The organism is Sorangium sp. So ce363, assembly GCF_051520435.1.
GTDB classification, from domain to species: Bacteria; Myxococcota_A; Polyangia; order Polyangiales; family Polyangiaceae; genus Sorangium; species Sorangium cellulosum_B.
The window spans coordinates 9,179,880-9,235,700 of record NZ_CP150333.1 but is presented as its reverse complement, the minus strand read 5'-3'; the positions used below and the strand labels follow the sequence as shown (position 1 = coordinate 9,235,700).

The window sequence follows — 55,821 nt, the reverse complement described above, 5'->3', positions numbered from 1 at the left end:
GGCGGAGCCCGCTCCGCACCGTCCTCGTCGCCGCGGTCGTGCTCGCGGCGGTCGCCGGCGCCGCCGCGTTCGCCCTGCCCAGGGCGCAGAGCGCGCTCTTCAAGACCGAGGTCACCACCACGGAGGTCGCGCTGGTCTCGCCGGCGCAGGCGTCGATCTCCGTGACGTCGACCGGGTATGTGGTCCCGCAGGTCGTGTCCAAGGTCGGGGCCAAGTTCCCCGGCCGCATCGCGCGGGTGCACGTCAAGGAAGGCGACGTGGTGAAGCAGGGCGACCTGCTCGTGGAGCTCGACGACGCCGACCAGAAGAGCCTCGTGGCCGCCGCCCAGGCCAAGGTCGCGGCGGCGCGGGCGCGCGCCACGGCCTCCCGGGCGAGCATCGGCGAGGTGGAGCAGCAGCTCGCGCGGGAGCGGCTGCTGGTCGAGCGCCAGGTGACCGGCCGCGCCTCGATGGATGACCTCACCGCGCGCATGCACTCGCTCACCCAGTCGGCGGCGGCGGCCGACGCCGAGGTCAAGGCAGCTGCGGCCGACGTCGAGAGCCTCCGGGTCACGCTGGCCGACCGGAAGATCGTCGCGCCGATCGGCGGCACGATCATGTCGAAGCCGCCGGAGGTGGGCGAGGTCGTCGGCCTCGAGCTGCCGCACCTCGTCGAGATCGCCGACTTCACGTCGCTCGTCGTCGAGACCGATGTCCCGGAGACGCGCCTCTACCTCGTCGAGCCCGGCAAGCCGTGCGAGGTGGTCCTCGACGCGTATCCCTCGAAGCGGCACCGCTGCACGACGCTCGAGATCGGCAAGCGGGTGAACCGCGCCAAGGCGACCGTCCCGGTGAAGGTGAAGTTCGTCGGCGAGCCGAAGGAGGCGCTGCCGGAGATGAGCGCGCGGGTCAGCTTCCTCGCCGAGGCGCTGTCCGAGGAGGCGATGAAGGAGCCGCCGAAGCGGGTCGTCCCGGAGGCCGCGGTGGTCGAGCGGGGCGGCGCCAAGGTGGTGTTCGTGGTCAATGAGGGCCAGGTGAAGATGGTGCCCATCAAGGTGGGCGGCCCCGCGCCCGGCGGGCTGGAGCTGCTCGACGGCCCGGCCCCGGGGGCGCGCCTCGTGGCGAGGCCGTCCGCCGAGCTCGCGGACGGTCAGAAGATCAAAGAGAAGGAAAAGGGGAGCGAATGACCGAGGGGTATCGCGACGGGAAGCCGAAGCCCATTGTCGAGCTGCAGGGGGTCGGCAAGAGCTATTTCCGCGACAAGGAGCCGATCGTGGTGCTCGACAACATCACGCTCGACATCCCGGAGGGGTCGTACGAGGCGCTGATGGGGCCCTCGGGCTCGGGCAAGTCGACGCTGCTGAACCTGATCGCCGGGCTCGATCGCCCGACGCGCGGCTCGGCGCGCGTGGCGGGGCAAGACCTCACGCGGATGAGCGACGGCGAGCTGGCGCGCTTCCGCTCCAGGACGATGGGCTTCATCTTCCAGGCCTACAACCTGATGCCGGTGCTCACCGCGGTCGAGAACGTCGAGCTGCCGCTCCTGCTCACGAGCCTTTCGGCATCCGAGCGGCGGAAGCGCGCGCAGACAGCCCTTCGCGTCGTCGGGCTCGAGGAGCGGATGGGCCATTATCCCCGGCAGCTCTCCGGCGGCCAGGAGCAGCGGGTCGCGATCGCGCGGGCGATCGTGAACGATCCGACGATCATCGTGGCGGACGAGCCGACCGGCGATCTCGATCGCAAGAGCGCCGACGAGATCCTGGCCCTCCTGGAGAGGCTCAACAAGGAGTTCAAGAAGACCATCCTGATGGTCACGCACGATCCGCAGGCCGCCGAGCGCGCGACGGTGACGCGCCGGCTCGACAAGGGGAACCTGTCATGAACCTCGTCTCCGTCGCCGCCAGGAACGTCCTTCGCAACAAGTTCAGGACGCTGCTGACCGTGATCGGCGCGGTGGTGGCGGTGCTCGCGTTCGTGCTCCTCCGGACGGTGCTCTCGGCGTGGAACGTCGCCGCCGACCACGCCGCGAAGGACCGGATCGCGACGCGGCACAAGATCTCGTTCATCCTCCCCTTGCCGAAGCGCTACATGGACACGGTCCGCGAGGTCCCCGGCGTGACGGAGGGGTCCTTCATGAGCTGGTTCGGCGCCAAGGACCCGCGCGACGCCAACAATTTCTTCGCCTCGATGGCCGTCGAGTCGAAGACCTTCTTCAAGGTCTACGATGAGATGGTCGTCTCGCCCGAGGACATGGAGCGGTGGCAGGGCGACAGGAAGGGCGCCATCCTGGGCGACGTCCTCGCGACCCGGCTCAAGGTGAAGCCTGGCGACACGGTGACGCTGGAGGGGACGATCTACCCCGGAAACTGGCAGTTCAACGTCTCGGGGATCTACACGGCGACGCGCAAGTCGATCGACAGGTCGCAGTTCATCTTTCACTACGACTACCTGAACGAGTCGCTCCCCGAGCGGCAGCGCGACCAGATCGGCTGGATGGCCGCCCGGATCGACGACCCGTCGCGGAGCGCGGACATCAGCGCGGCGATCGACAAGATCTTCGACGAGAAGGACGTCCAGACGGCGACGATGAGCGAGCGGGCGATGAACCTGTCGTTCATGGCGATGATGTCGGCCGTGCTGACGGCGCTCAACGTCGTGTCCGTCATCATCCTTCTCATCATGATGATGATCCTCGGCAACACGATCGCCATGGGCGTCCGGGAGCGGACGCGGGAGTACGGCGTGCTGCGCGCGCTCGGGTTCGAGCCGAAGCACGTGAGGATCTTCATCATCGGGGAGGCGGCGACCATCGGGCTGCTGGCCGGGTTCCTCGGGCTCGTGGTCTCGTATCCGATCGTCGAGCTCGGGCTGGGCCGGTGGCTGGAGGAGGAGATGGGCGCCTGGTTCCCTTATTTCCGGATCGAGCCTTCGACGATGGTCCTGGCGGTGCTGCTCTCGATGGGGCTGTCGCTCGTCGCGTCGCTCATCCCGGCGTACAACGCCTCGAAACTCTCGGTCACCGACGCGCTCCGGCGCGTGGCGTGAGCGACCACGCAGCCTGTCTTCGACACCCTGAAAGCGGGAGAGAGCGCTCATGATCCCCGTCGCCTACAACGTTCGAAATCTGGTGGTGCGCAAGACGACGACCCTCGCTACGGCGTCCGGTCTCGGCCTCGTGGTGTTCGTGTTCGCGTCGGTGCTGATGCTCGCGAACAGCGTGGAGCGCACCCTCGGGCGCACCGCGCGGGACGACGTCGCGATCGTGATGCGGAAGGGCTCCGACGCCGAGATGGTGAGCAGCATCGAGGAGCAGCAGATCGGCGTGATCCTCGCGAGCGCGGAGGTCGCGAAGCGGCAGGACGGCAAGCCGGACGGGGTGGGGGAGGTGGTGGCGGTCATCCTCCTCGAGAAGCTCGGCACGGACGGCATCTCCAACGTGCAGGTGCGCGGGGTGCCCGACGACGTGCTCGCGTTCCGCTCGCAGGTGAAGATCATCGAGGGCCGGCCGGCGCAGCCGGGCACGGACGAGGTGATCGTGGGCAAGGCGATCAGGGGCCGCTTCAAGGGCCTGTCGATCGGCGAGTCGTTCGAGCTGCGAAAGAACCGGCCGGTGAAGGTCGTCGGGGTGTTCGAGGACGGCGGCTCCTCGTCGGAGTCCGAGATCTGGGCCGACCTGCACACGACGCGCTCGGCGTTCGGCCGCGAGGGGGGCGTCTCTGCGGTGCGGGCGCGGCTCGCCTCGGCCAGCAAGTTCGACGCGTTCGAGGCGTCGATCGAGCAGAACCGGAACCTCGGGCTCGAGGTGATGCGCGAGAGCGTCTATTACGAGAAGCAGTCCGAGGGGACGAGCATGTTCATCAAGGTGATGGGCGTGCTCATCGCGGTGTTCTTCTCGATCGGCGCCATGATCGGCGCGATGATCACGATGCACTCGTCGATCGCCAACCGGCAGCGCGAGATAGGCACGCTGCGGGCGCTCGGCTTCTCGCGGTTCAGCATCCTCGTGTCGTTCCTCATCGAGTCGGTCCTCCTCGCGCTGGCGGGCGGGGCGCTCGGCGTGCTCGCCGCGCTCGGGATGAGGTTCGTGCGCTTCTCGACCGTCAATTTCGCGAGCTGGTCGGAGGTCGTGTTCACGTTCGAGCCGACGCCCGGGATCCTGCTGACGTCGGTGGCGATCGCGGCGGTGATGGGCCTGCTCGGCGGGTTTTTCCCGGCGCTCCGCGCTGCGCGGATCAGCCCGATCCAGGCGATGCGGGGGTGATCCGGGGCGCGGGAGCTCGCGGGAGTTCCAGCGTGGAGGCGCAGATCCGGGAAGCCGCGTAGGACTCGCGCGGCGTGCCCGGCGCTCCCGCGCGCGCCCGGCGCTCCCTTGGCCGGGGACGTGCTCTCCCCTCGCCGGGGGGGAACAGCATGCCCACGATCACCAAGGCGATTTACGTGAACTTCGCGGCGGGGAGGAACGTGGAGCGGCTGAATCGGCTCTCCTCCCTGGTCCAGCGGACAGAGCTGAACTCCCTGGTGATCGATATCCGGTCGGAGGGTGGCGCGCTCCTCTTCGAGCGTGACGAGGTGACCAGGGCCCAGCTGGGCGCCCTGCGCGAGGCCGGCATCTACCTCATCGCCCGGCTCGTCGCGTTCAAGGGCGGCCCGCGGGGCTGGTACGACCCGGGCTCGCAGCCGCGATGGCACGAGATCGCGGAGATCTCGCTCCGGGCGTACGACGCCGGCTTCGACGAGGTGAACTACGATTATGTGCGTTATGGCGCCGCGCGCGAGCCGCGGTCGCGGACGCCGATCGAGGAGAGAGTGCCGACGATCCGCGCTTTCTTCGAGTTCCTCCGCGCGGAGGTCGGCAATGCGGCGTCTCGCCCGATCTCCGCGGATGTCTTCGGGTTCACGCTGCTCGGGCCGCAGGAGGGGATAGGCCAGCGGCTGGAGGACGCCGTGGAGCTCTTCGACTACGTGATGCCGATGCCGTACCCATCGCACTGGGGCCCTGGCAGCTTCGGGTTCGCGAACCCTGCGCATCACCCCTACGAGACCCTGTATGCCTCGCTCTCGGCCGGCTGGCGCAGGGTGGCAGCGCTTCCCGGGCGCATCGGGCTGCTGCGCAGCTGGATCCAGGCGTTCGATCTGGACAGCTCGCGCCCCATGCAGCGGTACGAGTACACGCCGTGGCACATCCAGGAGCAGATCCGCGCGAACGACGACGCCGGCTGCGCGGGCTACGCGGCGTGGAACCCCCGGAGCCACTACGACGAGAGCGCGTTCGTCGGCGCGCCGCGGGACACGGCGTGAGAGCGCGGCCGCTACCGCTCTCGCCACGCCCGCAGCGGGGCCATCCGGCGGCTTTGCCGCGGCGAGAGCGCTTGCCATACCGCGCTGCTGCCCGCACGCCGCCGCCTGACCGGACGGGCTAGCTCCGCGGGTCAGAAATCCCGCCAGAACAACCGGTCGATCCAGGTGGCCGCCTGAACGAAGCAGCCTGCGGCGCAGGCCCGCGTGCTCGGCCCGCTGGACGAGCTTTGGAGGCGCCGACGCGGCGCCTGCGCGCTCTCGTTCGTGTGGCCGCGGCTCGAGCCGGTGATCATCGCCGGGTAGCGGTCGAGGTCGCCACGCGCCGAGGCGGGAGCCATGAACGCGGCGGGCAGAGGAATTCAAACCTGCCGCACCTGGCGCCGCGCCCAACGGGGCCGGCCTCTGGTAGCCTCCGCCGCGCCGCCGACCGACCGGCGGAAACGAACGGAGAAAGAGACACCACCATGGCCATCGTTCTTTACCACCACCCGTTTTCGCGCGCCGCCAACACGGTGTGGATGCTCGAGGAAGTCGGCGTCGAGTACAAGCTCAAGTTCGTCGACATCATGGCCGGCGAGCAGAAGAAGGAGGACGTCACGAAGCTCAATCCGATGGGCAAGCTGCCCTTGCTCGTCGACGGCGACACCGTCGTCACCGAATCCGCGGCGATCGGCCTCTATCTCGCGGATCGTTATGCCCCGGGCCGCCTCGCGCCGAAGCTCGACGACGCGGCGCGCGGCACGTATTTTCGCTGGTCGCTCTTCGCCCCCTCGGTCATCGAGCCCGGCTCGATGGCCAAGGCCGGCAACTGGGAGTTCCGCACCGGCTCCGCCGGTTGGGGCAACTACGACGACATGATCGCGACGATGGAATCGGCCATCTCTGGCCGTGACTTCGTCCTCGGCAAGGAGTTCTCGATGGCCGACGTCATCTTCGGCGGCACCATCGCGTACATGCTCGACTTCAAGATGCTCGAGCCGCGCCCGAGCTTCACCGGATATGCCGAGCGGGTCAGAGCCCGCCCGGCGTACGCGAAGAGCGAGGCGCGCAACAAAGCCGTGATGGACGAGCGCGGCCTCAAGATGCCTGGGGCTTAGATCGCCCTGAAGGATGGAAGCGGAGCGCCTCGGCGAGCGCCGTAGGAGCGCCGCGTCCTCTTCCTGCGCTGTGCGCTACGGCGACGTGGTAAGAGAGCCTATGCGCTGCGGCATTACCACTTCGTCATCGATCGCGGTATCGGCATCGTAGAGCTGGCGCGCGCCGTAGAGGCGCGCGGCTTCGACTCGCTCTACCTCCCCGAGCACACCCACATCCCGGTGAGCCCAACCACGGCGTCGACTTCCGCCGCCGCCGGGCGCTGGTGCGCGAGCAAATCCTCGCCATGCAGCGCCTGTGGAGCGACGAGGTCGCCTCCTTGAGCGCGGCGCTACGCGCGGGCGAGGGTCCCGTCCGCGGCGAGGACGTCGGTCAGAACTGCTTGAAGAATTTCCACGACTCGATGGGAATCCAGTTCGGATTGCCGTCGATGTTCGTGTGCCCGCCGCCGAAGGTGCACACCCGCGTCGGATGTTCCGGATCGCAATCCTTGAAATCGTAGCAGCTGTACGCGCCGTTTGAAGTCGGGATGTTGTCCGGAATCGTGCAGCCGTTGTCTTCGGCTTTTTCGAGGGCGATGAACTTGGCCCCTCTCTTTTGACCTTCGTTGTTCACCCAGGGGCAAGTCGGGTCGTTCATGCCCGTCGTGTGCATCCAAGCAATGGGCTTCCGCGTCTTTTCAGGCAACCAGATGTTGTAGTTGGCCGGGGCGATGCCCACCGCCGCACGGATTTCCGCCTGATGGTTCGTCGACAGCGAATAGGTGATCATCCCTCCGAAGCTGAAGCCGGTCGCGAACACGCGGGTCGTGTCGTAGCAGACATTTTCATTCATGAACGCCATGATGTCGTCGAACAGCGCGTGGTCCTTCTCTTGCCACGTTGCACCGTCCGAGGAGGGGGCCACGAAAATGGCTTGCTCTCCGTCGGCCTCCATCTGCGGTTTGAGAAAGTAGAAGTCTTGCCCCTCGACGTCTTGCCAGCGGCTGCCGATCCAATGTGAAGTATAGAACAGCCGGTAGGGCTTGTTCATGTCGTAGTTCTTGGGCATATCGACGTAGTACACGCGATTTTGGCCCGAACTTGAGATCGTATACTCCTTGGTCGTCAACGTGGTTGCCTTGCCGCACCCCGCGCTCCGCACAGGCGCGTTCCCCATGGGAATGGCTCCTTCGGGCCAGCCACCCGTGCCAGCACCGCCGCTGCCGGTCGGCTCAGCCCCGCCGCTCCCGCCGCTGTTGTCACCGCCGGTCCCAGCCGCGGTGGTGCTGCTAGAGGTCGCAACGCCGCTGCCGCTCGTGCTACTAACGGAGCCGGTCGTCGTCGCTCCGCTCGCTACGACGCCTCCGCCCCCTCCGCCGCCTCCGCCCCCTCCGTCGTTGTTCGAGTCGGACTCGGCGGGGGCGCACGAAATCGCGACCCAACTCGCAAGGGTGACACAGAAGGCGAGTCGGCTGAACGTTTGATCTTGCATCACAGGTCTCCTACGTACCGGAATCAGGTGAAAAGGAAACTAAACGATTCGAGCGTGTCAAGGGCGACTCGCCACACTCCCCTCAGGTGACAGAACGTTCCTCACGGGATCCGCCTCCCTGGCAAAGTGCCTCCCACCCGGCCCAGACGAGCTCCCGGACGGGGCCGATGTGATGACACCGGTGCGCCCGAGGAGCGTCTTAGCACGGCCCGCCGCAACATAGGTTCCCTCGTTCCCGAGCTTGCCATCCGGTCGCTTCGCCAGCATCGCCGGATTCTTGACGAAATCGTCTCCGGTGGACAGCACCCAGGGTTTCACGACAGCCGTCGAACAAGCGAGGGCTGTCGCGTCCTCTATTGGATCGCTCTTGGCAAAACGTCGATCACCATCGATCAGCAATCGCTTCCGCGACGACCGAGCGAACAGGATCGGTGTAAAAATCGACTGAATGGGGTCATATTGACGAAGAGCTCGGTGCTCAGGAGGACCCGAGCAAACCGAAACAAAGGGGTGGTCCTCGACTGGAATGTGAACGCTCACATTGCCGGTGTCAATTCCAATCGACCGGCCCGCGGGTATCTTCGGGCCCGAGGGGAGGACATGGCTGGCAGGGCTCCTTCGGAGCGCCGCGTTAAGAGGGGTGGGCGCCGGACCGCGGCCATCGCCGGACTGCCCGACCACAATCCTACTGCCAGCCTGTCATGTTTCCGCGGCCGATGCGGAAACCGTGCCGGTCCGACTCCACGTCTTGTCGGTAGCAGCGCGTGTGGTAGTCGAGCTCGTGGACGAACAGGTGGGCCAAGAGGCTCGGATCGGCAAGGCACCTGTCCATCGGGCGCTCCGGCAGCGAGGCGATCATCACCGGTCCGCCGCTGCCCGCGATGGGCCAGACGATCTCCATGGGGCCGCCACGCCGGTAACGCCGCCGGTGGAGGGAGGGCGCCGCTATGGCTGCGGCGTGGCCGGGTGCGCCGTGCTGGCGGGCGCGCTTCGCCCTGCGCGCCGCGTCCGGAGCCGCGCGACGCGGCCCTGCACGTCGGTCTGCCCGGCGAAGAGCAGCGCGAAGGCGGCGCCCGCGATCGACAGGGGCAGGATCGTCAGCACCGTGACCGGGTGCAGGAACGAGTTGAACTGGGACGCGAGGACCATGTAAGCGACCAGGATCCCGAGCACGAGCGCGAAGAGGAGGCCGCCCATCGACGCGCGGAACGTCACGCTCGGGCCGCCGAGCACCAGGCGGTAGCCGGCCGGCAGGTCCCGTCCGAGCGCCTCGACCCGCGCGACCGCCTCGCCCTGCGAGTGCCCCGGCGCGACGTTGCCGAAGATCGAGATCGCGCGCTCGCGATCGCGGCGCGTGATCGCCTGCAGCGCGGGGAGCTCCTCGTGGCTGACCACCGACGTCAGCGGCACCAGCGCCCCCGACGCGCTCCTCACCTGGATCCGCGCCACGCGTACCGGATCGACTGGGAGGCGCGGGCGGCGTAGCGCCGGGGGAGCGTCAGTCCTTGTCGTCCGGCTGCGCCACATTGTCCGGCACGCCCAGGGCGACCGGGCCCATCCCCTTGCTCTTGAACTGGTTGTGCCAGAGGCTCTTGCCGGTGAGCGAGAAACACTCCACCTCGCCCTGCTTGGCGACGAAGAGCCGGTCTCCCTCCAGGAGGAGCGTGGCGCGGCCCTGCGTGGCGGCCTTCACCTCCCAGAGCAGCTCGCCCGTCGGGTAATGCAGACAGGCGACGCGGCTGAAGCTCGCCGCGTAGATCGCCGCAGGCGTGATCAGGAGCGCTGTGGAAGAGAAACCGACCCCGGCCTGCTTGTACTCCCAGAGCACGCGCCCGGTGGCCGGGTCGACGCCGAAGATCTGATCCCGGAACGCCGCCACCAGCACCGGCGCCGCCGCGATTGTTCGGTATTCGCTCATACGTCCCCTCGCTTCCTGATTGCGCCCAGCGAGCTATCAGCGGGGGGGCGGCGCGGCAAGCTGCGAGCACGTGCGGGGTCGCGAGCCGCGCGCACGGCGAAGATGCGAGCTCGCATGGGCTCCTGGCGGAAAGGTGATGCGGGGAGCGAGCTCATCTCGAGCGGCTCCTCGCTGCGCTCCTCCGGCGCAATGGTAGTCCATCGGAACACCTCGGAGAGCGCGGGGGTGGTCGCTGCCGCGGCGGCGGAGGCGCTCGCCGAGCACCCGGCTCGCGCTCTCCCTCTGGACGCGCGAGGTAGCTCAGGGCGGCGGCGCCCGGCCCTTCAGGGCCCTTGGCCGCTCGATGCGCTGCTCGACGGCGCAGGCCGCCTCTGCTGGGAGCGCTCGCTGTCGAGCATCGCCATGTGGGCTTCCGGGTAGCGCGCGCCGACGATTTCGCTCGCGGGCACCGCGGCCTCGAGCGCGGCGACCTCCGACACGTCGAGCGAGAGATCGAGGCTCGACAGCGCCTCCACGAGCTGTTGGCGCGTGCGAGCCCCCAGGGTCGGGACGATCGTCACGCCCTGAGCCGCGCCCTTCGCGCGGACCCACGCGATGGCGAGCTGCGCCGGGGACACGCCCTTTTCCGTCGCGAGGCGCGCGAGCGCATCGACGAGGGGCTGGTTCCTCTCGGCGTTGCCCGCGGAGAAGCGGGGCATGTGTGCGCGGTAGTCGCCCTCGCCCGAGGGCTTTGCGCCCGTGAGCAGCCCGCGGGACAGGACGCCGTACGCTGTCATCGCGATCCCGAGCTCGCGCAGGGCCGGGATGATGCTGGTTTCCACGCCGCGGCTCACCAGCGCATATTCGATTTGCAGGTCGCAGATCGGATGCACCTCCGCCGCACGCCGGATCGTCTCCACGCCGACCTCGGACAGGCCGATGTAGCGGACGTACCCCGCCTTCACCATGTCGGCGATGGCGCCCACCGTCTCCTCGATCGGAACACGGGGATCGAGGCGCGCCGGTCTGTAGATGTCGATGTGGTCGACCCCGAGGCGCGACAAGCTGTGCGCCAGGGCGTTCTTCGTCGCGGCCGGACACGCGTCGTGCCCGAGCATCTCGCCGCCCGGCCCGCGGAGCGCTCCGAATTTGACGCTGAGGAGCGCCTTGTCGCGGCGGCCTCGCAGCGCCTTGCCGACGAGGAGCTCGTTCTTCCCCATGCCGTAGAAGTCGCCGGTGTCGAGGACGTTCACGCCGCGCTCGAGCGCCTCGTGGATGGTCGCGATGCTCTCGGCCTCGTCCGCTGCCCCGTACCAGCTCCCAGCCCCCATGCCCATGCACCCGAGGGCGATGGGAAACACCGAAGGACCGCCAGTGCCCAACCTTACTTCGCTCGTCGTGATCATGTGATGCCCTCTCTTTTCAGGTTTCGAAATAACGCCCCTGCTCGAGGTCGGCGATGAGCCCAGGCTGCCGCGGACTCCATCCCAGCCGCTCTCGCGTCCGCGTGCTCGAGGCCGGGTTGTCGAGCGCAAAGAAGCGCGCGAGCCAGGCGAAATGCTCGGCCGCTCGTGACAAAGACACGCATGGTGTGCGTCCCCTTGTAGAAGAGCTGTCCGCCGCGCTGCCGCGGCTCCGGTCGCAGGAGAGATTGGAGTTCCGTCGAGCCTGCTGCACGTGTATCCTCGGAAGCCTGAGCATGACCAAGAGTAGGTCTCGTGGTTTCGACACGCGCTCGCTGGACGGCCTCGGCGTCCTCCGCGCGGTCGTGGAGGCCGGGAGCTTCGTGCGCGCGGGGGAGGCGCTCGGCCTCACGCAATCCGCGGTCAGCCGTGCGATCGCGCGCCTAGAGGACCGCGTCGGCGTACGCCTGTTCCGCCGCACCGCCCGCTCCATCTCGCTGACCGACGAGGGCCTCCGCTACTACGAGTCGGTGGCGCCGCATCTGGCCGCCATCGAGGACGCGACGATCGAGGCGGGGGGCTCCTCGGCCAAGGTTCGCGGCCTCCTGCGCGTGAACGTCGACGGGAGCGCCGGGCAGTTCGTGCTGACACCCCACCTGGGACCGTTCCTCGCGCGCCACCCCGACCTCTCCGTGGAGATCGCCGAGCGCGATCGCATGGGCGATCTGGTCCGCGATGGCTTCGACGTCGCCGTCCGGTTCGGTCGCCCGGAGCCGTCGGCATTGAAGTCTCGCCTGCTCCTGCGAACGCGCGTCGTCACCTGCGCATCGCCGGCGTACCTCGCGCGCCACGGGGTGCCACGCCGCCCCAGCGACATCGAGAAGCATCCGTGCGTTCTGATGCGAGATCCGGCCACGGGGAGCCATTTCGCCTGGGAGTTCGTGCGCGGGAAGAAGGTCGTCCCCGTGAACGCCTCTGGACAGCTGATGGTGAACGGGGTCGCGCTCCTCGTGGCGTGCCTCGCCGGACATGGGATCGCGCAGGTGCTCGAGGTCCACGCGCGCGATCTCCTTGCCGACGGACGGCTCGTTCAAGTGCTGCCGGAGTGGGCCGAGGAGACGTATCCCCTCTACGCGTACCATCATGCCGCACAGCTCATGTCGGCCAAGGTCCGCGCCTTCTTGGAGTTCGTCGTCGCGCTGACGCGCGCCTAGGCAGGCGGGCGGGCCGTGCGCGTCGATGCGACGGGCACCTGCGCCGACGTCTGCAAGGGCAGCTGATCGGCCCGTCTCGCCTACTCTGTCGCGGGCCGGGCCGCCTTTGACGGCCCACCGCGCTCCGGCACGATGGTCTCACCGCGCGCCAGCATCGCCACCAGCGCAGCGATCTTCCTCGCGCGACCCGCGGGCGTCTTCATGTTGTTCGTGCGGAACGCCAGCGCGAACAGGTTCTGGCGCCCCAGCGTCTGGAACGTCTCACGCGCTCGTGGGTCCGCCTCGATCGCGGCGCGGAGGTCGTCGGGGATGGTGGCTTCGGTCGCGCTGCGGATCGGCGCGTACGCCGCATCCCAGCGACCATCGGCCCTGGCCGCGTCCACGTGCCGCTGCCCGTGGGGCGTCATGCGCCCCGCGGCGGTCAATCGGGCGATGTGGTCGCGGTTGATCTGGCTCCAGACGCTCCTCGCCTTGCGCGGCGAGAGCCGCTGCAAGAACGAGGATTCATCCAGGGCTTTTCGAGTCCCGTCGATCCATCCCCAGCAGAGGGCCACGTCGAGCGCTTGCGCGTAGGTCACCGTCGGTACGCCGGAGCCCTTCTTGTAGATCCGGAGCCACAGCTCCGTCTCCCGCGCGTGGTTTGCGGCCAGCCACGCTTCGAACGCGGCCTCGTCAGGGAAGCTCTTGATCTTCTTCTTGTCGGGGACGATCGGCGCCATCCGGTCTGCCTCGCAGCGCGGCCATCCTACAGCGAACCGGCCGAGACGTCAGCGCCCGGATCGTCGAAGGCCGACTCACCCGACCCGCCGCCCTGGTCCCACGGCCGCCGCCGCACCGGGGTACGCCCGAGCTCGGCGCGCGGCACCTCGACATGGCGCCCTTCCCCCCATGGGTTTCAGGGATTGAACGTCGCGACGAAGATGTCGGAGCCGCCGGCGTGGGGGATGGGGCCGGTCCCGAAGTCGACCGCCGCGCTCGCAGCCCCTGTGAGGGCGATCACGCCGCTCGGCGAGATCGTGATGCCATGAGCGCTGGCGCCGAAGCTGAGGGTCCAGAGCTCGGCGCCGCTCGGGTCGAGCTTGGCGAGCCCGTCTCCGGCGACGACGATGTTACCAGCGGAATCGAGCGCGAGCGCGTCGCCGAAGGGGATCGAGTCGCGCGCTGTCGATCGCGAGATCGGCGTTGTAGAGCGGGTGGTCGTACTCGTCGGGAGGGGGCGTGATCTTGTGGTTCCAGAGGACATCGCCGCCAGGGCTCAGCTTCAACAGGTAGGCACCGTCCGTCCAGACGTTGACGAAGACCAGGTAGGTGTTGCCGAGCGCATCGACGGCGATCCGCTCGGGATAGCTGGAGATTTCGAGCGGCCTGTCCGGCGGGGCGATGGGGGCTTGACTCCAGATGAAGTTGCCATCGCGGTCGAGCTTGGTCACGAAGGCTCTTGACCGCGCCGCACGCGCCTCGGCGCGCGGCGCGCTCTTCGTAGAACCGCTCCACGCTCTCGACGAAGATGCGGGTCAGCAGCAGCGACGCCGACAGCTTCGCCGCCGTCTTGATGGAGGATGCGGCGGCCCATCGCTCGCGGGATATGCTGGATATCGAATCCGTTCTGTGCGTGCATGACGACATCGACGAAAGGGAGCTTACGACCGTGAGGTGGCCCGATCCGAGGAGCCGGATGCTAGCTTCACGAAGGCGCGTACAGAGCCGGCGGTCTCGTCAGCGCGGCCGATCAGGAGCAGCTCGGCAAAGACGTTCTTCGGCGCGACGAACGGACGATAAACGATGCGGGGAACCTTCACCTGAATCAGCGGTTTTGGAGCCAGCGCCACGCCCAGGCCTGCGCCGGCCAACGACAGCATGCTCAAGGTGGTGTCGGCGCGGTGGACCCGGCGCGGCTCGCGTCCTATCACGAGAATCAATCTCTTCAGCACCTCGTCACCGGCCTCTTCCGATGGGAACATGATGAGCGGCTCTCCGGCGAGCATCTTCGGCGTCACGCGCCTGTGCGCCGCGAGCGCGTGCTCCTCTGCCATCGCGACCACCAGCGGCCAAGCGCCGATCGGTTGGACGCTCAACCGCGGATCTACCTTGAGAGCGAACGCCGAGCAGTAGCCGACGTCAACCTCGCCGGTCAACACGGCTTCCGCCTGCCTCGAAGGTGGCATCTCGCGCAGCTCGATGTCCGCGGCAGGATGGGCTTTGCGGAACGCTCGCAGGTGGTCCGTCATCTTGCCAGTGAGGATCGCGTTGCCCGCGTAACCGATGCGAACTTTGCCGATGTCGCCGCGCAGCGATTGCTGGACGATCGCCTTGGCCCGCTCCGCCTGCGCGACCGCCCGCTGCGCCTCGACGACCAGCAATGCGCCGGCTTCGGTCAGCTCCACGCGCCGACTCGTCCGCACGAACAGCGCGCCGCCGATCTCGTTTTCGAGCGCCCGGATCTGCATGCTCAGCGCCGGCTGAACGATGTGCAGTCGCCGCGCGGCGCGGCCAAAATGGCGCTCTTCGGCGACCGCCAGGAAATAGCGAAGGTGTCGTAGGTCCACGACATTCGACCGTACCATGGATCAATCAGAAGATCAAATCGATCGATTGGATCAATATATTGTTATTGTGGTTAATGGGCGGCTATGATCTCCGTGATTCACCGCGGAGAGCCCATGAATCATCATGTGCGGAAGGAAAAGCTCGGGCTCACGGCCATGTCGGTCGCATCGATCTCAGGGGCGTTGGCTGGCTTTATCAAGATCGGCAACGCCGACGGGGCCGGTCCGCTCGCGATCCTCGACGAGGCAAAGAACCAGGGGCTCCACGTGGCCGGACACCTGCCGGCCTCGATCAGCGCCGTGGACGCCTCCAATGCCGGATGGCGCGCGGTAGGTTTCGTCAAGACGCAAATCTCATCTGCGTCGACGAGACGACACGGGCCCCGCGGGAGAGCCTGGCGCAGCAATTCATCGATACTGTCCCAGTCAGCGCCGCGGCCACGTTCCACCGTTACTATGAATTTCAACGCGAGGTGGCCGCGCTGATGAGGGAAGCGGGCTATTCCAACCAACGAGAGTCAGGAGCCTATCACCATGAACCGAAGTACCCTGGGAAGAGTCGTTCTCACGTTCGTTCTGGCGAGCGGCGCCATCGTCGCTGTCGGCGTGGACTGGAATGAAACCCACCTGTTCAACCCTGCATGGCATGAGCATGCGCGCTTTCATGACGCCCTCATGCTGCTCATCCTGTGTGGCGTGACGATCGTCGGATTGTGGATGGTGTGGCGGCGGTCCATGGAGCCGCAGGTCGGGTTCAACGTGGCGGCCTGGATCGTCGTCATCATCTGGACGCCCTTCTTCTACATTACGTGGCTCATCCCGGGGACCAGCCTGCTCGCGGGACCCGACGTGCCGCTCCCGGTCGTCGCGGGCGTCCCGCTCTACCCGAACGTGCTCATCGCAGGTACCGAGCTCTTGCTCGCGGCGCTCGCCTACAAGCTCTTCCACAGCGATCCTGCATCGACGGCAGCGCGCGTGGCGAACGCCTGACGAGGAGAGGCGCTTCATGAAATCCACGATCCAGAAGACGATGGGATGGGCTTCATGTCCCGGCGCGCGCGCCCTGCTCGTCGCCACGCTCGTCTCGCGGCCCTCCGTGAGCTGGGCGCACCCGGGCGGCGCCGATGCGGGATTTCTGAAGGGCCTCTTCCATCCGGTGTTCGGCGCGGACCACCTGCTCGCGATGGTGAGCGTCGGTGTCGTCAGCTCGCAGCTCGGCGGAAAGCACCTCCTCCGGATCCCCGCCACGTTCGTCGCCGCGATGCTGGTCGGCGGCCTCCCGGGAATGGCGCAATGGCCCATGCCCCTGGGCGAGCTTTGCATCGCGGCGTCGGTCGCGGCGCTCGGTCTCGGCATCGTCACCACGACCCGTGGCTCCTCACCGTTCCTGCTCTCCGGATGCGTGGCGATGTTCGGTGTCTTTCACGGACATGCCCACGGCCTGGAGATGCCTCATGCGGTCAGCCCGGCGCTGTATGCCATGGGCTTTCTGCTGAGCACGACCGTGCTTCACCTCTGCGGTCTCGTCCTCGGCGAGCTCGCCGCCGGTCGAGAGTCCCTGTCGCGGGGGCTGCGCTATGCCGGCGCCGCCGTGATGGGGACGGGGATGGTCCTTCTGGTGCGCGGGGCCGGCATCTGACTGGAAGCGGCTCGCCGCGACGGATGCGGCTTCAGCGGGGATGGCCGCGATTGGAGCCACGTGGCCGACGCCAACAGCTGCCTGTTCGTGCAGGGCGGGGCCTACGACGAGGCGCACGATCGGGTGGTGGTGCTCAGCGGTCTCGCGGCCGACCACGTCGGCGCCGACCGCTCGCGGAGCACGAGCACGCGTCGCCGTGGTCGTCGGGCGCCACGTACACGCTCGCGGGGGCGCGCGCGGGCCGCCGACGTCGTTGCCGCCGCCGCTGCCACGGTTGCCGCCGCCCTCGTTGCCGGCGCCGCCGTTGCCCGCACTGCCGCCGCTGCCCCACCATCCGATGCGAGACGGCACATCGATGCCTCGACAGCGCTGCATGCAACTGCACCATACCCCTGCTTCCTGGCACGGCTCGCTACTGGCCACAGCCGGAGTGCGTCAATGCATGCAGGAAAAAATCTCAGAGACGAGTGGTCGCCGAAAACAGTGGGCCTGGATGCTGACGGCGCGCTGAGGGGTACGGCCACGCTCCGGCGGCAGGCGCACAGGGGCGGCGATCACCGCCCGTCGGACGCGTTGCGCGCCCGGTAAGCGCGCTGCTGGCACGCCCGCGAGCAGTAAGCCCGCGGCCGCCCCGTGGCAGGCTGGGCGATCTCGCGGCCGCACTGCGCGCACGTCGGCCCCTCGTCACGCCGGGGGGCGTCGCCGGGAGTTTCATCACCAACGCGCGCCGGGGGGCGTGACGTTTCGGGACTTTCGTCACACTGACCGGAGCGCGACCGGACGAGCGCCTCGATGCCGTCGAGCAGGCGCTGGAGGCCGAACAGGAACACGTCCTCCGTGAACGGGTGGTCGTCGAACGCGCCCGAGCGCATCAGCTTCGCCATCGTCGGGTGGCGCCCCGGGTCGAAGAGCTTGTCCCAGAAGTACGCGCGCTCGGACCACCACTGCTCGTCGGTGACGCCGGTCTCCTGCTCGGCCTCGACCGCGTCCACCGAGAGCCTCGCCGCGCCTCGGACGTACCCGTCGACGAGGTGGACGGCGGCGAGCACCTCGCGGGCGGTGAGGCCGATCCCGCAGACCGCGCGGAGCTCCGCGTCGTACGCCGCCATCCCGTTCGGCCCCATCACAGGGCGCACCGGCGTCACGTGCAAGAACCACGGGTGGCGGTGGTAGAGCGCCCAGTCGGCGTGCGCCGCCGCCTCGAGCTTGGCCCGCCATCCCCCGGGGACGCTGTCCACGAGGGGCAGCTCCCCCGCCACGGTGTCCAGCATGAGATCCAGGAGCTCGGCCTTGCCCGGCACGTACCGGTACAGCGACATCGTGGTGAACCCGAGCTTCCCGGCGACCCGCTGCATCGACAGCGCCGAGAGCCCCTCGCCGTCGGCGAGCTCGATCGCGGCCCGCACGATCTGATCGAGGCTCAGGCCGGGCCTGGGCCCCCGGCTCGGCCGCTTCCTGACCCCCCAGAGGAGCTTGAGGCTGCGCACGGCGTCGCCGCCCCCGCTGTACTCCGTCGCAGTTTTTCGCCGTCTCTTTGGTTTGACAGCCATCCTTCAACTGCGTATAGCACACACAGTACCGTGTACGACGTAAACAGTTGCTGGAGGTCCGCATGAAGCAGCACGACGAGAGGCCATCGAGGCGAACGACGCGAACGACGCGAACGACGACCCTGCTCCTCCACGCGCGCGGCCTCGCGGCCTCCGTGCCGCTCCTCGCGCTTTCCCTCGGATGCGCGGCGCAGGAGGCGGAGACGGCGCAGGAGCCGACGTTCTGGCAGGACGTCGCGCCGATAACGGCGTCCAAGTGCACCGCGTGTCACCAGGAGGGCGGGCTCGCGCCCTTCCGCCTCGACGACTACATCTCGGCGAAGGCGCGCGCCGGCGCGATCGACGACGCGGTGCGGGGCGGCCATATGCCCCCTTTCCTTGTGAAGCACGACGGCTCGTGCGGCGACTTCAAGGACGACGAGACGCTCACCGCCGAGGAGCTCGACGTCATCCATCGCTGGGCGACCGGGGCGCGCGCCGAGGGCGATCGCGCGGGCGCGCCGCCCACCCCGCCCGTGCCCACGCTCGAGGGCGGGGTCGACTACATGACGCCGCCGATCACCCCCGTGGTCGACCCCGCCGATCCCCTCGCGGCCCACGACGAGTGGAGGTGCTTCCCCGTGGACCCGAGCCTCGACGCGGACCGCTTCATCACCGGATATCAGGTGACGCCCGGGGTCCGGTCCATCGTTCATCACGTCACGGTCTATCGGGTGACCCCCTCGGAGGCGTCGCTGGCGGAGGGCAAGACGAACCAGGACGTGATGACGGAGCTCGACGATGCCTCGCCGGACCGGCCCGGCTGGGAGTGCTTCGGCGGACCGGCCGACGAGTTGCCGTTCCAGCCGCTGTTCGCCTGGGCGCCCGGGCAGGATGTGGTCGAGTTCCCCGGCGGCACCGGGGCGCCGGTCTCCGCGAAGGACGTCTTCGTCGTCCAGGTGCATTACAACATCCATGACCACGCGGGCGCCTCCGCCGAGGACTCGACGCGCCTCCGGCTCCGCTACGAGGACACCGTGGAGCGGCGCGCGGTGTTCGTCGGGGACGACGGCTTCATGACGACCCTCTTCGAGCCGGACGGCCCGGACACGCTGCCGCCCGGCCAGCAGGACGCCGCCTACACATGGCGCAGGACGCGGGCGGAGCTCGCGCTCGACCCGGCGCTGCCGCCGATCGAGGTGCTCGGCGTGATGCCGCACATGCACGAGCGCGGGCGCACCTTCGACCTGCGCGTGGGGTCGGGGACGCAGGAGAGCTGCATCGCGCGCGTGGACCACTGGGACGTCCACTGGCAAGGCGTCTATTGGTATCGCACGCCGCCGCTGCTCGACCCGAGCTCCTCGCTCGAGGTGACATGCACCTTCGACACGCGCGACGCCGAGGCCCCGGTGCTGCCGGGGTGGGGCACGCAGAACGAGATGTGCAACCTGAACCTCCTGGTCGCGCTGCCGATGACGCCGTGACGCCGCGACCGCCCCTGATTCATTCCTTTCTGCCGCTTTGCGTCTTTGCGTTGAAACCTCTCTCCGGATCCCTGGCAGGACTCCTGGTGGGTGGAGCTAGACCCCGTAGACTTGCTCCACGATCGAGGCGATCAGCTCCACGGATAGCGTCACGCCGCGCTGCTGGCGCCACGCGACATGCCCGTCCGGCCGGATCAGGAGCGCGCCGTCCTGCTCGATCTGCGAGAGCGCGTGCACGGTGTCCCGGTGACAGGCAGGGATGTCGGCCGAGCCGAGCCTGAACAGCCGGACGCCGTGGCGCGCCTCGACGTCCTCCAGCGCTTCGATGTCCGCGGGCAGCGCCTCGACGGCCGCGCCGAGCAGCAGGATCGAAGCGCCGTAGTCGATCATGGAGCGGCTGCCGCGCTGTCTCCTGTTCCCGTCCAGCCAGAAATGGGGGAATCGCGCGCCCGGCCGCGTCGACGGGAGGTACGAGGACACCCGGTCGTCGACCTCCGGCGGCCTCGTGCCGTCGCCGAGGAGCGCGCCCTCTTCATACGTGTAGCCGAGGTCGAGCCCGATCCGGTCGAAATGGGACCTCTGCTGCGCGATGGCCGCTAGGACGCGCTCTCGCACCGAAGGATCGCGATGGTACCGCGAGAGGATGCTCTCGCCGTAGTGCTGGACCTGCCGCTCGGTCCAGGCGCGGAGCGGGGCAGGCAGCGCGCGCATCGTGGAGCTCGCCAGCTTCTCGTTGACCCACTGAGCTTCCTCGACCTCGATCCCGAAGGCCTCCGCGACCTCGCTCATCCTCTCGAAGTTGAGCCGGCTCTCGTCGCAGTTCGTCTCGATGACCGGGCGGCGCTCGGCCTCGTAGCTGTCGAGCAGGCCGGGCGCGGCCCGCCGCTCGATCACCATGGCGAGCTTCCAGGCCAGGTTGTGCGCGTCGCCGATGCCGGAGTTCATGCCGAGCCCGCCCGTGGGCGGGAAGCGATGGGCGGCGTCGCCGACCAGGAAGACGCGCCCGCTGCGGAAGCGCTCCGCCACCTGCGCTGTCATGCGCCAGTGGCTCATCGAGGTGATCTCGATATCGACGTCGTCCCGCCCGAGCGCCGCCTTGATCTTCTTCTGCATCACCTCGGGCGTGTACTCCTCGATCTTCTCGTGCGGCGTCGCCACGGGGAGGTGAAAGACCCAGCGCTTCTCGACGTGGTGGGCGATGAACACGCTGCCCGGCGCCTTGGGGGAGAAGATGAAGTAGAGCTTGCCCCGGGTGCGGACCACGCGGCGCAGATCCGCCTGAAAATACGCGTTGACGACGTCGAGCAGCTTGTCCGGGCCCTTCATCTCGATCCCGAGGGCCTTTCGGCTCCGGCTCCCGGCGCCGTCGGAGCAGATGACGTACTGGCTCCGGACCGCGAAGGTCTCCCCCGTCGTCCTGCTGGTGATCCGGCTCGTGACGCCCTCCGCGTCCTGCTCGAAGGACTCCCACTGGTGGTGATGGAGCGCCTGGATCCGCGGCGACGCCGAGACGCGCTCGCGGAGGAGCTTCTCCAGCTCGACCTGCGAGATGTTGAGGTAGGGCAGGGGCGCCTCGAGGTGCTCTCGGTACTTGCGCCCGACGCCGTTGGCTCGCAGATCGATGCAGCCGAACTCCTCGCCGATCGTGCCGCAGAACAGGATCTTGGCGGCGTCCTCCTCCGGCGACGCCTCCGCGGACAGCTCGCCATGACCGAGCCCCAGCTCGTGGAGGATCTCGATCGAGCGCGCCGAGAGCTCGTGGGCCTTGGGGTGATTCTCCAGGCCCGGCCGGCGCTCGATGAGCACGCAGTCGACGCCGCGCCTGGCGAGGCACAGCGCGCTCACCATCCCCGAGGGACCAGCGCCGATGATGAGGACGGGAGCAGAGACGGTGCGATGGCTCATGTGGCGGCCCCTTTCCTGTGACACAGGGAGACGCCGGCGAAGAGCAGGGCTGCGGACGTGCCCAGGTGCAGCATGTTCGGCGGGAGGAAGCCGAGCAGGACCCGGCCACCGGCGTCGAACTCGGCGCCGGCAGCGCTCGTGAAGACGGCCGCCAGGATGAACCCGCCGATATGGAGGGCACCCAGGAAGGCGCCTGTCCGGACACGCTCCACGGTGCGCGGCGTGGCCGTCCAGAAGAGGTAGATGGAAGCGAGCGCGCCGAGGGCGCCGGCGCCGATCTGCCAGAGCAGGTGGAACCTCGCGTGTCCGGGCCAGTCGGGGTTCCGGAGGTGATGCGGATCGAGGATGTCGATCAGCCCGGTCAACAGGCCGTAAGCGACGGCCGAAAGGATGCAGAGGGCCTTACCCACGGCCCACGCCGTGGACGATGGCGCGCGTTCGGAGCTCATGGCAGAGGGATAAAGCACGGGAATCACGTGCACAATGGCCGTGAGTGGCCATGGGGTGGCCGGAAATGGCCACGCCCGTGGGAGGCGGGAGGCTCAGGTCATCGCGAGCGTTGCGCGCGCGTCGCGGCGAGAGCGAGCCGGGGCAGGCCGGCTCGTCTGGCGTCCATGACCCCTCAGAAGCCCACCACGGCGTCGTAAGCCGGCTTGGGGTTGTGGTTGATGTCAAAGAGCAGGGGGAAGTCCTTGCGCCCCGAGCTGAACTCGGACAGCCAGGTGTTGTCGTCCGCGATGCCCCAGAAGGTGACGCCCGTGATCACGGACTTGTACTTCCGGAACAGCTCGAAGAACTCCCGGTAGCGCGCGGCCTGCTTGGCCTTCAGCGCGTCGGTGAAGGTCGCGGTCGTGTAGAACGTGCTCTGGTTGTACGTCACGCCGGGGATGTACAGCGAGATGTCGAGCTCGGTGACCTGCACATCCAGGCCGAGCGACGAATAGAGCTCGATCGCCTTTCCCATGTTGGCCACGTTCTGGTGAACCGCCTGGTTCGTGGTCACCGTGGAGGGCTCGATGTTGAGGTGGGCCTGCAGCCCGACGCCGTGGACCGGCACGCCCTGATCGAGCAGGCCCTTGAGCATGTTGTAGATGCCCTGCTGCTTCGCGGGGATGTAGTTGTAGAAGTCGTTGTAGTACAGCTTGGCGTCTGGATCGGCCTCGTGCGCGGCCTTGAAGGCCTCCGCGATGTAGCTCTCGCCGAGGATCTCGTACCAGCGGCTCCTCTGGCCATCGGCCAGGTTGCCCGTGCGGTACGAGCCGTCCTCCATCATGGCTTCGTTCACGACGTCCCACGCGTAGACCTTGCCCCGGAAGTGACGCACGACGTTGCTGATGTGGTTTTTCATGCGTGTCAGCAAGGTTTGCCTCGACACGGCGCCGCCAGAGCCGTTCGAGAACAGCCATGCCGGGTTCTGGCTGTGCCAGACAAGGGCGTGCCCGCGGACCTTCATCTTGTTCGTGACCGCGAAGCTCACGATGCGATCCGCCGCGTCGTAGGTGAAGCTGTTCTCGTTCCTCTGCAGCGACTCGAACTTCATCTCGTTCTCGGCGGTGATGCTGTTGAAGTGCGCCTTCAGCAGCGTGGCGTGCGTCATGTACGACTGCGAATCCACCGCTGCCCCGATCGGGAAGAGGCTCGCGTACTTCTCCGCGAGGTTCTTGGGGGGGCCTTCATCGGGCATGCCGCCCGTGCCCTCGCCGCCTGTCCCCGCGCCGCCCGTGCCTCCGGAGCTAGCGCTGTCGGTGCCGCCGCTTCCACCCTCGTTCGTCTCACCCCCACCGGCCGACGTGCTGCCGCTGCCTCCAGCGTTGCTGCCGCCCGCGCCACCCCCGGCGCTCGACGATGTTCCGCTCGTTTGAGCCGTGCTCGCGGTGCTGCTGGTGGTGGTGGTGGCGCCCGTGGCCGCATCATCGTCCGGAGCCGACGTGGACGAGGTGCAGGACCAGAGCAGGCAGCTGAGCAAACCAATCGAAATCAAATTCTTGCGCATCGGTGCGATCCCTCGGACACGCACCCTACCCGATACGTGCCGGCGACAGCGAGTCAGGGCGTCCAGCACCGTTTGTTAAGTAATTATACTTACAAAGTGTCTCGGTGTAGGTGTTCTTTTCTCCTTCCGCACGCGGGTGAACCCGGACGGGATCCAGCTTTCTCGTGAATGTCCTGTCGAGCTGGCGCAACAGAGCGAGCTGGGTGGAAGATGCATGTGCGCGAAGGATGAGTCGCGAGGGCGGTGTCGATCGGTCCGCGGGGCGCGACGGCTGACAAGGACAGCTGTCCTGCTGGCCATCACCGCGCCCGCGCTGGCCTGCGACGTCGGTGAGCAGGGCGGCTCCAGCACCGGAGCGGGATCATCTCCGGCTGCCAGCGAGGCGAGCGCAGGGGGAGCGGGCGGCGGTGCCAGGGGCACGGGCGGCGCCGGCGGTGCGGGCGGAACGGACGGTGTCGGGGGAACAGGCGGCGCTGGCGGCACCGGCGGCGCTGGCGGCACCGGCGGCGCTGGCGGCACCGGCGGCGCTGGCGGCACCGGCGGCGCTGGCGGCACCGGCGGCGCTGGCGGCACCGGCGGCGCTGGCGGCACCGGCGGCGCTGGCGGCACCGGCGGCGCTGGCGGCACCGGCGGCGCTGGCGGCACCGGTGCCGTCGGGGGAACAGGCGGCACCGGCGGCACCGGCGGCGCTGGCGGAACAGGCGGTGTCGGGGGAACAGGCGGCGCCGGCGGTCTGCTGTTCTGCACGCCAGGCAGCGAGCGGGCCTGCTACGCCGGACCGAAGGGAACCGAAGGCGTCGGCCTCTGCCGTGCGGGCACGCAGCAGTGCAATGCCGCGGGGGACGCTCATGGTCCCTGCGTCGGCGAGGTCCTTCCGACAGAGGAGCAGTGCGAAACGGCGTCCGATGAGGACTGCGATGGAGTCGCGTCGGCGTGCCCGCCCGCGGGAGGCCATCTCTGGAGCAAGCGCTTCGGCGGCGCCCACGCGCAGGTCGCCGCCGACGTCGCCATCGATCCGGACGGCGGCATGATCGTCACCGGCCACTTTGCGGGAGCCATGGATCGCAACGGCTGGCGCTCGATGTACAGCGCTGGCGGCGATGATGCCTTCGTGGTGAAGTTCGTGCGCGACAGCGACGATCCCGAATGGGAGTACATACCCCTCTGGTCCCGGCGGTTCGGCGGCCCCGGCGGACAGCGGGCGCGCGCCGTCGCCGTGGACGCCGCCCGGAACGTCGTCGTGGTCGGCGTGTTCCAGGGAACCGTGGATCTCGGCGGCGCCCCGCTCACGAGCGCCGGCGGCGACGATATCTTCGTCGTCAAGCTCGACGCCGACGGCCAACACGTCTGGAGCCGGCGCTTCGGCGACGCCGCAGATCAGCGCGGCGAGGCGATCGCGGCGGACAGCGAAGGAAGTATCCTCGTGACCGGCCGGTTCCAGGGGACAGTGGACCTCGGCAGCGGCCCGCTCGTGAGCGCCGGCGGCGACGACGTGTTCGTCGCCAAGCTCGATCCTGACGGCAATGCCGTCTGGAGCCAGCGGTTCGGCGACGCCGCGGACCAGCGCGGCGAGGCGATCGCGGTGGACAGCGCGGACGACGTCATCGTGGCCGGCGATCTGCAGGGGCAGGCGGAGTTCGGGGGCGGCCCGCTCGTGAGCGCGGGCGGTGATGACGTGTTCGTGGCCAGGCTCGATGCCCATGGCGAGCACCTCTGGAGCAAGCGCTTCGGCGATGCCCAGGACCAGCATGTCGGGGACCTCGACGCGCGCGAGACGGGCGAGGTGCTGCTGATAGGCGACCTGGAGGGACAGGCGGATTTCGGCGGGGGGCCGCTGGTGAGCGCGGGAGGCCGCGACGTCTTCGTGGCCTGGCTGAGCGTGACCGGGGACCACCTCCACAGCGCGCGCTTCGGAGACGAGGCCGATCAGCGCGGCAAGGCCATCGCCCCTGCAGAGGGGGACGTGTCCCTGCTCGCGGGCGAGTTCCAGGGCCAGATCGATCTCGGCGGGGGGCCGCTCACGAGCGCCGGCGGTGACGACCTCTTCTACGCCGCGCTCGACGGGAGCGGCGCGCCTCTCTGGAGCCGCCGCGCAGGCGACGCCCAGGACCAGCGCGCAGCCGGGCTCGCCTGGAAGGTCACCGAACAAGGTCCGCGGGGGATGCTCGCGGGCCGCTACGATGGTCAGTTCCAGCCAGGCGATCTCATCGAGTGCCGCGATCACAACTTCCCCGGCTGCTCCCCCGGCTGGGATGACAGCTTCGTGGTGGAGTTCGCGCCATCGACCGGCGGGGATGCGTCGCAGTGCCACCTCGGCGAAGGGAGGCAGGACAACGGCGTACAGCACTCCATCCTGGAGGTGGCAGCGGACGGCGACGGCAACGCGGTGTTCCTGGGCGCGCTCGGCGGCGCCGTGGATCTCGGCGGCGGAGAGCTCGCGCCGGGGGGCCCCGCGATCTTCCTGGGAAAGCTCTCTCCGGCCGGCGAGCATCTATGGAGCAGGGCCTTCGACGTGGGCCCGCCGCTCTCGCCAACCCCGATCCGGCGCATGGTCGTGGACAGCGCTGGCAACATCGTCGTCCTCGTGGGCGCCGAGGCATCGCTCGACCTCGACCTCGGCGGCGGGCCGGTCGGCCGCGGCATCCCGGCGATCGCCATGGCGAAATACGACCCGTCCGGCGCCCACCTCTGGAGCAAGCGCTTGAGCACCGGCGGCGTCAAGTCGCTCGATGCGCTGGCGGTCGACGGCGCGGGGAACATCTTCCTGTCCGGCAGCTCCGACACGGGCATCGATTTCGGCGGCGGCCGCGTCCCTCCGAGGAACACGGTCGGCCACTATGCGTTCCTCGTGAAGCTCTCTCCGGGCGGCGAGCACCTCTGGAGCAGAGGCTTCGTGGGGACGGACTACATGCACCCGTGGAGCGCGACCGCTGATGGAGCCGGCAACGTGATCGTGGTGGGCGCGCTGCGGGGGAGCGCTGATTTCGGCGGTGGGCCGCTGTCGAAGGCCACGCGGCGCTCGGACGACGTCTTGATCGTGAAGTACGACGCGCTCGGCAATCACCTGTGGAGCAAGAACTTCGGCGACGACGCGTGGCAGTCCGGCCGGGCCGTCGCGGTGGACGCGGACGACAACCTCTTCGTGATGGGCAAGTTCGGGTCGACCCTGGATCTCGGCGGCGGGCCGCTGTCGAGCTTGCCAGAGGCCAACGAGTCCTTCCTGGCGAAGCTCGATCCGCTCGGCAACCACCTCTGGAGCAAAGGTCTCGGGCTGCACGTGTGGGTATCGAGCATCGCGAGCGACGGGGCGAACGTGCTGCTCGGCGGCAGCTTCTATGGGTCGGGCGAGCTCGCCGGGAGCCCCTTCTCCACCGGGAGCCAGAGCGACTACGACGCCCTCGCGGCCAGATTGAGCGGCGCGGGCGACCTGCTGTCGGTCGTACAGCTCGCCGGTCCCGACGTCCAGCTGGGCTTGTCGATCGCCGCGGACAGCGCGGGTCACGTGTTCGTCGCTGGCAGCACGGTGGGGGAGGTCGACCTCGGCGGGGGAGCGCTCGCCGCGGACGGCACGGAAGACGCTTTCCTCGTGAAGCTGGCGCCGTAGGTCGAGCGACTCAGCAGGTCGGGTCGCAGCGACCCGAGTCATCGTCTATCGCCCGGGAAGCCACGTCGATGCGACGCTGGGTGCTTCATCCCTTGGCCTTCGCCCGCGCAGCCGGCGCCTTCGCGGCTGCGCCGCTCTTCGCCTTCGCCCGCGCAGCCGGCGCCTTCGCGGCTGCGCCGCTCTTCGCCTTCGCCCGCGCAGCCGGCGCCTTCGCGGCTCCCGCCTTCCCGAAGCGCACCTCGAACGTGCCGGCGTCCTCCTCCATGAATCGGAGGAGCGCCTCCCCTTCCTCGGCGAGCTGCTCGCGCGCCGCCTTGCCAAGCGCCTCGAACGGCTCGAGCACGAGCGCGGCCGTGGCCTTCTTCCGCTCGATCGTCCATGTGCCGGCCACGAAGCCGTCCACGAGGAACGTCGGCAGGATGCGCAGGTTGGCGGACATGACGATCCGCGGGCGATGCTCGTCCGCGATGACCCGCGTGCGGTCGTCGTGCGCGAGCAGGAGGTTGTCGTAATCGGGTAAAAACCGGGCCGGCGCGGCGGTGTCCGCGGGCGGCCGCGGCGCGTCGGGCAGGTCGAAGAGCTCCCGGCCCCGCTCGTCGCGGAACACGCAGAGCTGCTCTCGCAAGGCGTGGAGCACCTCCTTGACGCGGGTCAGGCCGGACCACGTTTGCACATCGGTCGCTGTCGCCGGGCCGAACGACGCGAGGTAACGGAGCACGAGCGCCTGCGGCGCGCCGCCGTCGCGGAGCGGCTTGCCGAGCCAGGACGCCGCCGGGGCGAAGTCCGCCGTTCCCGGGTATCCCCATGGGGTCTCGCCGGGCACCTGGACGACCGGCAGGTGCATGCGAACCGCGAGGGCCATGGCCCGCACGTCGCCGCCGGCGTGGAGCTCGGCCAGGTGGTCGCGCAGCTCGTCCATGGTCCGCGGCTCCGCGTCGAAGTACGCGCGCGCCTCGGCGACCAGCCGAGCGACGTCGAGGGCGTCCGCGCGCTCGCGGAGGACCGATCGCATCCCGGCGTGGAGCACCGGCGCGATGACCGGGTGCAGATCCAGGTAGTCCCTTGCGCTCACGAGGTGCAGCGTGCCGCGCAGGAACGGCGCCCGGACGACCTCGCGGCGCACGACGAGCTGGACGAGCTGCTCGCGCCGGAACGCCGCGAGCCGCGACCAGAGCCCGATGAACGGCGGCCGCGCCAGCTGGGCCTGGAGCGCAATCAGCCGCTCGATCCCGTGGACGGCCGAGGTCTGCTCCCGCGCGAGCAGCATCTGCCGCGCGAGCGTGGCCCGGTTGAGATCTTTTCGTGTCAGCGTCGGGGTGGGCATGCAGCCCGCGAGCTTACGCGAACCGAGGTTCGCACTCCACGGGCCGCATGCAGCTATCCGCCCGCGGGCACGGTGTAACCAGGGCGTGGCGCCGCGCGACACCACGAGCGGCGGAGAGAGCGTCACGCCCCCGAACACCACCTGGAGGACCTGGCCCGTGGCCCAGTCAGCGGCCCAGAGGTCGCCGCCCGACACCGCGAGGCCCGAGGGCACGGTCATCGGCGCGCGTCGTCACGGCCGCATGTCAGGCGTATATCGCCGTTTGCGTCCGGCTCTGCACGTGAGACATCTGCCGCCGCGCGCAGCACCTCCAGCACACGGATTTCCGTGATGCTCGAGCACAGGAGGATTCTGCTGTGATCAGAATGAACCACTGGCCCGGGAGGCATTCCCGTGAGCCAGCAGACGGCATTTTCATCAACCACGCCCACCGTGAGCCACGCAGGATACGGCAGAACGTTCCATTGGATGAGTGCGACGTTTCCCTCCAGCCCGAACGATGGCAAGGCGAGCGCCTCGACCTTCGACATCAGCGCCTCGTCATCGGATGTCAACATGAAGCCGATCCGCACCAGGTGTTCGTCTTCAGCAAAATTCGGAAGCGGGCGCTGCGCAAGGGCACCTATGCCTCCCGGAGCGTGACGTTCCAGGGCGCTCTTGCGCAGGATGACGTTGGCAAATTCGATAGCTACGGCCGTTGCTCACTCCGGCTAACGGTTGGGGCTTGTGCTGCGGGGCGCCGGGCCGCGCGGCGCGGCCCGGGTGCACCACCAGCACCAAGTCATTGTTGGGCGGCCCCAGCCGCGATCATCGCTGGGCCGGCGCGTCCATCCTCAATCATCGTCGCGCCTCGTCCGCTCCAACCTGTTGTTGCGCGGCCGCCCAATCCGAGCGCAGCAAACCGTAGATGTAGAAGTCGTATGGTTGCCCACGACACGCACGATAACTGCTCAGGCAGCCCTCGCGCACAAACCCGCTGCGCTCAAGAACACGCTCCGAGCGCCTGTCGTCGACCCTGACGAAGGCATGTATGCGATTGATCCGATCCTGTCGGTAAGTCCACTGAAGTACTGCGGCCACGGCTTGGCGCATCAGTCCCTTGCCCCAGTGAGCCAGCGTGGTGGAGACAGTATTACACAGCCGAGTGAGCTCGTTGGATCTGTTGTTTTTTTTTGTTGTTGTAGGCGGATCAGTGGATCCGTACCTTTTGTACGTTATGTCAACCGCCGGTCGTTGGCGGGAAATTATCGACAGGTCGGAATGGCTTTACGCGTGCTATCCTCTCGCGCTGCACCACGGTGAGCTTCGGGCTCTCGACTCATGGAGACTCGCGCGAGAGCCGCCGTTGTCGCGAGGGATGTCAAAGATAGAACCGCCAAACCGATGAGCGCGTGGGGCATGGTCATGCGTCCTCCATGGATCCATGGTTACGCCCAGCTTCGATGCCGGCTCTGCCCGTCCCATTCAAGCGCTCGACGTGGGGATGCCATGGGCGGGAGCAATCCAGGCGAGGGGAGCGATGCTCCCCCGCACCTCGCGCGACACCTCGCGCGCTGCCGGAGCGTGCGATGGAACGGTGTCGTCAGGGATTGAACGTGGCGACGAAGATATCGTCACGCCCCGCGTAAGGGATCGGGCCGGTGCCGAAGTCCACTGGCGTGTACGTCGAGCCGACAATCGCGACCGTGCCGTTCGGAGACAGGACGATGTCCTCCACCGTAATCTTGGAGAAAGTGCCCGCAAGCGGCTCGAAGTCGACCGACCAGAGCTCTGTCCCGCTCTCGTCGAGCTTCGCGAGCCCGCCGGCCCCTGCGACGAACATTCCGCCGGAAGGATCGAGCAATATCCTTTCGTAGAAGGGAACCGAGCGGCTGAAGACAACCCCCCCTGCAGCGTCCAGCTTGAGCAGCACGGTTGTCAAACTCTCGCCGTCGCCAAAGTCGACGGTTCCATCCGTGATACCTGTCACGAGGACCTCGTCCGCCGCATTGACCGCCAGTGAGTAGGCCCACTGCAATGGGTCAAGCGACCTGGAAGCGAACTCCCGTCGCCACAGCAGAGCGCCCGCCGGATCGAACTTGGACACGGTAAAATCCCCCCAGCCGAGGTTCATGCCGTTGTAGAATGTTCCGGTCGACACGAGCACATTGCCGGCGCTGTCGACCGCGAGGCCGCCCCCTCCTCCCTCGTGGCCGTAGTATCCTGGCAAGCCTATTGTCCATAGGAGGGCGGCACCTCCGGCGCTCACCTTTGCCAGATGGTAGCGCTCCTCGATGAGGTAGAGCATGTACACATTGCCCGCGCCATCGACGACCGTCCGCTGCACTCTCCAAGGAGTGAATACGGGGACTCCGACAAAAAAACCGTTGCTCCAGACGTGATTGCCTTCGAGATCGAGTTGGGCCGCGAAGAGTGCGGAGCCTTCGGCTGGCGGAATCCGGCCCCCGCCGAAATCCGGGCCTGGCTTAAAGGGCATTAGATCGCCGCCGTAGACGCCGGTGAGAAAAATGTTTCCGCTTCCGTCGACGGTCATGGTCGCGCTCCCATCGTAAAACTCGGTCCCGAAGCGCCTGTTCCAGATCACCGCGCCAGCGGGATCGAGCTTGAGGAGGAAGATGTCGGATCCCCCTGCGCTCGTGAGAGGTCCGGCGCCGAAGTCGACCGTTCCTACGAAGTCACCCGAAACGTAGTAGTTGCCCGAGGCGTCGCTCACGATGGACCTGCCACTATCGTAGTCAGGGCCGCCGTATCCCCGTGCCCACGGCGGGAGCCGAGGGCAATGAGGCACACCGTCGCAGCTCTCGTCCACCGGCGTGGCGCAGCGCTCCGCAGCGGGAGTCACGTCACCTGTACAGGGGCCGTAGCCGAGGCCATCGGAGCGACAGGTCTGCGTCCCGGTAGCACACTGGCCGATGCCAACGGTCCCGGCGGGGCCAGTGTAGCAGACGAGGACCGAGCCCGGCGTGCACGAGCCTGGCATGCCGCCGCCGCCGCCCTCACCGGAGCTGCCACCCGCGCCGCCGCCGCCCGCAGCTTCGCAATCGCCCTCGCCGTCGTCGCAGACATGGTTGAACGTGGCGACGAAGACATCGCGATCCGCCGTATAGGGGATCGGGCCGGTCCCGAAGTCCACCGGTCCGAGCATGCTTCCGGTGATCGCAACCGTGCCATTCGGTGAGATCGCGACATCCTCCACGAGAGGATCGAAGTCGACCGACCAGAGCTCCGTTCCGCTCGCGTCGAGCTTGGCGAGGCCGTGCCCGGCGGCGAACAATCCACCCGCGTGATCCAGGCTGATCTTGTCGCCGAAGCGAACCGAGCGGCTGAGGAAATGCTGGCCTGCAGCATCCAGCTTCACGAGCACGGGCCCTTCGGGAAGCACGCCGCCGCCGAAGTCGATGGTCCCGTCCGTGAAGGCCGTCACGACGACCTCGTCCGCCGCGTCGACCACCACCGAGGCGGCCGCTGCCACCGCGGATCCGTCGGTCGAGCTGGACGCGAACGATCGTCGCCACAACAGGACACCTGTCGGCGCGAACTTGGAGACGGTGAGCTCGAGCGGACCGGGGTGCAGCTCGGTCGTTGGGCTCTCGTTCGCCACGAGCACGTTGCCGGCGCTGTCGATCGCGAGGCTTGCTGCTCCATTGACGACGTCTCCTGACAGAGTCTCTCGCCAGGAAAGTGCGACACCTCCGGTGCTCACCTTCGCTAGATAGGTGGTATCGTGGAGAGTGTACGTGTGATCGGTGAGACTGTAGAGCACGTATGCATTGCCGGCGCCATCGACGGCGACCTGCGCTACCTTCCCGGGGAAGGCGCCGGATATGCCGGCCTGGAACCCGTTGCTCCAGATGTGGTTGCCTTCGGGATCGAATTGAACCATGAAGAGCGCGGCGCCCTCAGCGGCCGTGATGGGATTCCCTCCGAAATCTGGGCCCGGTTCCCAAGGATATACATAGCCGCCGTAGAGGCCAGCGAGGAAGATGTTTCCGCTTGCATCGATGGTCATGGTGGCGCTCTCGTCTTCGAACTCGGTCCCGAAGCGCCTGCTCCAGATCACCGAGCCAGAAGGATCGAGCTTGAGCAGGAAGATGTCCGACTCCCCTGCGCTGGTCAGAGGTCCGGCGCCGAAGTCAATGGTTCCTTCGAAGTCGCCCGAGACGTAATAGTTGCCCGAGGCGTCGCTCACGATGGACAGGCCGTTGTCCTGACCTGGACCGCCGTATCCCCGCGCCCACGGCGGGAACCGAGGGCAATGAGGCACGCCGTCGCAGCTCTCGTCCACCGGCGTGACGCAACGCTCTGCGACGGGCGTCACGTCACCTGTACAGGGGCCGTAGCCGAGGCCATCGGAGCGACAGGTCTGCGTTCCGGTTTCACATGCCCCGATGCCAACGGTCCCGGTGGGGCCGGAGTAGCATGCGAGGACCGAGCCCGGGACGCACGTGCCTGGCACGCTGCCGCCCGCGCCGCCGCTGCCGCCGTCACCGATGCTACCGCCCGCGCCGCCACCGCCTACGCTGCCACCGCCCTCACCGGTGCTACCGCCCGCGCCGCCACCGCCTACGCTGCCACCGCTCTCACCGGTGCTACCGCCCGCGCCGCCACTGCCCACCACGCTGCCGCCGCCGCCCGTACCGTCGCTTCCGCTGCCGCTCACGGAGTCGCAGTCGCCTGCGCTGCCATCGCCGAGCGCGCCATGAGCGCTTTCCGCTCCAGCGCCGCCGTCGTCCACCGCGCCTCCGCGCACAGCCGGCTCGCACGCCGTGGAGGCCAGGACGGCCGCGATGATCGAGGCGGTCGAAGCGCCTCGGTTGGGCTTGAATGACACTGAATCCATTCCCTCAAAGTCTCTGGTCATGCCATCTTCGTTGCTCGGCGGGGGCAGCACGTTCACGTTCATGCTCCGCCGCGGGATCCCAACGAGTGGAGGCGAGGTGCTCGGACATAAGACGTTGTCGGGCGCAGCGGCCGCGATCTCTGCGTCGGTGCCAGGTGCCGGCCATGACGCCGCACGCAGGCTTGACGCGCGGCGGCCGCGGGTCGAAGGACAGCGACGACTGGCTTCACGAGCAGGGAGAAGAGCATGAGCCTTTCCGACAGTTCGTTGCCGGAGATGGCGCGCATACTCGCCCAGGTGCTGGTCTGGCTCGACGAGGCCCAGGCCTACGCCGAGCAGAAGAAGGTCGACCCGGAGGTGCTCCTGACCGCGCGCCTCGCGCCCGACCAGTCCTCGCGGCGCAGGACCAGCTGGACGAGCTGCTCGCGCCGGAACGCCGCGAGCCGCGATCAGAGCCCGATGAAAGGCGGCCGCGCCACGTCAGAATCGATAAAGCACGTTGTCCTTGTCGCCAGAGACATAGATCGTCCCTGACGGGCCCACGGCGACGCCGCTCAACGCGTAGGTCGGCACCGTCCCCGTGACCGCCTCGAGCCCCACCTTGAGGTGCTTTTTCACGACCCAGGTGTCCCCCGTCGACGGGTCCACGCGCAGCAGGCGGCGCTTCCCGACCTCCACGACGAGCAGGGTGCCGTCCAGATCGACCGCCATCCCCTCCGGCTGATCCAGGCCGTCGGCCACCACGAGCGGCGGAGAGAGCGTCACGCCCCCCGCCGCCACATGGAGGATCTGGCCCGTGGCCCAGTCGGCAGCCCAGAGGTCGCCTCCCGACACCGCGAGGCCCGAGGGCACGGTCATCGGCGCGAGCGTCACGGGGCCGCCGCCCGTCTGGCGGGCGATGCGCGCCGCGCCCGGCCCCGCGCCGAGCTCGGCCACCACGAGATCGCCCTGGAACCGGACCGCGTTGAGCGGCGAGACGAAGTTGCTGTACGTCTCGAGGACCGTCGCCGTCGCCGGGTCGTAGGTCTGAACCACGCTGCTGAACCACGCGGTCAAGATCAGGTTCGAGCCGTCCGCCGACACCGTGGCAGGCGCGTGAAACTCCGATTGGCCGAGGAACGACCGCTCGACGCCCAGCGGAGCCCCCGTGTCTCCATCGAACTTCCGCAGCGACGACAGATCGCCCACATAGACCGACTCGGCCCCTCCTTCGGTCGTCACGGCCACGCCGCCGGGCATGATCATGCCGCCCGGCATGATCGTGCGCACCTGGCCGCTCGGCCTGATGCGGACGAGGAAGCCGTCGCTGGCGCTCGACACGTAGAGATTGCCCTGCGGGTCGAAGGCGAGGTTGTCGAGCCCCGGCGTGAGCTCCGCGATGACCTCCTTCTCGCCCGTCTCGATGTCGATCCGCACGACCTCGCCGTTCTGATCGACCACGTGGAGCCGGCCGAGCCCGTCGAACTTGGCCGCCGCGGGGATGAAGAAGCCGTCCGCGACCGTCTGGAGGTCGCACTCCACCTCCGGGTCGACCGCGCCGGTGCAGGAGTCCACATCGATGCTGATCACCCTGCCTTGCGTCCAGATCGGCCCGTACAACCTGCCGTCGGGCCCCCAGTCCATGCCGTTCAGGAATCCGAGGTTGCTCGCGATGTGGCGCGGCGGAGCCGACAGCTCCGGATCGACCTCGTAGAGCCCGTCACCGAAGAAGTCGAGCGCCACGAAGAGCCGCCCCGTATCGGAGAACGTGATGGGGTTGACGCCCGGCGCGACGAACTGCTGGGTGATCTCGCCGGAAGGCGCGTGCCGCACGACATTGCCAGGGATGAGCGAGGTCCAGTAGAGCGAGCCATCCGGCCCGAACGTGAGGTCGTCCGGGCCATCGATCCCGTCCGACGCGTCGAGCCGATCCACGATGGCTCCGCTCTTGCGGTTCACGATGGCGATCTCATTGCCAAGGAAGCTCGCGACGTACAGCCGACCATCCGGCCCCACATTCATCCCATTGGTGCCGTGCATCGGCGACCCCTCGGCGAGGACCGGCCGCTTTGCATGCGCCGGCGACGAGGCTCCCAGAAGCACCGTGCTACCCAGCACGAACGCAAAAAGCCTGTGCATAAGCTCTCCCTTCAGCGCCGCGCCTGGACCGGCACACCCAAGGATCACGATGACGTCAGGCGCGAAACCAGCGCGACGGCGCGAACCTCCGGCGGACTTTGTAGTCACGCGGGGTTGTTCTCACGCTAACATAATCAGGAGCCTTCCCCAAGCATAAAATTCGTGCAATGGCTGCGGACGCGCCGGCATCGTTAGCGTCGTCGGCGCCGCTGACATCGTCGTCGGCATCGCCGGCATCGCCGGCATCGTCAGTTCCTGGGTGGCCATCCCGCGCGGCGCGCGCCGCGTGACACCCGAGCCGGCGTGGTGGTATGCGTCGGAGTCGATGGCTGCCAGCATCTGCCTGCCGGCGTACAACGAAGTCCGCACCATCGAGGCGACCCTCACCGAGCTGTCGCGGCTCGGCCCCGAGGTGGACGAGATCCTCGTCTGTCTCAACGGGTGCACGGACGGCACCGAGCGTGTCGTCGAGGCGTTCCGGGGGCGGGAGCCGCGGCTCTCCGTCATCGAGAGCGAGCTCGGAAAGAACAACGCATGGAACGCCCTGGTGGCCCGGGCGCGCAACCGTCGCCTCGTGTTCACGGACGCGGACGTGCGCCCGGCCGAGGGCTCCATCTCGGCCCTGCTGCGGGCCCTGGAGCGCTCTCCGCGCGCCGCCGTCGCCGCGGCCTTCGAGCAGCCGCGCGGGGCGCCGCCGCCGCCGCTCGGCACCGTCCTCCGCCTGCTGACGACCAGCCTCGGTCAGGACTACATTTCCGGTCGCCTCTACGCCATCGATCGCGATCGGCTGGGCGCGGTGATGGCCGATCGTGGGCTCCTGCCTGCGGGGGCGCTCCCTCGGCTGCCCGTCGACCTCGTGACCGAGGACTCGTGGCTCACGGCGCTCGTCGCCGGCGACGCGCTGGTCGTGGTCCCCGAGGCGCCCATCCACTTCGAGGTGGACAGCATGGCCGACGTGGTCCGCGCGCTGGCGCGCAACGCCGCCGCGAGAGAGCAGCTCCGCTCGAGCTACCCGGAGCTCTACCGGCGCGACGGCGCCCGCCTGCTCTCGGCGCAGTCGGCGCCGAGGATCCTCCTGGACCGGCTGAGATCGGCGCCGGGGCCTTTCGCGGTCACGCGCGGGCTCGGAGGGATGGCCCTCAGGGCTGCGATCCACCGCGTGCTCGGAGAGCGGATCCGGGCGCAGCGCGATCGCATCCTGGCGGACGTCAGCGCCGGCCGCGGCGGGCGCGTCATGGCCACCTCCGGCCGCCTCCCGTCGAAGGGCGGCTGAGCGCCCGTCCCGGCAGGGCGACTATCCCCATCGCCGGCTGACCAATCCCCTCAATTTGCTGGCATCTTAGCGGGGAGTTGAACAGGGAGGCGGAGAGACGGGGAGGTTGATGGGAATTTACTCCCCGTCTCCCCGCCTCCCTGTGAACTTTCCCCGGAAAATTCGAGGGGACGCTCCGGCCTCGCCGGACGTCAGACGCGCGGGCGGAACCAGTCGATCGTGCGATCGAGGCCCGAGTCGAGATCCACCACCGGACGCCAGCCGAGCAGCTCGGTGGCCCGGGAGATGTCGGGCCTGCGCCGCTGGGGATCGTCGATGAGGGCATCGCTCATCGTCAGCTTCGCGCGCCCGCCGGTCTTGCGGATGATGAGCTCGGCGAGGTCCTGCATCCTCGTCTCGGCCGGATTCCCGAGGTTGACCGGCCCGGTCAGGTCCTTGGCGTTCATCACGCGAACCAGCCCCTCGATGAGGTCGCTGACGAAGCAGAACGAGCGCGTGCGGTGGCCTCCGCCGTACAGCTCCAGCGCCTCGCCGCGCAGCGCCTTCACCACGAAGTTGGCGATGACCCGGCCGTCGTTCCGGTCCATGTTCGGGCCATAGGTATTGAAAATGCGCACGATGACGGTATCGACGTTGCGGGTCTGGCGGTACTCCCAGAAGTACGTCTCCGCGACCCGCTTGCTCTCGTCGTAGCAGGCCCGAGGCCCGATGGGGTTGACGTTCCCCCAGTAGTCCTCGTGCTGAGGGTGGACGAGCGCGTCGCCATAGACCTCGGAGGTGGAGGCCTGCAGGACCCGGGCCCCCAGCTCCTGCGCCAGGCGGAGGACGTTGATCGCGCCGAACACGTTCGTGTTGAGCGTGTGCACCGGATCAGCCCGGTACTTCACGGGCGACGCCGCGCAGGCCATGTTGTAGATCTGGTCGACCTCGAAGCGGAGCGGCTCGCTCACGTCGCAGCGGTGCAGCTCGAACCGCGGGTTCTTCAGCAGCGGCCCGAGGTTCTCGTCACGCCCCGTCACCATGCTGTCGACGCAGATCACGTGGTGCCCGTCGGCCAGAAGCCGCGCGCAGAGGTGCGATCCGAGGAAACCAGCCCCACCCGTGACCAGGATTCGCTTGCTCGCACTCATCGGAAAAATACCTCCTTGACGCGCTGTTCGGTAAAGCTCTGGGCCGTGGCGCCGTGATTGGTCGAAAACCCCTTACCATAGGAAATAGTAGTTACAAAGACCGGATGACATCTGGAGGCGAGTTCCTTATCATGCAGCGCGTGCACCGCTCACCTCGTTACCTGGGTTCGCTCGTCCGCGCAAAGCTCGCCCGCGAAGCGCGTCCCATCTGGGTGGATGTGTGCGTCACCAACCGATGCCACCTGAGCTGCGAGTACTGCTACGGCGACTACCACCACCGGCACGACGACATCGGACAGCTCAAGGTCGAGCAGCTGTTCGCGATCGTGGACGAGGCGGCGGCGCTGGGGACGGCGGTCCTGACGCTCACGGGCGGCGAGCCGATGCTGCACAAATCCATCGGCCGCATCGTCGAGCGAGCGGTGAGCCGAGGGATCTCGGTGGGAATGGTCACCAGCGGATTCCGCGTCAAGGAGCGCGTGGACGAGCTCGCCAACCTGAGCTCGATCGTCGTGAGCGTCGACGGCCCGGAGCCGATTAACGATCTGAACCGCGGTCAGGGGACCTTCGCCGTGGCCATGGCCGCGCTCGAGGCGTGCCAGGCGCGCGGCATTCCGCGCATCGTGAAGGCGGTGCTGAACCGCCGGAACAAGGACCAGGTGCCCTGGCTCCTCGATCTGGCGGGCCGCTTCGGCGCGCGGCTCGAGGTCGTCATGACCTACGCCCCGCAGTCCGATCGGCAGCTGCGCATCCACGGCGACAACTCCCTCGACGCGGGCGAGCGGCAGGCCCTGGCGGACGCGCTGCTCGAGCACAAGCGCCGGGGGGCGCCGATGGTCTTCCGCGAGCGCGTCTGGGAGAACATGGCGCGCTGGTGGCAACACCACGGCGGGGATCGCGTCACCCGGGAGGAGCGGCGGGAGCATTTCGAGTACCTCCCGTGCAGCGCGGGCCGGTACTACGCCTTCATCGACGGCGACGGCCGCATGTACCCGTGCAACCAGCGGCTCGCGGACTTCCCCGCCAGGAGCGTGCTCGAGGTCGGCGTCCGGGCCGCGTGGGAGCACCTGCGCGATCACGGCTGCTTCGCCTGCGCGGCGCCGTGGCTCAACCAGCAGCACCTCGTGAGCAGCGAGCGGCTCCTCGCGCGTAGCCTGGGGCGAGATCTGCTGGCGCGGGTCGCGCGTGCCTGAGCGGACGCTCGCCATCGTCGTGCTCGGCGGCTCGCGCGGGATCGGGCGGGCCATCGTCGCGCGCGCGCTCGCGGAGGGGCACCGGGTGTTCGCCGGCGCGCGGGACGAGCGCGCGCTCCTCGCGTTGCAGCAGAGCGCCGCGCCCGAGGTCGCCGGCCGCCGGCTCGGCACGGGCACGGTGGACGTCGGCGACGACGCCTCCCAGCGCGCCTTCTTCGGCGCGGCGCGCGCGTTCCTCGGCGGGATCGACGTCGTCGTCAACAACGCCGCCCGGGAGGGCTACGGGCGCCTCGACGAGATGGCGCTCGAGGACGTCGAGGCGATCGTCCGCACCAACCTCCTCGGCGTCATCCTCGGATGCCGGCACGCGGCGCAGGCGATGGGGGACGGCGGAGGCCACATCATCAACGTCGGCTCCGAGGTCTCGTTCCGCGCCGTGCCCATGAAGAGCGTCTACTGCGCCACGAAGTTCGCCGTCCGCGGGCTGAGCGACGCGCTCGAGCTCGAGCTCGCGCCCCGGGGGATCCGGGTCTCCCAGGTGCACCCCGGGTGGGTGGACACGGGCCTGCACGAGGACGAGCGGCGGCGCCGGGGCTCGGTGTCCCGGCCGCACGACGGCGGCGTCCCGGTGGAGCGGGTCGCCGAGAGCGTGGCCGCGCTCTGGCGCGCGCCGCGGGCGCAGGGCGGCGCTCCGCTGCGGCTCCGCCTCCGCAGCGTGGTGGGAGAGCTCTTTCCGGCGTGGGCGCGGTGGCGGACGCGCCGGGCGTTCGGGGAGCAGCTGAGAGAGGGCTGAGGCGAGACGGCAGGGCGGGGGAGCCGCCGCGACGCCGGACCGGAGACCACCAGGAGGTTTTCTTGACCTGTGCAACGACGTCCTTCCCTCAAGGTGCAACCGCGCCGCCTCCTCCGCTCGATCCGGGCGCCCCCGTCGTCGTCGAGGGCCTCGACGCGGTGGGGGAGGTGCTGCAGCGGGCGCGCGGGCGGGCGCAGGCGGTCGCGATCGCCTCGCGGGACCTCGAGTGGCTCGCGGCGCGCCTCGGCCTGTCGGAGCGGACCGCGGAGGGGCTCCCGGTGGTCCGGTTCGGCTCGGGCGAGCGGGGCGGCCTCGACGCCGCGGCCACCCGGGCCGTCGAGAAGCTCGTGGCCCTGTCGGTGCTGCTCGGGGGCGCGCCGCTGTGGCTGACGATCGCGCTGCTGATCCACCTCGAGTCCTCCGGCGGGCCGTTCCACGTCGCCCCGCGCGCAGGTCTGCGCGGGAAGCCGTTCCTGTTCTTCAAGTACCGGACGATGCGGACGCAGCGACGAGACGGCGAGGACAGGGGCGACGCCGCGCGGCTCTCGGTCATCCGCGGCGAGATCCCCGGCTTCGTGCGCGACGATGGGGTCGTCATCCCCAAGGACCCCAGGGATCCGCGCATCACGCGGCTGGGCGGCGTCCTGCGCTGGCTGTGCCTCGACGAGATCCCCCAGCTCCTCCACGTCCTCACGGGCGACATGGCCCTCGTGGGGCCGAGGCCCTATCCGATGGCGGAGTTCGACGCGCTCAAGCCGTGGCACCGCCTCCGGACCGAAGGCCGGCCCGGGATCACCGGCCTGTGGCAGGTCGTGGCGCGCAACCAGGTGACCTTCGACCAGAGCGTCATCCTCGACATCTACTACCTGACCAACGCCAGCTTCTGGGGCGACCTGAAGATCATGGCGATCACGCCGCTGCGCATGCTCTTCGGCGTGGGGAGCTACTGACGCCGTGCGCCGGGCGATCGACGACGCCGTGAAAGGACCGCTCCTCGGCCGCTCAGGAGGCCCCGAGGTGGTCCCTGACGCGAAAGAGGACGATCACCTCGCCGGCCACCAGGCCGAGCGTGACGACGAGCTTCACCGCGGCCGCGCCGGCGGCGCCGTGCGCGGGCACCGCCCACAGGTCCCCGGCCGCGATGAGGAGCACGGTGACCGTCCAGAGGGCCGCGTACGGGCGCTGCTGGCCCGCGGCGAAGAGCATCGGGCCGATGGCGAGCTCCGGCACCATCCACACGAGCGCCGTGGTCAGGAGCTGCAGCGGCAGCACGGCGCTCGCGTAGTCGGGGCCGAACACGAGCCGGACGAGCGGCCCGCCCATCCACCACACCACGGCGCTCATGAGCGCGCCCGCGGCCATGAGCCCGACGAAGGTGAGCGTGGCGAGGCGCCTGCGGGCGCTCGCGGAGCGGCTGGCGACGAAGGCGGGGAAGACCGCCGCGCGCACGACGCCCGGCAGCATCATGGCGCCGCCGATCATGCGCTGGACCGCGCTCATGTCGCCGACCGCGTGGGGGGTGCTCATCCAGCCCAGCATCAGGAGATCGAGCTGGAAGTAGAGGGGGCTGGCGAGCATCACCACCGCGAGCGGCCCGGCCTCACGGAGGAAACCCTGCGGCAGCGCCGCGCCCTCGCTGGACCACTGCCGGCGATCGAGGAGCTGGGCGGCGAGGGCCAGGGCCAGCGCGAGGGCGACCAGGTGGCCCGCGACGAGGGCCCACGCCAGGCCGAGCGCGCCGAGCCCCGAGAGCAGCGCGCCCGTCCCCAGCCCGAAGGACGTGACCGCCATGGTGACCGCCACCAGCACCTCGCGCTCCATCCGCTGGTGCCCGCGGAACACCTGGTTGAGCATCTCGACGAACGAGGCCATCAGCCAGGCGGCCGTCAGCAGCCACACGAGCGTCCGGCGTGGCGAGGCCGCGCCCGCGAGGAGGCCGACCACGAGGCCGACGGCGCCGGCGGCCAGCGTCACGGCGAGCTTGAGGCGCACGAGCGGGCCGATGGGAGCGCCGGGATCGCGGGCCACCTCCCGCGCGATGAACAGGTGCAGGCCGAGGTCCGCGAGCTCGCCGAGCAGGAAGCCCACGGCGAAGGCGTAGCTGTAGTCGCCGAAGCCCGCGGGCCCCAGGAGCCGCGCGGCGACGACGGCGAGGAGCATGCGGACGCCGCGCGAGACGAGATCGCTCGCGGTCTTCAGCGCCATGCTGCCCGAGACGCTTCGCCTCGCCGGCGGCGGGGCGTCCTCGCTGAGCGCGGGCGACGTCATGGATGGAGGAGATCCTTCACCGGAGGTCGCCGCGCGCGCATGCCGCTCCCCTATCGCCCCGATCGCGGTGCGGTTCAACTTCCCGTCGGCGGTCACGTGGAGCGGCGGGGCGCCGCGCCGCGCGTGAAAGATCCAATCGAGGAGAGGACCACGTGAAGACCAGCACGGATGGCAACGTTTCGTTGGTGCAGCTCAGGCGGAAGGAGTCGCTGGTGTCGGCGGACATCGAGCCGCCGGAGATCCTGCTCGAGCGGGCCCTCGCCCTCGCGGTGCCGGCGACGCGCCCGGCCGCCGCGCCGCGGCCCCACGGCCAGACCCGAGAGCTCACGCGCCGCGGCGTGCTGTGGCTCGGGCAGACGTGCAACCTGCGCTGCCACTTCTGCTACTTCCTCGATCGGATCGAGGACAAGGAGCACCCCGAGCACCCGTTCATGTCGCTGGAGAAGGCGCAGGAGATCTGCCGGACCCTCGTCGAGTTCTACGGGAACGACGCGATCGACATCCAGGGCGGCGAGCCGACCATCTGGCGCGACATCCATGCGCTGATCCGGTACTGCGCCGGGATCGGCCTCGCGCCGACGCTCATCACGAACGCGCTGGTGCTCGACAAGCGCGACAAGGCGCAGCAGTTCAAGGACTCCGGCGTCGCCGACTTCCTGGTCAGCGTCCAGGGGCTCGGGAAGGCGCACGACCTGGCCGTGGGCGTGAGCGGCGCGCACGTGCGCCAGATGCGCGCGCTGAACCACCTCATCGCGCTCGACGTGCCGTTCCGCGTGAACTGCGTGATGTCGAAGCTCGCCGTGCCGCAGCTCCCGGCGATCGCGAGGCTCTCGGTGGAGCTGGGGGCGCGCGCCGTCAACTTCCTCGCCTTCAACCCGTTCGCGGATCAGCGCAAGGAGGGCGCCCGCACCGCGGAGAACGTGCCTCGTTATGGCGACCTGCGGGGCCCGCTCGACGAGGCCCTGGACGTGCTCGCGCAAGCGGGCGTGGAGGCGAACGTCAGGTACCTGCCCCACTGCATCGTCCCCGAGCGCCACTGGCCGTCGGTGTACAATTACCAGCAGCTCTCGTACGACCCGCACGAGTGGGATTTCGCGAGCTGGACCTGGACCAACAAGGGCCCGCAGCGGATGCGGGCCGGCGCGGTGTCGCCGCCCGTCCCGCTCGGCGCGCGGCCCCGCCTCGGCCGGCTCCGGCAGCCGCTCCTCCGCCTGGCGGACGCGATCGACCTCCGGGGCCGGATGCTCCGCGCCGACACGGACCCGCGGCTCGGCCCCATGATGAGGAAGCTGGAAGGGCTATCCTACCGGCTCTTCCGCCGCCGCGGGGATCGCGACGCCGCCTACCGCCACGACGCGCTGAACCGCGTCGAGCACAACGGCTACCAGAAGGGCGCGGGGTGCCAGCGCTGCGCGCTCCGCGACATCTGCGACGGGTTCCACGGCGACTACGTCGCGATGTTCGGCACCGACGAGGCGCGGCCCGTCCTCGATCGCGCCCCGGTCAGCGATCCGCGCGCGTTCATCAGCGCGCAGGACAAGGTGGCGCCGGCCAGGGGCGAGGCATGACCGTCGCTCCGCCCTCGATCGCGCCCCGGGTCGACGTCCTCGGCGTCCCCGTCACGCGGCTCTCCTTCGAGCAACTGCTGCGCCGCCTGGACGAGGCCTTGCGGGCGGAGCGCGAAAGGACCGACTACTACACCTACGTCAACGCGTACTGCGCCACGCTGGCGGCGCGCGAGTCGCCGTACCGCGCCTCCGTTTCCCGGGCCGACGTCGTGTACGCCGACGGCATCGGGGTGGTCTGGGCGGCGCGCCTGCTGGGCGGGCCGTGCCCGGAGCGGATCAACGTGGGCCCGATCGAGCTGGGCCGGATCGTGGATCTCTGCGCCGAGCGCGGGGCCTCGGTCTTCCTGCTCGGCGGCGCGCCCGGGATCGCCGACGAGGTCGCGCGCCGCCTGGTCGCGGAGCGCCCGGGGCTCCGGATCGCCGGCGTTCACCACGGGTACTTCGCCCCCGAGGAGGAGGCGGCGGTGGTCCGGCAGATCAACGGCTCGAGCGCCGCGTTGCTCATCGTCGGCCTCGGCCCGCCCAAGCAGGAGCTCTGGGTGAGCCAGCACCTCGCGGCGCTCCAGGTGCGCGCCACCTGGTGTATGGGGGGGCTGCTGGATCAGGTGGCGGGCGCCGTCGCCTACCCGCCCGAGTGGGTGCGCCGGAGCCACGTCCAGTGGCTCTACCGCCTGGCGGTCGAGCCGCGGCGGCTCTGGCGGCGGTACCTGCTCGGCATCCCGGAGTTCATCGGCCGCGTCGTCCACCAGCGCCTTCGTCCGGAGAGACAAGCATGAGCGACCAGCGACCCTTCATCCCCATGGTCTCGCCGCAGGTGGACGAGCCGGACGCGATCGCGGCGCAGATCGCCGACGTCCTGCGCTCGGGGCGGCTCAGCAACGGCGGCCCGCTCGCCGAGGGCTTCGAGCGGGCGATCGCGGCGTTCCTCGGCGTCGAGGAGGCCGTGGCCGTCTCGAACGGCGCCGTCGCGATCAGCCTGGCCATCGAGGCCGCGGCGGTGCGGCGGGGCAAGGCGATCCTCCCGGCCTTCACCTTCATCGCGACGCTCAACGCCGCGGTGCACGCGGGCTTCGAGCCGGTCTTCTGCGACATCGACCCGGAGACCTGGACGCTGGATCCGGGGCACCTGCGCCGCCTGCTCGCGGAGCACGGCGCGACGCTGGTCCTCCCGGTCAACGTGTTCGGCGTCCCGCCCGATCTCGCCGCCATCGCGCGCGAGGCCCGCGACGCGGGCGCGGCCGTGATCTACGACAACGCGCACGGCATGGGCACCGAGGCGGCGAGCCGGGAGGCCGAGGCGCTCCTCACCGCGACGACCTACTCGCTGCACGCCACCAAGGTCCTCGTGGCCGCGGAGGGCGGCGTGGTCGTCGCCCCGGACCGCGAGGTGAGCGCGGCGATGCGCCGGCTGCGCAACCACGGGCTCGCGCAGCCGCTCTCGGCGTCGGTCCCCGGGATGAACGCCAAGCTGGACGAGCTGCGCGCCGCCCTGGCGCTCTCCTCGCTCCGCCGGCTCCCGGAGGCGCTGGCCCGCAGGCGGACGTACCTCGACCGGCTGCGCGCGGCCCTGTCCCGGCACCCGCAGGTGTACCGCACCCAGCGCATCCCGCCGGGCGTGAACCCCAACGGGCAGAACCTCGGCGTCGGGTTGATCGACGCCCCGATCGACGACGTCATCGCGGCCTTCGCGCGGCGCGGCGTCGAGGCGCGCCGGTACTTCTACCCGCCCCTGCACGCGCTGGACTGCTTCCCCGCGGGCCCCGCCCTCCCGAACACGGACCGGCTCTGCGCGGGCCAGGTCTGCCTGCCCCTGCATGGCCGGATGAGCGAGGAGACTCTCGAGCGCGTCGAGGCCGCCATCCACGGCGTCGCGGAGGAGCTGGAGGCGCGGCGGCCGTCCGCGCGCTCCTCGAGGCCCGCGCTCCTGGGCGCCACGTAGGGGCTCTTCCAGGGATCCGACGCCATGCGCATGGAAGGAGCGTGGGACCGCGTGAGCACCGCGGCCGGCGTGATCGGGCTCGTGGCCTTCGCCGTCGCCGCGTTCACCCCGGCCGCCGCGCCGCTCGATCGCTGGATGGCGTCGGCGCCCGACGCAGGGCAGGCCGACGCGGTGGTCGCCCTCGGCGCGGACGTCGATCCGGACGGGCGGCTCCCGGAGGATTCGCTCCGGCGCGCCGTCGAGGCCGTCGCGCTGTACCGTGAGGGGCGAGCGCCGCTCGTGCTGATGCTCGGCAGCCGCAACGGGCCGGCCAGCGAGGCCGAGTCGCGCGCTCGCCTCGCGCGGGGCCTCGGCGTCCCCGCGTCGGCCCTGCTCACGGAGCCGCGCGGGCTGACGACCGCGGTGGAAGCCCAGCGCAGCGCGGAGCTCCTGCTGCCCAGGGGCGCAAGGAGGATCCTGCTCGTCACCGGCGCGCACCGCATCGCTCGCGCGCGCCGGCTCTTCGAGCGCGCGGGCTTCGAGGTCCTCGCCGCGCCCGTCCCGGAGGGGTCGCCGGCCTCGAACACCCCGGGGGAGCGCCTCTCGGCGATCGGCCGGCTGCTCCAGGAGCTCGCGGCGCGCGCGCTGTCGCGGCTCCGCGGGGAAGGGTAGCGATGCCCGACGCGCTCTACATCCTGGGCGTCGTCGCCGCCACGTCCTGCGTGGTCTACGCGGCGGGGCGCCGCCGGGGGATGGGCGCCGGGCTCCTCCCGCCCGCGCTCCGGCGCGCGATCCGCTGCGTGGGCGTGTGCCTCCTCTTCTGGGGCGGCAACGTCGCCGTCGGGGCGGCGGTGGCCCTGCTCGTGCGCGGCCTGGGGCTTGGGTTCATCTGGCTCTACGTCAACACCGACGTCTCCGTGCTCGTCCTCTCGGCGCTCCAGGCGCTGGCCTTCGAGTCATGGCGCATCGAGCACGAGCGGCAGCGCGGGGCCAGCGCCTCGCGCGCCGACGATCTCCCCGGATCCCCTGCCGCGCCGGGGCCGGCACATGAGTCCCCGCATCGGGTAAAAGGAGCGAAGCGATGAGCACTGCAGCCGTGGAGGAGCGTCCGGTCTCGAGCCGGTGGAGCGACAGGGCGCTGCGCCAGACGGCCGGCTACTACGGGCTCTTCATCTGCCTGGGCCTCATCACGGCGATCACCGGGCCGACCCTGCCGGACCTGGCGCGGCAGACGGGCTCCAGCGTCGGGGACATGGGCTCGCTGTTCCTCGGCGGGGGGGTTGGTTACACGCTCGGTACGCTCTGGGGAGGCAAGCTGTTCGATCGCGTGCACGGGCACAACCTGCTCGGGGGAGCGCACCTGATCGCTGCGGCGTGCCTCGCTGTCATCCCGGCCGTCCCGTGGTTATGGCTGCTCGTGGTCGTGGCGTTCTGCCGGGGTCTCGCGGAGGGGCTTGTCAACACGGGCGCGAACGCGCTGCTCCTCTGGACGCACGGGGAGAAGGTCAGCCCTTACATGAACGGGCTTCACTTCTGCTTCGGGCTGGGCGCGTTCGTGTCGCCGCTCCTTGTCGCGCGCGTCCCGGGCGCCTGGGGCGGTTACCACGCGGCGTACTGGGCGGTGGCCGCCTTCTCGGCGCTCGTCGCCCTGGGCATGCTCTCGATGCGACACTGTCCCGAGCCCAAGGAAAAGGCCGGGAAGGACGCCGCGGCGAAGGGCGCGGATCGCGCGCTGCCCCTCCTTCCGGTGCTCGTCGCGGTGCTGTACCTGTTCGCCTACGTCGGCGGGGAGATCTCGTTCGGGAGCTGGATCTACACCTATGCCCTCACGCTGGGCGTCGTCTCGGCGACCGGGGCCGCGTACCTCACCTCGGGGTTCTGGCTCTCGTTCACGATCGGGAGGCTGCTCTCGATCCCGGTGGCGATCCGCTTCACGCCGCGCCAGGTCATCCCTGTGGGGCTGGGCGGCTGTCTCGTGCTGTCCGCGATGATGCTGCTCCTGCCGCCATCGAGCGCGCTCCTGTGGGGTGTCGCGCTCGGGCTCGGGCTCTTCATGGCGCCGCTCTGGCCCAGCGGCTTCACGCTCGCGGGGCAGATCGTGCCCATGACGGCGTTCGTGACCGGGCTCGTGCTGGTCGGCGACAGCCTCGGCGGCATGGTCCTCCCGGCCCTCACAGGCAAGCTGATCGAGGGGGCGGGTCTGGAGCGGCTGGCCTACTCGCTGCCGATGCTCGTGTTCGGCAGCCTCGTTGTCTGTGCCTTTTCTTATCTCGTGCTGCTCGCCCTCGACAGCAAGCGAGCAGGGGAGGCGCCGGCGGCGAGCGCCGCGCGCGACGGCGCCTTGCCCTGAAGCCTGCGGCGCGGCTCATGGCGCGCGGTAGCCCTGCGCCGGGTCGCGCAGGGCGCCGCGGATGCCTCCGAGCGCCTCTCCGACCTCCGGGGACCAGCCCAGGCCGCGCAGCCTGGTCGCGTCGAGGGCGGCGTCCATGGCCAGGAAGCCGGCGATGGGGCCGTGCGCTGCGAGGGCTTCCGCGAGGCTCCACGAGCCCACGGGGACCCCGGCGGCGTCGCCTATCGCCGCGAAGAGCGCCGCCATGGGCTCGGGCGCCGCCTCGGCGGCATGGAACACGCCCCTTGCGTCCGACTCCAGCAGCATCGCGTAGGCGACCGCCAGATCCCGCACGTGGACGGTGGACCAGCGGTTCTCGCCATCGTCGATATAACGCGCCACCCCCGCGGCGCGCGCGCCCTGCACCAGGCCCGCCACCGGACCTCCGCCGTCGCCATAGACGATGGGCGGTCGCACGACCAGGCCGCGGACGCCCTTCGCGCCGAGCACGCGCGACTCGGCCGCCACGAGCCACTCGAGCGCTCCGCCGGGGTTGACGCTCTCCTCCTCGGGCACGGGCACCCGCGAGGAGCGCGCGCGGGGCGCCCCGGTCGTCGTGATGAAGACGCCGCCGCTCATGGCCGAGAGCATCGCCGTGACCGCCGCCTCGTCGGTGGCCGGGCGATCCTCTCCTGTCGTCGCCGCGGTGTGCACAACCCCGTCGCTGGCCGCCGCCGCGCGCGCGAGCGTGTCGACCTGCGACAGATTCCCCCAGATCGGCTCCGCGCCAGCGGCCCGCACCTTCGCCGCCGACGCGTCGCTGCGCGCGAGCCCGCGCACCCGGTGCCCGCGCGCGACCAGGGCGCGGGCGACCGCAGATCCGATGAAGCCGCTCGCGCCGGTGATGAAAACGTCCATGGTTGTCTCCTCGTGAATCGGTGGCTGAACCATGGCGACGGACCGGGGGACCCTCCATGTGATAACGTCCAGCGCTCTTTTGTGATCGTCCAATGCCCGACGTCCTGACAGCGCTGCTCCGCCACGTGCGCATCGAGACCAGCCTCTTCGGCCGCGTCGAGCTCGGCGCGCCGTGGGGGGCCCGTATCGGCCGCCGAGAGATCGTCCTGCTCCACCACCTCCTCGAAGGCGAGATGTGGCTGGAGCTCGGCGGTCGAGAGATCCGCGTCGGCCAGGGCGATCTGCTGCTCATGCCGCACGGCGTCCCCCACTGCCTGAGGCACCGGCCGGGGGCGGCCGTCGTCGACGAGGAGCGCTGGCTCTCGCCTCCTCGGCCGGGTGTGCAGACGGTGCGGCGACGGCTGGGCGGCGACGGCGCGAGGACGGTGGTGCTCTGCGCTGCCATGCACGTCGCGGGCGCCGGGCGGTCGCTGCTGCTCCGCGCGCTGCCCTCCGTGGTGCTCCTCGACGGCGGGGCCGGTGAGCCGGTGCCCGGTCTCGGCCGGCTCCTGGACGGCATCCGCGACGAGGTGAGCGGCCGGCGGCCGGGCGCGCCGGTCATGGCCGCGCGCTTCGCGGAGCTGCTCCTCCTGCAGGCCATCCGCGCGGAGCTCGAGCGCCCCGCGCCTCCTGGCTCCTTCCGCGCGGCGCTCGCGGACGAGCGCGTCGCCCGCGCCCTCGACGCGCTCTACAAGGCCCCGGCCCGCGCGTGGACCGTGGCCTTGCTCGCGCGGGAGGCCGGCATGAGCCGCTCGGGCTTCGCCCTCGCCTTCCGCGAGCACGTGGGAGAGGGCCCCCTCCGCCATCTGACGCGCTGGCGCATGGCGCTGGCGAAGGAGACGTTGCGAGAGCGCCCCGGGCTCGCGCTCGCCGAGGTGGCGTCGTCCGTGGGGTACCAGGACGAGGCGGCCTTCAACGTCGCGTTTCGACGGGAGGTCGGGGTTCCTCCGGGAGCCTACCGTTCCACGGGCCGCGAGACGCACTCCTGAGCTGATCCCGCTGCGCCATTGTTTTGAATTTCGGTTCAATGGTGTGCGGAAAATGCAGATTCTCTTCGCTGTGCCGCGCGCCTACGCTGGTCCACATGGGCCGAGTGCTCGGCCCGCGCCGCGCCCTGCGGCCAACAGCCTATTTTACTGGAGGAGAACTTATGCGTGAGGAGACGAGACGGGCGGCATTGCGTGCAGCAGCGAGGGTCGCGCTGGGAGCGCTGGCCTGTGGCGCCCTGGCGGGCTGCAGCGGACGTTACGTCTCTGGCGGGCAGTCGTCACCGCTGGATCCCGACGAGGAGATCCCGGCGGAGGAGCCGGACGCCCCGGCTCCGGCCGGCGGCGGGGCGACGGCCGGAGTCGGCGCGACGACCGGAGTCGGTGCGACGACCGGCGGCGGTGGGGAACCTTCGACGGGGAGTGGGGTCGTTCCGACGCCCGATGAGGGCGGCGCGGGCGGCGCGGGCGGCGCGGGCGGCGCGCCGCCCATGCCGACCGGGCTCGCGTGCGCCGAGCAGGTGAGCCTCGACGACACGGAGGCTCGCCCTCGCGCGGAGCTCGAGTGCTGCGTCGACTATGGCGCGCAGCGCCTGCCCGCCCCCGGGACGGGGATCTCCGAGGAGCAGTGGGCGGCCCTCGCTGGAGACGCCTCCTTCGTGAACTGCTGCACGGCGCTGATCGTGGGCGTGGGCGCCGACGCGATCTCCTACAGAGAGGCCGAGCCCGTCCGGCACGCCTGCTGTTTCGGCGACGTCGTCGCTCCCGAGGCGGAGCTCTATAATGAGAAGTACTGCACGCCCTGGGGCCCCCCGGTCCCGCCGGCGCTCGACGCCTATGCCCCGTCGGAGGTCGCATGAACGCCGCGACGCTCGATCTCCGCGGCGAGGCGCGCGCGCGTGCCTTCGACGTGAGCGGGTATCCCGCGGCGCTGTTCTCGTCGGCGATCGGTACCTGGCACGCGCGGATGGTGAACGAGCACGGGTCGTCGGCCGTGTTCGAGGCGCTCGCAAGCCAGCTCGCCGAGGCGAGCTTCCCGCCGGAGCTCGCCGAGGCGTGTCGGGGCTTCGCCGACGAGGAGCGCCGCCACGGGATCCTCTGCGGCGCCGTGGTGGAGGCCCTCGGCGGGACGGCGACCGCGAGCGTCCCGGAACGCCCGGAGTTCCCCCTGCACCGCGACGCGCCTCCCCGCGCCGCCGCGCTCCGCAACGTGATCCACATCTGCTGCATGAGCGAGACGGTGGCCGTGGCCCTCATCGGCGCGGAGCGGCTGGAGATGCCGCCCGGGCCGCTGCTCGATCTGCTGACGCGCATCTACGCCGACGAGGTCGGACACGCCCGCTTCGGCTGGCGCCTCCTCGAGCAGATCGCGCCGGAGCTCTCCTCGGCGGAGCGGCGAGCGGTCGAGCGCTACCTGCCCGTGGCGTTCCGGCACCTCGTGGAGCACGAGCACGCGCACCTGCCGGCCCACGACGCCCCGCCGCAGGGGGAGCAGCTCGGGCTGTGCAGCGGCCTGAAAGCCCGCGTGTTGCTCGATGAGACCATCGAGGAGGTCATCCGCCCCGGGCTTCGCCGCTTCTTCGATTGCTGAGCGCAGCCGCAAGAGCATCCGGGGCCAGACCAATGCCCGGAGGGCGACGTGCGCCTAGGCGGGCCGCCAGTCGTCCGCGTGGAGCTGAGGGAACGATATCTTACATGTCCCGGCATCGATGCCAACGATCACGGCTTGGCCGTTTTGATCGAGCAATCCCTCGCGAACGGAGCGGTCCGGCAGCTCGATACGGTATCTCTTGAACGGGACAGGTCGCGGCGGGTCCCCGTCGTCCATGAGCTGAATCCCGACCCATGTCTTGTCCTCCCTGGGCGCAGGCGCTGGCGCGTCGCGCTCGAGCAGCTCGGGCGGCGCGAAGCGCGCGCCGGAAGCGACGTACGGCATCCGGTAGGCGTGGAGGCGGCCGTCGAGCAGCGCCTCCCGCAGCCGCGCTCCCAGCGCCCTCGGATCGAACGAAGGCCCCGTCGACACCGGAAAGCCGAGCGCCTCGCCGATCTCGGCGAGGAGCACCCTGCCGTGGACGCCGTCGGCGAGCCACGCCTCCAGCCGCCACGTCGCTTCCAGCGCAGGAAGGGCCTTGGCCCCGTCCGGCAACGGCGCATCAACCCGCCGGGCGATCCACACCTTGTCAGGGAAGCAGCCGAAACCCCAGCGGTCGCGCATCGCGTTCTCGATTCGGCCCTGGCCCATGGCATCACGCCGCGCGGGGGAGAGTCAAGCGCGGGCCAGGAGCGGGTCAGGGCATCGATGCGGGGGGCCCGGCCGTCGCGCCCCCCGCATCGATGCCCTGACCCGCTCCTCACGGCCGTGCGCGCCGGCCCGTTCGCGGCGCTTGAGGGCGCCGCTCGGGCGAGTTACGGTGCTCGACGCATCCCTGCTCGCGGATGCTCGCGCCGGGATCATGGGATGATCGATGCCCCACCAGCATGTTGTCCGACAGGGAGAGTGCCTCTCGAGCATCGCCCCGAAGTACGGCTTCTCCGACTGGCGCGTCATCTATAACCATCCTGACAACGCCGAGTTCAAGAAGAAGCGCCCCAACCCGAACCTCATCTATCCGGGCGACGTCCTCATCATCCCGGACGCGGCGCCAAAGGAGGTCGAGGTCCCGACGGGCGGGAAGCACGTCTTCACGGTCAAGGTCCCGAAGACGATGCTCCGCCTCCTCCTCGAGGTCGAGGAGCCGTTCGCGTACGAGCTGACGTACCGCGACGTCGTCGTCGCCGGCACGACGGACGGCAAGAGCCCCATCGAGCACCCCATCCCCGCCGACCTGGAGGACGCCGAACTCGCGGCCTGGCCGGACACGCCGGGCAACGAGACGGCGCGCGCAGGCGGGGTCACCTGGGCGCTGAAGCTCGGGCACCTCGATCCCATCGAGGTCCCGAGCGGCGTCCAGGGGCGCCTCAAGAACCTCGGCTATTTCTCCCGCGAGGTGGACGGCAAGGACGGGCCCGAGCTGGCCAATGCGGTGGCGTGGTACCAGTCGGCGTCGGGGCTGACGCCGACCGGGGTCCTCGACGACGCGACGCGGGCGAAGCTCCTGAAACGCCACGACGGCGCGTGACGAGAAGGAACGAATGGCACAGACGGCCGCGGTCACGATCACCCTCCAGAAGGTCCTCGGCGTCGACGGGCTGCTCGCCGGCGCGAAGAGGCCGTATGCGCTGGGGTTCATCGCCGGGCGGCGCTTCGGGCGCAGCAAGCCGATCCCGGCTGGCGCCAGGGAGGTCGATCTGACGGCGGAGGCGATCCCGTGGAAGCTCGAGGTCGCCGCGAACGGGGCGATCCCGGTCGCCGTCGAGATCTGGGACGATCAGGGCGACGCCGGCTCGAAGCGCCTCGGCGCCGTGACGGGCAGCCTGAGCAGCCCCTACCCGACCCGGGTCCACGAGCTCGGCGGAGGTCCGCTCCTGCGCTGCGACGTGCTCACGCGCGAGGTGCCCGCCGCGCCGGGCGCGGCGCTCGTGCCCCGCGTCGCCGAAGGGGAGAAGACGCGCGCGACGCTGCGCGTGCCGAACACCGTGCTCGTCTCCATCACGGAGATCCTGGGGCTCCACGCGCCCGTCTCGCCGGGGGCGCCGGGGGTGAAGCGCGCCGAGGCGAGGCCCGGGTACACGAGCCAGGACCACCTCGGCCGGGTGTACCTCAACAGCGACCTCGCCGGGAGCTGGGCCAAGGACAAGCAGCTCATCCAGCTCACCGCCAAGGTGACGATCCAGCGGGGGAAGCTGCCCGCGGACGCGAAGATCCGGTGGACGGTCGTCGAGCCGGACGACCCGACCAACGACGATCCCGGCTTTCACGCCGCGTGGGGGGCGTACGTCGACAAGAAGGACTATGACGCCGCCGGGGATCACAAGGGCTCGCGCGCGGCCGATAACGAGGGCAAGCCAGCGAAGAGCCCGCCCTGGGAGGCGGTCGCCGGCTTCGCGCTTGCGTCCGCGGCCGCGACCGAGGCGAAGACGACGATCGTCGGCGACGAGAGCAAGGTCGTCTTCCACTGCCCGGACACGGCCGGGGACAACTTCATCCTCCGGGCGGACATCGACGCTGCAACACACGTGGAGGGGTTCGGCGCCGAGACCGGCATCATGACGATGTGGCACCGGATCCGGGTCGAGTCCGTCCGCATGAAGAGCGCGTTCGCCCTGCCCATGGACGAGGTGCCCGTGCCGTTCGAGCCGTGCTGCGTCCAGCTCGATTGCGAGCCGGAGAAGGAGGTGCCGGACCAGCCGCACATGGCGCCCAAGGACGACGACCTCGAGACCGAGTGCGTGGCCTACGTGAACAAGGTGTTCTCGAACAGGTCGAACCCTGGCTGGTTCTGCGTCATCTCCGCGATGGAGCCGCACCCTCTGCCGATCAAGAAGGGCGACAAGGTCTTCGAGGGGGACGTCGAGCTGAAGAGCGGCGGCGCGGGCGCCAACCTCTTCGAGTTCTTCGAGATCCCAGGGACGTTCCCCGACGTGGATTTCGCCGAGCTGACCTCCGGCTCGGAGACGGTCGGCTTCAACCTGTTCAGCGTTCAGACCGAGACGACGGCGGCCGGCCCGATCACGCGCTGCTGGATCGTGGAGCACGACGCCCAGCCGGACTTCACGGCGGGCGACGGGTCGATCGCCCATGCGTACAAGGTGCGGTTCAACTACTCGCCCAGGTTCCGGAAGAAGGGCGGCGCCGTGACCCCCGGCGGCTACGGGATGGCCGCAAACGTGAAGGCCAAGCTGTTCAACCCGGGCGCCTTCTACACCGCCGGCATCAGCCCCACCGTGACGGCCAAGGGCAAGGAGTACTTCGCCGGCCGGACCATCATGTTCACGCACCACAGCGCCTACCGCGACGCGGGCACCGGCCTGCCAAAGCCGACGTACCGCGGCCGCATCGTCGGGACCATCGTTCATGAGCTCGTCCACGCGTTCGGTATGCCGCACAAGTGCGGGTACTTCGACTTCCGCGCGCCGCGGGACAAGACGTGCTGCATGAACTACAGGCCCAACTGGATGCTGGACGACAAGCGCAACCTCATCCGGGGGACGTCGGCGAAGACCGGCAGCGACGTCTGCGGCAGGCACCTCAAGGAGGTGAGGCGGGTCCACCTCGAGGACAACAAGGGGCTCGCGTGGAAGTGAGCGCTCCGGACATCACACCTCCGGGCCCGGCCCTCGTGGGCATCGATGTCGAGCCGCAGTATGTGCTCGGCTTTCCGATGTTCGTGGGCATCACGATCGGCAGCGTGCCCCCGGGCGCGTCGCTCATGCGGCTGCCGCTGCCGTCGCCCGCGGCGCTGCGGGGCGCGGTAGGCATCAGGCTGTGGCGGCCGGGCGAGGCGGAGCCGTTCTTCGAGGAGGCGCCCACGGCCGTGGTGGACGCCGATCTCTCGGCGCCGAGCTTCCGCCTGCGGGCCGGCGAGGTCCGCCGGCTCCTCGTGGAGATCGCCGAGCTCCTGCCGGACGATCTGGCGGCGGGGGAGGTCGACGGCGTGCTGCTCTACGGAGCCCCGCCGCACGTCGCCGCGAGCGGCCGCGGACGGCTGCGCTTCCGGGAGCCCACGGCCGCGGAGCGCGCGTCGCTCGACGAGCTCCGGCCCGAGGTCGAGGCGGCCGGCTCGTTCGGGCGGTGGCTCCGCCGGCCGCCGTCCGATCCGACCCGGCTCGCGCCGCCCGCCGATCCGGGCGATCCGCTGCGGTATCCGAGGCTCATGAAGTACCTGATCCACGGCCCGGAGGAGCTCGACGCCGTCGACCCGGCGCGGCTCCGCGTGCTCGGCGGCGTGTTCGCGCCCGAGGCGTGCGGGCTCGCCGCGGAGCTTCAGGCCGCGCGAGATCCCGGGGCGTTTGCCGGGTACGCGCAGCAGGTGAAGGCGGCGTATCCGGGGCTCGCGGCGTGGATGGACGCGATCGCGGCCGGGCAGAGCGAGATCGCGTGGGCACGGAGCCATCGATGAACAGGATGAGCCCACGAGCGTGCGTCGTTGCCGTGGCCCTAGGGCTCGCGGCGTTCTCGAGCTCCG

Annotated in this window: 50 protein-coding genes and 2 pseudogenes (2 of these 52 running past the window's edge); 30 read left to right on the top strand and 22 right to left on the bottom strand. The window is 69.7% G+C overall.

Translation table 11 applies throughout. From position 1 onward, the window contains the following. From WMF12_RS34810 to WMF12_RS34785, 6 genes are all read left to right on the top strand, one after another. Positions 1-1,166: the 3' portion of an efflux RND transporter periplasmic adaptor subunit gene (locus WMF12_RS34810; protein WP_437852301.1), read on the top strand. The gene continues 64 nt to the left of window position 1, outside the view; the window shows 1,166 of its 1,230 coding nt (coding positions 65-1,230); the start codon falls outside the window, past its left edge; the stop codon is at positions 1,164-1,166. Next, positions 1,163-1,861, top strand: a complete 699-nt coding sequence (locus WMF12_RS34805) for an ABC transporter ATP-binding protein (protein ID WP_437740990.1) — start codon at positions 1,163-1,165, stop codon at positions 1,859-1,861. Before WMF12_RS34810 ends, WMF12_RS34805 begins: the two co-directional genes overlap by 4 nt. Then, on the top strand, positions 1,858-3,024 hold the full coding sequence (locus tag WMF12_RS34800; RefSeq protein ID WP_437852300.1) for an ABC transporter permease: 1,167 nt from the start codon (positions 1,858-1,860) through the stop codon (positions 3,022-3,024). Before WMF12_RS34805 ends, WMF12_RS34800 begins: the two co-directional genes overlap by 4 nt. Before the next feature lie 49 nt (positions 3,025-3,073). Continuing rightward, positions 3,074-4,240 carry an ABC transporter permease gene (locus tag WMF12_RS34795; protein ID WP_437852299.1) on the top strand — a complete coding sequence of 389 codons (1,167 nt, stop codon included), beginning with the start codon at positions 3,074-3,076 and terminating at the stop codon, positions 4,238-4,240. A 149-nt stretch (positions 4,241-4,389) separates the two neighbouring features. Continuing rightward, entirely contained in the window at positions 4,390-5,277 is an 888-nt protein-coding gene (locus tag WMF12_RS34790) for a putative glycoside hydrolase (RefSeq protein ID WP_437852298.1), read from the top strand. Between the two features lie 464 nt (positions 5,278-5,741). Then, complete coding sequence (locus tag WMF12_RS34785) at positions 5,742-6,374, top strand: glutathione S-transferase family protein (RefSeq protein ID WP_437852297.1); 633 nt, start codon at positions 5,742-5,744, stop codon at positions 6,372-6,374. 370 nt (positions 6,375-6,744) lie between these two features. On the opposite strand, the gene WMF12_RS34780 is transcribed toward WMF12_RS34785, so the two are convergent. The 6 genes and pseudogenes from WMF12_RS34780 to WMF12_RS34755 form a co-directional block, all read right to left on the bottom strand. Continuing rightward, positions 6,745-7,845, bottom strand: a complete 1,101-nt coding sequence (locus WMF12_RS34780) for an alpha/beta hydrolase family esterase (RefSeq protein WP_437852295.1) — start codon at positions 7,843-7,845, stop codon at positions 6,745-6,747. A gap of 685 nt (positions 7,846-8,530) precedes the next feature. Then, positions 8,531-8,746, bottom strand: coding sequence for a hypothetical protein (locus WMF12_RS34775; RefSeq protein ID WP_437852294.1), 216 nt, complete (start codon positions 8,744-8,746; stop codon positions 8,531-8,533). Positions 8,747-8,883: 137 nt separating this feature from the next. Continuing rightward, a pseudogene (locus WMF12_RS34770) lies at positions 8,884-9,303 on the bottom strand (efflux RND transporter permease subunit); the annotation flags it as partial. Between the two features lie 40 nt (positions 9,304-9,343). Beyond that, positions 9,344-9,763: an outer membrane protein assembly factor BamB family protein gene (locus WMF12_RS34765; RefSeq protein WP_437306528.1), complete on the bottom strand. Its 420-nt coding sequence runs from the start codon at positions 9,761-9,763 to the stop codon at positions 9,344-9,346. Positions 9,764-10,086: 323 nt separating this feature from the next. After that, positions 10,087-11,148, bottom strand: coding sequence for an aldo/keto reductase (locus tag WMF12_RS34760; RefSeq protein WP_437852293.1), 1,062 nt, complete (start codon positions 11,146-11,148; stop codon positions 10,087-10,089). Between the two features lie 16 nt (positions 11,149-11,164). Beyond that, positions 11,165-11,326: pseudogene (locus tag WMF12_RS34755) on the bottom strand (3-beta hydroxysteroid dehydrogenase); the annotation flags it as partial. 115 nt (positions 11,327-11,441) lie between these two features. Here WMF12_RS34755 and WMF12_RS34750 point away from each other — a divergent pair. Then, a complete protein-coding gene (locus WMF12_RS34750; RefSeq protein ID WP_437740980.1) occupies positions 11,442-12,359 on the top strand; it encodes a LysR family transcriptional regulator in 918 nt (305 codons plus the stop codon). A gap of 80 nt (positions 12,360-12,439) precedes the next feature. Here WMF12_RS34750 and WMF12_RS34745 read toward each other — a convergent pair whose 3' ends face one another. The 3 genes from WMF12_RS34745 to WMF12_RS34735 form a co-directional block, all read right to left on the bottom strand. Continuing rightward, positions 12,440-13,078: a YdeI/OmpD-associated family protein gene (locus tag WMF12_RS34745; RefSeq protein ID WP_437740979.1), complete on the bottom strand. Its 639-nt coding sequence runs from the start codon at positions 13,076-13,078 to the stop codon at positions 12,440-12,442. Between the two features lie 390 nt (positions 13,079-13,468). Then, entirely contained in the window at positions 13,469-13,789 is a 321-nt protein-coding gene (locus tag WMF12_RS34740; RefSeq protein ID WP_437852292.1) for a hypothetical protein, read from the bottom strand. A gap of 210 nt (positions 13,790-13,999) precedes the next feature. Next, positions 14,000-14,905, bottom strand: coding sequence for a LysR substrate-binding domain-containing protein (locus WMF12_RS34735; protein ID WP_437852291.1), 906 nt, complete (start codon positions 14,903-14,905; stop codon positions 14,000-14,002). Positions 14,906-15,019: 114 nt separating this feature from the next. On the opposite strand from WMF12_RS34735, the gene WMF12_RS34730 reads away from it, so the two are divergent. From WMF12_RS34730 to WMF12_RS34720, 3 genes are read left to right on the top strand one after another with little or no spacing between them, the layout of a single operon-like run. Continuing rightward, the gene (locus WMF12_RS34730; protein WP_437852290.1) at positions 15,020-15,391 is read left to right on the top strand and encodes a hypothetical protein; all 372 of its coding nucleotides are present in this window, start codon (positions 15,020-15,022) and stop codon (positions 15,389-15,391) included. Positions 15,392-15,439: 48 nt separating this feature from the next. Then, a complete protein-coding gene (locus WMF12_RS34725; protein WP_437852289.1) occupies positions 15,440-15,895 on the top strand; it encodes a DUF6640 family protein in 456 nt (151 codons plus the stop codon). Positions 15,896-15,911: 16 nt separating this feature from the next. Next, positions 15,912-16,544 (top strand): HupE/UreJ family protein, encoded by a 633-nt coding sequence (locus WMF12_RS34720; RefSeq protein ID WP_437852288.1) that lies wholly within the window; start codon positions 15,912-15,914, stop codon positions 16,542-16,544. Positions 16,545-17,098: 554 nt separating this feature from the next. Here the strand turns inward: WMF12_RS34720 and WMF12_RS34715 are convergent. Then, positions 17,099-18,094, bottom strand: coding sequence for a TetR/AcrR family transcriptional regulator (locus WMF12_RS34715; RefSeq protein WP_437852287.1), 996 nt, complete (start codon positions 18,092-18,094; stop codon positions 17,099-17,101). Between the two features lie 62 nt (positions 18,095-18,156). Between WMF12_RS34715 and WMF12_RS34710 the strand changes: the two genes are divergently transcribed. Beyond that, entirely contained in the window at positions 18,157-19,557 is a 1,401-nt protein-coding gene (locus WMF12_RS34710; protein ID WP_437852286.1) for a hypothetical protein, read from the top strand. 96 nt (positions 19,558-19,653) lie between these two features. On the opposite strand, the gene WMF12_RS34705 is transcribed toward WMF12_RS34710, so the two are convergent. From WMF12_RS34705 to WMF12_RS34695, 3 genes are all read right to left on the bottom strand, one after another. Continuing rightward, positions 19,654-21,462 carry an FAD-dependent monooxygenase gene (locus tag WMF12_RS34705; protein WP_437852285.1) on the bottom strand — a complete coding sequence of 603 codons (1,809 nt, stop codon included), beginning with the start codon at positions 21,460-21,462 and terminating at the stop codon, positions 19,654-19,656. Continuing rightward, complete coding sequence (locus tag WMF12_RS34700; protein WP_437852284.1) at positions 21,459-21,911, bottom strand: hypothetical protein; 453 nt, start codon at positions 21,909-21,911, stop codon at positions 21,459-21,461. Before WMF12_RS34700 ends, WMF12_RS34705 begins: the two co-directional genes overlap by 4 nt. A gap of 173 nt (positions 21,912-22,084) precedes the next feature. Beyond that, positions 22,085-23,455, bottom strand: coding sequence for an endo-1,4-beta-xylanase (locus WMF12_RS34695; RefSeq protein WP_437852283.1), 1,371 nt, complete (start codon positions 23,453-23,455; stop codon positions 22,085-22,087). Between the two features lie 214 nt (positions 23,456-23,669). On the opposite strand from WMF12_RS34695, the gene WMF12_RS34690 reads away from it, so the two are divergent. Further along, positions 23,670-27,059 (top strand): hypothetical protein, encoded by a 3,390-nt coding sequence (locus WMF12_RS34690; protein WP_437852282.1) that lies wholly within the window; start codon positions 23,670-23,672, stop codon positions 27,057-27,059. Between the two features lie 85 nt (positions 27,060-27,144). On the opposite strand, the gene WMF12_RS34685 is transcribed toward WMF12_RS34690, so the two are convergent. The 4 genes from WMF12_RS34685 to WMF12_RS34670 form a co-directional block, all read right to left on the bottom strand. Next, a complete protein-coding gene (locus WMF12_RS34685) occupies positions 27,145-28,602 on the bottom strand; it encodes a winged helix DNA-binding domain-containing protein (protein WP_437852281.1) in 1,458 nt (485 codons plus the stop codon). Further along, complete coding sequence (locus tag WMF12_RS34680) at positions 28,599-28,955, bottom strand: hypothetical protein (protein WP_437852280.1); 357 nt, start codon at positions 28,953-28,955, stop codon at positions 28,599-28,601. Before WMF12_RS34680 ends, WMF12_RS34685 begins: the two co-directional genes overlap by 4 nt. Before the next feature lie 265 nt (positions 28,956-29,220). Further along, on the bottom strand, positions 29,221-29,499 hold the full coding sequence (locus WMF12_RS34675) for a GNAT family N-acetyltransferase (RefSeq protein ID WP_437873919.1): 279 nt from the start codon (positions 29,497-29,499) through the stop codon (positions 29,221-29,223). A gap of 466 nt (positions 29,500-29,965) precedes the next feature. Further along, entirely contained in the window at positions 29,966-33,286 is a 3,321-nt protein-coding gene (locus WMF12_RS34670) for a hypothetical protein (RefSeq protein WP_437852279.1), read from the bottom strand. A 183-nt stretch (positions 33,287-33,469) separates the two neighbouring features. Between WMF12_RS34670 and WMF12_RS34665 the strand changes: the two genes are divergently transcribed. Continuing rightward, positions 33,470-33,757, top strand: coding sequence for a DUF1993 family protein (locus tag WMF12_RS34665; protein ID WP_437852278.1), 288 nt, complete (start codon positions 33,470-33,472; stop codon positions 33,755-33,757). Here WMF12_RS34665 and WMF12_RS34660 read toward each other — a convergent pair. Then, complete coding sequence (locus tag WMF12_RS34660; RefSeq protein WP_437852277.1) at positions 33,704-35,242, bottom strand: hypothetical protein; 1,539 nt, start codon at positions 35,240-35,242, stop codon at positions 33,704-33,706. The genes WMF12_RS34665 and WMF12_RS34660 overlap by 54 nt on opposite strands. A gap of 424 nt (positions 35,243-35,666) precedes the next feature. Between WMF12_RS34660 and WMF12_RS34655 the strand changes: the two genes are divergently transcribed. Beyond that, positions 35,667-36,614: a glycosyltransferase family 2 protein gene (locus WMF12_RS34655; protein WP_437852276.1), complete on the top strand. Its 948-nt coding sequence runs from the start codon at positions 35,667-35,669 to the stop codon at positions 36,612-36,614. 191 nt (positions 36,615-36,805) lie between these two features. Here the strand turns inward: WMF12_RS34655 and WMF12_RS34650 are convergent, their stop codons facing one another. Beyond that, positions 36,806-37,744, bottom strand: a complete 939-nt coding sequence (locus WMF12_RS34650; protein ID WP_012239298.1) for a UDP-glucuronic acid decarboxylase family protein — start codon at positions 37,742-37,744, stop codon at positions 36,806-36,808. 104 nt (positions 37,745-37,848) lie between these two features. On the opposite strand from WMF12_RS34650, the gene WMF12_RS34645 reads away from it, so the two are divergent. From WMF12_RS34645 to WMF12_RS34635, 3 genes are all read left to right on the top strand, one after another. Continuing rightward, on the top strand, positions 37,849-38,937 hold the full coding sequence (locus WMF12_RS34645) for a radical SAM protein (protein WP_437852274.1): 1,089 nt from the start codon (positions 37,849-37,851) through the stop codon (positions 38,935-38,937). Continuing rightward, on the top strand, positions 38,930-39,730 hold the full coding sequence (locus tag WMF12_RS34640; RefSeq protein WP_437852273.1) for an SDR family NAD(P)-dependent oxidoreductase: 801 nt from the start codon (positions 38,930-38,932) through the stop codon (positions 39,728-39,730). The genes WMF12_RS34645 and WMF12_RS34640 overlap by 8 nt, the downstream gene beginning before the upstream one ends. 62 nt (positions 39,731-39,792) lie before the next feature. Further along, positions 39,793-40,680 (top strand): sugar transferase, encoded by an 888-nt coding sequence (locus WMF12_RS34635; protein ID WP_437852272.1) that lies wholly within the window; start codon positions 39,793-39,795, stop codon positions 40,678-40,680. A gap of 52 nt (positions 40,681-40,732) precedes the next feature. On the opposite strand, the gene WMF12_RS34630 is transcribed toward WMF12_RS34635, so the two are convergent. After that, entirely contained in the window at positions 40,733-41,998 is a 1,266-nt protein-coding gene (locus tag WMF12_RS34630) for an oligosaccharide flippase family protein (protein WP_437852271.1), read from the bottom strand. 152 nt (positions 41,999-42,150) lie between these two features. Here WMF12_RS34630 and WMF12_RS34625 point away from each other — a divergent pair, with 152 nt between their 5' ends. From WMF12_RS34625 to WMF12_RS34600, 6 genes are read left to right on the top strand one after another with little or no spacing between them, the layout of a single operon-like run. Then, positions 42,151-43,566, top strand: coding sequence for a radical SAM protein (locus WMF12_RS34625; RefSeq protein ID WP_437740958.1), 1,416 nt, complete (start codon positions 42,151-42,153; stop codon positions 43,564-43,566). Then, positions 43,563-44,342 (top strand): WecB/TagA/CpsF family glycosyltransferase, encoded by a 780-nt coding sequence (locus tag WMF12_RS34620; RefSeq protein ID WP_437852270.1) that lies wholly within the window; start codon positions 43,563-43,565, stop codon positions 44,340-44,342. The genes WMF12_RS34625 and WMF12_RS34620 overlap by 4 nt, the downstream gene beginning before the upstream one ends. Next, positions 44,339-45,505, top strand: coding sequence for a DegT/DnrJ/EryC1/StrS family aminotransferase (locus WMF12_RS34615; RefSeq protein ID WP_437852269.1), 1,167 nt, complete (start codon positions 44,339-44,341; stop codon positions 45,503-45,505). Before WMF12_RS34620 ends, WMF12_RS34615 begins: the two co-directional genes overlap by 4 nt. Positions 45,506-45,529: 24 nt before the next feature. Further along, positions 45,530-46,156 (top strand): YdcF family protein, encoded by a 627-nt coding sequence (locus WMF12_RS34610; RefSeq protein WP_437852268.1) that lies wholly within the window; start codon positions 45,530-45,532, stop codon positions 46,154-46,156. 2 nt (positions 46,157-46,158) lie between these two features. Continuing rightward, the gene (locus tag WMF12_RS34605; RefSeq protein WP_437852267.1) at positions 46,159-46,569 is read left to right on the top strand and encodes a hypothetical protein; all 411 of its coding nucleotides are present in this window, start codon (positions 46,159-46,161) and stop codon (positions 46,567-46,569) included. Further along, a complete protein-coding gene (locus WMF12_RS34600) occupies positions 46,566-47,834 on the top strand; it encodes an MFS transporter (RefSeq protein WP_437852266.1) in 1,269 nt (422 codons plus the stop codon). Before WMF12_RS34605 ends, WMF12_RS34600 begins: the two co-directional genes overlap by 4 nt. Positions 47,835-47,849: 15 nt before the next feature. Here WMF12_RS34600 and WMF12_RS34595 read toward each other — a convergent pair whose 3' ends face one another. Continuing rightward, positions 47,850-48,731, bottom strand: a complete 882-nt coding sequence (locus tag WMF12_RS34595; protein WP_437852265.1) for an NAD-dependent epimerase/dehydratase family protein — start codon at positions 48,729-48,731, stop codon at positions 47,850-47,852. A gap of 92 nt (positions 48,732-48,823) precedes the next feature. Here WMF12_RS34595 and WMF12_RS34590 point away from each other — a divergent pair, with 92 nt between their 5' ends. From WMF12_RS34590 to WMF12_RS34580, 3 genes are all read left to right on the top strand, one after another. After that, on the top strand, positions 48,824-49,759 hold the full coding sequence (locus WMF12_RS34590; RefSeq protein ID WP_437852264.1) for an AraC family transcriptional regulator: 936 nt from the start codon (positions 48,824-48,826) through the stop codon (positions 49,757-49,759). 161 nt (positions 49,760-49,920) lie between these two features. Beyond that, positions 49,921-50,616: a hypothetical protein gene (locus WMF12_RS34585; RefSeq protein WP_437852263.1), complete on the top strand. Its 696-nt coding sequence runs from the start codon at positions 49,921-49,923 to the stop codon at positions 50,614-50,616. Continuing rightward, positions 50,613-51,347, top strand: coding sequence for a ferritin-like domain-containing protein (locus tag WMF12_RS34580; protein ID WP_437852262.1), 735 nt, complete (start codon positions 50,613-50,615; stop codon positions 51,345-51,347). Before WMF12_RS34585 ends, WMF12_RS34580 begins: the two co-directional genes overlap by 4 nt. Before the next feature lie 54 nt (positions 51,348-51,401). Here the strand turns inward: WMF12_RS34580 and WMF12_RS34575 are convergent, their stop codons facing one another. Next, positions 51,402-51,998 carry a hypothetical protein gene (locus tag WMF12_RS34575; protein WP_437852261.1) on the bottom strand — a complete coding sequence of 199 codons (597 nt, stop codon included), beginning with the start codon at positions 51,996-51,998 and terminating at the stop codon, positions 51,402-51,404. Positions 51,999-52,221: 223 nt separating this feature from the next. Between WMF12_RS34575 and WMF12_RS34570 the strand changes: the two genes are divergently transcribed. The 4 genes in view from WMF12_RS34570 to WMF12_RS34555 are tightly spaced (at most 13 nt apart) and all read left to right on the top strand, a layout consistent with a single transcriptional unit that may run on beyond the window. Beyond that, positions 52,222-52,875, top strand: coding sequence for a peptidoglycan-binding protein (locus WMF12_RS34570; RefSeq protein ID WP_437524579.1), 654 nt, complete (start codon positions 52,222-52,224; stop codon positions 52,873-52,875). A gap of 13 nt (positions 52,876-52,888) precedes the next feature. Next, positions 52,889-54,940, top strand: coding sequence for a hypothetical protein (locus WMF12_RS34565; RefSeq protein WP_437852260.1), 2,052 nt, complete (start codon positions 52,889-52,891; stop codon positions 54,938-54,940). Next, on the top strand, positions 54,931-55,755 hold the full coding sequence (locus WMF12_RS34560; protein ID WP_437852259.1) for a hypothetical protein: 825 nt from the start codon (positions 54,931-54,933) through the stop codon (positions 55,753-55,755). The genes WMF12_RS34565 and WMF12_RS34560 overlap by 10 nt, the downstream gene beginning before the upstream one ends. 5 nt (positions 55,756-55,760) lie before the next feature. After that, positions 55,761-55,821, top strand: partial view of a hypothetical protein gene (locus tag WMF12_RS34555; RefSeq protein ID WP_437852258.1) — the beginning only. Its footprint extends 362 nt past the window's final position; the window shows 61 of its 423 coding nt (coding positions 1-61); it begins with the start codon at positions 55,761-55,763; its stop codon lies off the right edge, out of view.

What these genes read in the sequence shown, in the direction of transcription:
- WMF12_RS34805 (WP_437740990.1), top strand. Translation starts at nt 1,163, where the DNA reads ATGACCGAGGGGTATCGCGACGGGAAGCCGAAGCCCATTGTCGAGCTG.
- WMF12_RS34800 (WP_437852300.1), top strand. Translation starts at nt 1,858, where the DNA reads ATGAACCTCGTCTCCGTCGCCGCCAGGAACGTCCTTCGCAACAAGTTC.
- WMF12_RS34795 (WP_437852299.1), top strand. Translation starts at nt 3,074, where the DNA reads ATGATCCCCGTCGCCTACAACGTTCGAAATCTGGTGGTGCGCAAGACG.
- WMF12_RS34790 (WP_437852298.1), top strand. Translation starts at nt 4,390, where the DNA reads ATGCCCACGATCACCAAGGCGATTTACGTGAACTTCGCGGCGGGGAGG.
- WMF12_RS34785 (WP_437852297.1), top strand. Translation starts at nt 5,742, where the DNA reads ATGGCCATCGTTCTTTACCACCACCCGTTTTCGCGCGCCGCCAACACG.
- WMF12_RS34780 (WP_437852295.1), bottom strand. Translation starts at nt 7,845, where the DNA reads ATGCAAGATCAAACGTTCAGCCGACTCGCCTTCTGTGTCACCCTTGCG.
- WMF12_RS34775 (WP_437852294.1), bottom strand. Translation starts at nt 8,746, where the DNA reads ATGGAGATCGTCTGGCCCATCGCGGGCAGCGGCGGACCGGTGATGATC.
- WMF12_RS34765 (WP_437306528.1), bottom strand. Translation starts at nt 9,763, where the DNA reads ATGAGCGAATACCGAACAATCGCGGCGGCGCCGGTGCTGGTGGCGGCG.
- WMF12_RS34760 (WP_437852293.1), bottom strand. Translation starts at nt 11,148, where the DNA reads ATGATCACGACGAGCGAAGTAAGGTTGGGCACTGGCGGTCCTTCGGTG.
- WMF12_RS34750 (WP_437740980.1), top strand. Translation starts at nt 11,442, where the DNA reads ATGACCAAGAGTAGGTCTCGTGGTTTCGACACGCGCTCGCTGGACGGC.
- WMF12_RS34745 (WP_437740979.1), bottom strand. Translation starts at nt 13,078, where the DNA reads ATGGCGCCGATCGTCCCCGACAAGAAGAAGATCAAGAGCTTCCCTGAC.
- WMF12_RS34730 (WP_437852290.1), top strand. Translation starts at nt 15,020, where the DNA reads ATGAATCATCATGTGCGGAAGGAAAAGCTCGGGCTCACGGCCATGTCG.
- WMF12_RS34725 (WP_437852289.1), top strand. Translation starts at nt 15,440, where the DNA reads ATGAACCGAAGTACCCTGGGAAGAGTCGTTCTCACGTTCGTTCTGGCG.
- WMF12_RS34720 (WP_437852288.1), top strand. Translation starts at nt 15,912, where the DNA reads ATGAAATCCACGATCCAGAAGACGATGGGATGGGCTTCATGTCCCGGC.
- WMF12_RS34715 (WP_437852287.1), bottom strand. Translation starts at nt 18,094, where the DNA reads ATGGCTGTCAAACCAAAGAGACGGCGAAAAACTGCGACGGAGTACAGC.
- WMF12_RS34710 (WP_437852286.1), top strand. Translation starts at nt 18,157, where the DNA reads ATGAAGCAGCACGACGAGAGGCCATCGAGGCGAACGACGCGAACGACG.
- WMF12_RS34705 (WP_437852285.1), bottom strand. Translation starts at nt 21,462, where the DNA reads ATGAGCCATCGCACCGTCTCTGCTCCCGTCCTCATCATCGGCGCTGGT.
- WMF12_RS34700 (WP_437852284.1), bottom strand. Translation starts at nt 21,911, where the DNA reads ATGAGCTCCGAACGCGCGCCATCGTCCACGGCGTGGGCCGTGGGTAAG.
- WMF12_RS34695 (WP_437852283.1), bottom strand. Translation starts at nt 23,455, where the DNA reads ATGCGCAAGAATTTGATTTCGATTGGTTTGCTCAGCTGCCTGCTCTGG.
- WMF12_RS34690 (WP_437852282.1), top strand. Translation starts at nt 23,670, where the DNA reads ATGTGCGCGAAGGATGAGTCGCGAGGGCGGTGTCGATCGGTCCGCGGG.
- WMF12_RS34685 (WP_437852281.1), bottom strand. Translation starts at nt 28,602, where the DNA reads ATGACCGTGCCCTCGGGCCTCGCGGTGTCGGGCGGCGACCTCTGGGCC.
- WMF12_RS34670 (WP_437852279.1), bottom strand. Translation starts at nt 33,286, where the DNA reads ATGAACGTGAACGTGCTGCCCCCGCCGAGCAACGAAGATGGCATGACC.
- WMF12_RS34665 (WP_437852278.1), top strand. Translation starts at nt 33,470, where the DNA reads ATGAGCCTTTCCGACAGTTCGTTGCCGGAGATGGCGCGCATACTCGCC.
- WMF12_RS34660 (WP_437852277.1), bottom strand. Translation starts at nt 35,242, where the DNA reads ATGCACGGCACCAATGGGATGAATGTGGGGCCGGATGGTCGGCTGTAC.
- WMF12_RS34655 (WP_437852276.1), top strand. Translation starts at nt 35,667, where the DNA reads ATGGCTGCCAGCATCTGCCTGCCGGCGTACAACGAAGTCCGCACCATC.
- WMF12_RS34650 (WP_012239298.1), bottom strand. Translation starts at nt 37,744, where the DNA reads ATGAGTGCGAGCAAGCGAATCCTGGTCACGGGTGGGGCTGGTTTCCTC.
- WMF12_RS34645 (WP_437852274.1), top strand. Translation starts at nt 37,849, where the DNA reads ATGACATCTGGAGGCGAGTTCCTTATCATGCAGCGCGTGCACCGCTCA.
- WMF12_RS34630 (WP_437852271.1), bottom strand. Translation starts at nt 41,998, where the DNA reads ATGACGTCGCCCGCGCTCAGCGAGGACGCCCCGCCGCCGGCGAGGCGA.
- WMF12_RS34620 (WP_437852270.1), top strand. Translation starts at nt 43,563, where the DNA reads ATGACCGTCGCTCCGCCCTCGATCGCGCCCCGGGTCGACGTCCTCGGC.
- WMF12_RS34615 (WP_437852269.1), top strand. Translation starts at nt 44,339, where the DNA reads ATGAGCGACCAGCGACCCTTCATCCCCATGGTCTCGCCGCAGGTGGAC.
- WMF12_RS34610 (WP_437852268.1), top strand. Translation starts at nt 45,530, where the DNA reads ATGCGCATGGAAGGAGCGTGGGACCGCGTGAGCACCGCGGCCGGCGTG.
- WMF12_RS34605 (WP_437852267.1), top strand. Translation starts at nt 46,159, where the DNA reads ATGCCCGACGCGCTCTACATCCTGGGCGTCGTCGCCGCCACGTCCTGC.
- WMF12_RS34600 (WP_437852266.1), top strand. Translation starts at nt 46,566, where the DNA reads ATGAGCACTGCAGCCGTGGAGGAGCGTCCGGTCTCGAGCCGGTGGAGC.
- WMF12_RS34595 (WP_437852265.1), bottom strand. Translation starts at nt 48,731, where the DNA reads ATGGACGTTTTCATCACCGGCGCGAGCGGCTTCATCGGATCTGCGGTC.
- WMF12_RS34590 (WP_437852264.1), top strand. Translation starts at nt 48,824, where the DNA reads ATGCCCGACGTCCTGACAGCGCTGCTCCGCCACGTGCGCATCGAGACC.
- WMF12_RS34585 (WP_437852263.1), top strand. Translation starts at nt 49,921, where the DNA reads ATGCGTGAGGAGACGAGACGGGCGGCATTGCGTGCAGCAGCGAGGGTC.
- WMF12_RS34580 (WP_437852262.1), top strand. Translation starts at nt 50,613, where the DNA reads ATGAACGCCGCGACGCTCGATCTCCGCGGCGAGGCGCGCGCGCGTGCC.
- WMF12_RS34575 (WP_437852261.1), bottom strand. Translation starts at nt 51,998, where the DNA reads ATGGGCCAGGGCCGAATCGAGAACGCGATGCGCGACCGCTGGGGTTTC.
- WMF12_RS34570 (WP_437524579.1), top strand. Translation starts at nt 52,222, where the DNA reads ATGCCCCACCAGCATGTTGTCCGACAGGGAGAGTGCCTCTCGAGCATC.
- WMF12_RS34565 (WP_437852260.1), top strand. Translation starts at nt 52,889, where the DNA reads ATGGCACAGACGGCCGCGGTCACGATCACCCTCCAGAAGGTCCTCGGC.